At 28.7% G+C, this 42,617-nt stretch carries 37 protein-coding genes; 20 read left to right on the top strand and 17 right to left on the bottom strand.

The window, feature by feature from the left end; genetic code table 11:
* Positions 1 to 181 precede the first annotated feature (181 nt).
* Positions 182 to 1,294: an ABC transporter permease gene (locus F811_RS0106600; RefSeq protein ID WP_020004484.1), complete on the top strand. Its 1,113-nt coding sequence runs from the start codon at positions 182 to 184 to the stop codon at positions 1,292 to 1,294.
* Positions 1,295 to 1,335: 41 nt separating this feature from the next.
* Positions 1,336 to 2,289, top strand: a complete 954-nt coding sequence (locus F811_RS0106595) for an ABC transporter permease (protein WP_020004483.1) — start codon at positions 1,336 to 1,338, stop codon at positions 2,287 to 2,289.
* Between the two features lie 108 nt (positions 2,290 to 2,397).
* Here the strand turns inward: F811_RS0106595 and panC are convergent, their stop codons facing one another.
* From panC to F811_RS0106570, 5 genes are all read right to left on the bottom strand, one after another.
* Positions 2,398 to 3,240, bottom strand: a complete 843-nt coding sequence (gene panC, locus F811_RS0106590) for a pantoate--beta-alanine ligase (protein WP_020004482.1) — start codon at positions 3,238 to 3,240, stop codon at positions 2,398 to 2,400.
* A 4-nt stretch (positions 3,241 to 3,244) separates the two neighbouring features.
* The gene (locus F811_RS0106585; RefSeq protein WP_020004481.1) at positions 3,245 to 3,706 is read right to left on the bottom strand and encodes a hypothetical protein; all 462 of its coding nucleotides are present in this window, start codon (positions 3,704 to 3,706) and stop codon (positions 3,245 to 3,247) included.
* Between the two features lie 192 nt (positions 3,707 to 3,898).
* Entirely contained in the window at positions 3,899 to 7,093 is a 3,195-nt protein-coding gene (locus F811_RS0106580) for an efflux RND transporter permease subunit (protein ID WP_020004480.1), read from the bottom strand.
* Positions 7,094 to 7,239: 146 nt separating this feature from the next.
* Positions 7,240 to 8,703 (bottom strand): TolC family protein, encoded by a 1,464-nt coding sequence (locus tag F811_RS0106575; RefSeq protein WP_020004479.1) that lies wholly within the window; start codon positions 8,701 to 8,703, stop codon positions 7,240 to 7,242.
* A gap of 28 nt (positions 8,704 to 8,731) precedes the next feature.
* The gene (locus F811_RS0106570; RefSeq protein WP_020004478.1) at positions 8,732 to 9,448 is read right to left on the bottom strand and encodes a TetR/AcrR family transcriptional regulator; all 717 of its coding nucleotides are present in this window, start codon (positions 9,446 to 9,448) and stop codon (positions 8,732 to 8,734) included.
* 290 nt (positions 9,449 to 9,738) lie between these two features.
* Between F811_RS0106570 and F811_RS0106565 the strand changes: the two genes are divergently transcribed.
* From F811_RS0106565 to F811_RS0106515, 11 genes are all read left to right on the top strand, one after another.
* Positions 9,739 to 10,074, top strand: a complete 336-nt coding sequence (locus tag F811_RS0106565) for an STAS domain-containing protein (protein ID WP_020004477.1) — start codon at positions 9,739 to 9,741, stop codon at positions 10,072 to 10,074.
* A gap of 135 nt (positions 10,075 to 10,209) precedes the next feature.
* On the top strand, positions 10,210 to 11,121 hold the full coding sequence (gene atpB / locus F811_RS0106560) for a F0F1 ATP synthase subunit A (RefSeq protein WP_020004476.1): 912 nt from the start codon (positions 10,210 to 10,212) through the stop codon (positions 11,119 to 11,121).
* Between the two features lie 51 nt (positions 11,122 to 11,172).
* Positions 11,173 to 11,394, top strand: a complete 222-nt coding sequence (atpE, locus tag F811_RS0106555; protein ID WP_008723511.1) for an ATP synthase F0 subunit C — start codon at positions 11,173 to 11,175, stop codon at positions 11,392 to 11,394.
* Between the two features lie 26 nt (positions 11,395 to 11,420).
* The gene (atpF, locus tag F811_RS0106550; RefSeq protein ID WP_020004475.1) at positions 11,421 to 11,921 is read left to right on the top strand and encodes a F0F1 ATP synthase subunit B; all 501 of its coding nucleotides are present in this window, start codon (positions 11,421 to 11,423) and stop codon (positions 11,919 to 11,921) included.
* Positions 11,922 to 11,962: 41 nt separating this feature from the next.
* Entirely contained in the window at positions 11,963 to 12,511 is a 549-nt protein-coding gene (atpH, locus tag F811_RS0106545) for an ATP synthase F1 subunit delta (RefSeq protein ID WP_020004474.1), read from the top strand.
* A gap of 27 nt (positions 12,512 to 12,538) precedes the next feature.
* Complete coding sequence (atpH, locus tag F811_RS0106540; RefSeq protein WP_020004473.1) at positions 12,539 to 13,180, top strand: ATP synthase F1 subunit delta; 642 nt, start codon at positions 12,539 to 12,541, stop codon at positions 13,178 to 13,180.
* Positions 13,181 to 13,209: 29 nt separating this feature from the next.
* Positions 13,210 to 14,709: a F0F1 ATP synthase subunit alpha gene (gene atpA, locus F811_RS0106535; RefSeq protein ID WP_020004472.1), complete on the top strand. Its 1,500-nt coding sequence runs from the start codon at positions 13,210 to 13,212 to the stop codon at positions 14,707 to 14,709.
* 3 nt (positions 14,710 to 14,712) lie between these two features.
* Positions 14,713 to 15,552 carry a beta-1,6-N-acetylglucosaminyltransferase gene (locus tag F811_RS0106530; RefSeq protein WP_020004471.1) on the top strand — a complete coding sequence of 280 codons (840 nt, stop codon included), beginning with the start codon at positions 14,713 to 14,715 and terminating at the stop codon, positions 15,550 to 15,552.
* Between the two features lie 15 nt (positions 15,553 to 15,567).
* Positions 15,568 to 16,446, top strand: a complete 879-nt coding sequence (gene atpG, locus F811_RS0106525) for an ATP synthase F1 subunit gamma (protein WP_020004470.1) — start codon at positions 15,568 to 15,570, stop codon at positions 16,444 to 16,446.
* 509 nt (positions 16,447 to 16,955) lie between these two features.
* Positions 16,956 to 17,705, top strand: a complete 750-nt coding sequence (locus F811_RS0106520) for an ankyrin repeat domain-containing protein (RefSeq protein WP_020004469.1) — start codon at positions 16,956 to 16,958, stop codon at positions 17,703 to 17,705.
* A gap of 606 nt (positions 17,706 to 18,311) precedes the next feature.
* The gene (locus tag F811_RS0106515) at positions 18,312 to 19,073 is read left to right on the top strand and encodes an ankyrin repeat domain-containing protein (protein ID WP_020004468.1); all 762 of its coding nucleotides are present in this window, start codon (positions 18,312 to 18,314) and stop codon (positions 19,071 to 19,073) included.
* A gap of 279 nt (positions 19,074 to 19,352) precedes the next feature.
* On the opposite strand, the gene F811_RS0106510 is transcribed toward F811_RS0106515, so the two are convergent.
* Positions 19,353 to 19,784 (bottom strand): PepSY-like domain-containing protein, encoded by a 432-nt coding sequence (locus F811_RS0106510; RefSeq protein ID WP_020004467.1) that lies wholly within the window; start codon positions 19,782 to 19,784, stop codon positions 19,353 to 19,355.
* A 317-nt stretch (positions 19,785 to 20,101) separates the two neighbouring features.
* Between F811_RS0106510 and F811_RS0106505 the strand changes: the two genes are divergently transcribed.
* Positions 20,102 to 21,103, top strand: coding sequence for an FAD:protein FMN transferase (locus F811_RS0106505; RefSeq protein ID WP_020004466.1), 1,002 nt, complete (start codon positions 20,102 to 20,104; stop codon positions 21,101 to 21,103).
* On the opposite strand, the gene rsmD is transcribed toward F811_RS0106505, so the two are convergent.
* The 5 genes from rsmD to F811_RS0106480 all read right to left on the bottom strand — a co-directional run bounded on the left by rsmD (position 21,104) and on the right by F811_RS0106480 (position 26,520).
* Complete coding sequence (gene rsmD, locus F811_RS0106500; RefSeq protein WP_020004465.1) at positions 21,104 to 21,673, bottom strand: 16S rRNA (guanine(966)-N(2))-methyltransferase RsmD; 570 nt, start codon at positions 21,671 to 21,673, stop codon at positions 21,104 to 21,106.
* 18 nt (positions 21,674 to 21,691) lie between these two features.
* A complete protein-coding gene (locus tag F811_RS0106495; RefSeq protein WP_020004464.1) occupies positions 21,692 to 22,366 on the bottom strand; it encodes a hypothetical protein in 675 nt (224 codons plus the stop codon).
* A gap of 92 nt (positions 22,367 to 22,458) precedes the next feature.
* Positions 22,459 to 23,589 (bottom strand): homoserine O-acetyltransferase MetX, encoded by a 1,131-nt coding sequence (metX, locus tag F811_RS0106490; RefSeq protein ID WP_020004463.1) that lies wholly within the window; start codon positions 23,587 to 23,589, stop codon positions 22,459 to 22,461.
* Between the two features lie 80 nt (positions 23,590 to 23,669).
* Entirely contained in the window at positions 23,670 to 24,965 is a 1,296-nt protein-coding gene (locus F811_RS0106485; RefSeq protein ID WP_020004462.1) for an O-acetylhomoserine aminocarboxypropyltransferase/cysteine synthase family protein, read from the bottom strand.
* A gap of 292 nt (positions 24,966 to 25,257) precedes the next feature.
* Complete coding sequence (locus F811_RS0106480) at positions 25,258 to 26,520, bottom strand: RtcB family protein (protein ID WP_020004461.1); 1,263 nt, start codon at positions 26,518 to 26,520, stop codon at positions 25,258 to 25,260.
* 216 nt (positions 26,521 to 26,736) lie between these two features.
* Between F811_RS0106480 and F811_RS0106475 the strand changes: the two genes are divergently transcribed.
* The 4 genes from F811_RS0106475 (at position 26,737) to F811_RS0106460 (ending at position 33,989) form a co-directional block, all read left to right on the top strand.
* A complete protein-coding gene (locus F811_RS0106475) occupies positions 26,737 to 27,645 on the top strand; it encodes an SPL family radical SAM protein (protein ID WP_020004460.1) in 909 nt (302 codons plus the stop codon).
* Positions 27,646 to 27,878: 233 nt separating this feature from the next.
* A complete protein-coding gene (locus F811_RS0106470) occupies positions 27,879 to 30,053 on the top strand; it encodes a PTS sugar transporter subunit IIABC (RefSeq protein WP_026364371.1) in 2,175 nt (724 codons plus the stop codon).
* 244 nt (positions 30,054 to 30,297) lie between these two features.
* The gene (locus F811_RS0106465) at positions 30,298 to 32,103 is read left to right on the top strand and encodes a methyl-accepting chemotaxis protein (protein WP_020004458.1); all 1,806 of its coding nucleotides are present in this window, start codon (positions 30,298 to 30,300) and stop codon (positions 32,101 to 32,103) included.
* 419 nt (positions 32,104 to 32,522) lie between these two features.
* Positions 32,523 to 33,989, top strand: a complete 1,467-nt coding sequence (locus tag F811_RS0106460) for a SurA N-terminal domain-containing protein (RefSeq protein WP_020004457.1) — start codon at positions 32,523 to 32,525, stop codon at positions 33,987 to 33,989.
* A gap of 88 nt (positions 33,990 to 34,077) precedes the next feature.
* On the opposite strand, the gene F811_RS0106455 is transcribed toward F811_RS0106460, so the two are convergent.
* Positions 34,078 to 34,446 carry a DMT family protein gene (locus F811_RS0106455; protein ID WP_020004456.1) on the bottom strand — a complete coding sequence of 123 codons (369 nt, stop codon included), beginning with the start codon at positions 34,444 to 34,446 and terminating at the stop codon, positions 34,078 to 34,080.
* A 746-nt stretch (positions 34,447 to 35,192) separates the two neighbouring features.
* The gene (gene guaB / locus F811_RS0106450; protein WP_020004455.1) at positions 35,193 to 36,314 is read right to left on the bottom strand and encodes an IMP dehydrogenase; all 1,122 of its coding nucleotides are present in this window, start codon (positions 36,312 to 36,314) and stop codon (positions 35,193 to 35,195) included.
* 281 nt (positions 36,315 to 36,595) lie between these two features.
* Here guaB and F811_RS0106445 point away from each other — a divergent pair, with 281 nt between their 5' ends.
* Complete coding sequence (locus F811_RS0106445) at positions 36,596 to 37,651, top strand: hypothetical protein (protein WP_020004454.1); 1,056 nt, start codon at positions 36,596 to 36,598, stop codon at positions 37,649 to 37,651.
* Positions 37,652 to 37,705: 54 nt separating this feature from the next.
* Here F811_RS0106445 and rbr read toward each other — a convergent pair whose 3' ends face one another.
* The 4 genes from rbr to F811_RS0106425 form a co-directional block, all read right to left on the bottom strand.
* A complete protein-coding gene (rbr, locus tag F811_RS0106440; protein WP_020004453.1) occupies positions 37,706 to 38,239 on the bottom strand; it encodes a rubrerythrin in 534 nt (177 codons plus the stop codon).
* Between the two features lie 49 nt (positions 38,240 to 38,288).
* Positions 38,289 to 38,885 (bottom strand): superoxide dismutase, encoded by a 597-nt coding sequence (locus tag F811_RS0106435; protein WP_020004452.1) that lies wholly within the window; start codon positions 38,883 to 38,885, stop codon positions 38,289 to 38,291.
* A gap of 166 nt (positions 38,886 to 39,051) precedes the next feature.
* Positions 39,052 to 40,110 carry a hypothetical protein gene (locus tag F811_RS0106430; RefSeq protein WP_020004451.1) on the bottom strand — a complete coding sequence of 353 codons (1,059 nt, stop codon included), beginning with the start codon at positions 40,108 to 40,110 and terminating at the stop codon, positions 39,052 to 39,054.
* Between the two features lie 9 nt (positions 40,111 to 40,119).
* Entirely contained in the window at positions 40,120 to 41,514 is a 1,395-nt protein-coding gene (locus F811_RS0106425; RefSeq protein ID WP_020004450.1) for a DNA polymerase III subunit delta', read from the bottom strand.
* A 174-nt stretch (positions 41,515 to 41,688) separates the two neighbouring features.
* Here F811_RS0106425 and F811_RS0106420 point away from each other — a divergent pair.
* A partial coding sequence (locus tag F811_RS0106420; protein ID WP_020004449.1) for a hypothetical protein occupies positions 41,689 to 42,617 on the top strand: 929 nt, incomplete at its 3' end.

Genomic DNA, 42,617 nt, shown 5'->3' with positions numbered 1-42,617 from the left:
GAGCATAACAATAATGAGATATATTATACTAAACAAGCGAGCCGAAGCCAGCTAGTGAGTTCACTCGCTAGCTTATTAAGGCGAAGGCGAGCATAACAATAATAAAATAAAAACTTGTGAGCGGTATTAACTAACAAGTTTTATAAATATTAATAATGTATTGTTATAAAAGGAGTACTTAATGGATTTCAAAAACAAATTGGCTAGTATTTTGGAGAAAGAAGGATTTATTAATATATTCTCTTCTTTTCTTGCTATTATTATAGGTTTGCTTTTAGGGCTTATAATACTTTTAGTAAGTAATGTTTATGATGCTTTTCCAGCCTTTATGACAATACTTTCGGGCGGTTTTTCTGGAGGAAGCAGGGGAATGGGACAGGTTATATATACTGCTACACCTTTGATACTTACAGGGCTTTCTGTAGGATTTGCTTTTAAAAACGGTCTTTTTAATATAGGTGCACCTGGTCAATTTATAGTGGGTGCTTATGCAGCTGTACTTGTTGCTATTAAATGCACATTTCTTCCTCCTGCTTTGCATTGGGTTATTGCTTTGCTTGTTTCTTTTATAGCTGGAGGTCTTTGGGCTTATTTACCTGGTTTTTTGAAGGCTCATTTTAATGTTAATGAGGTTATTTCAAGCATTATGATGAATTATATTGGTATGTATTTAGTTAATTACCTCGTTACACTTACGGTTTATGATATGCTTAAAAATCAGTCTCAGAATATTCCGCCTTCTGCTACTATGCCGACTATGGGGCTTAATGTTATATTTAAAGGTTCAAGTGCTAATGGAGGCTTTTTCATCGCTGTAATAGTTGTAATAATAGTATATATCATACTTTCAAAAACTACATTTGGTTTTGAGCTTAAGGCTTGCGGATTTAATAAAGATGCAAGTAAATATGCAGGTATTAACGAAAAAAGAAATATAGTTCTTTCCATGGTTATAGCTGGTGCTTTGGCAGGACTAGGAGGCGGACTTTTATATCTTTCTGGAGTAGGTAAGCATATAGAGGTTGTTGATGTACTTGCTGAAGAAGGATTTATGGGTATACCTATTGCTTTGCTTGGACTTTCTCACCCTATAGGTATATTAATAGCAGGTCTTTTTATTGCCCATATTACTGTTGGGGGATTTTATATGCAGATATATAATTTTACCCCAGAGATTATAGAGATGATTATTGCCTCTATCATATATTTCAGTGCTTTTGCTTTGCTTTTTAAATCCATAGTTGGGTTTATATATAAAAAGCTAAACAAAGAAGAGAAAAATGCTAATGAGTAAACTCTAAAGCTACTTTAGTTAGATAAAAGGAGATTTTTTAAATGGATACAATTTATTTTTTAGTACAGCAGACAATGTTTTTTTCTATTCCGCTTTTACTTGTAGCTTTGGGAGGAATGTTTTCTGAGAGAAGCGGTGTTGTTAATATTGCTCTTGAAGGTATAATGATAATAGGAGCTTTTGCTGGTATATTTTTTATAAGCAGATTAGGTGCTAATTTTCCTCCTACTGTTACATTATTTCTTGCTATGATTATATCTGCTTTAGCGGGTGTAATATTTTCTCTTCTTCATGCATATGCTGCTATTAGTATGAGTGCCGACCAAGTTATAAGCGGTACTGCTTTAAATATATTTGCCCCTGCATTTGCTATATATGTAACAAGAGCTATTCAGACAGTACAGCAGATAAGTTTTGTTAATAATTTTAGAATAGAGTCTGTACCTATACTTGGAAGCATTCCTATAATAGGCGGATTATTTTTTCAAAATACATACATAACAACATATATAGGTTTTATAATATTAGCTTTATCTTGGTTTTTGCTTTATAAAACAAGATTTGGTCTTAGACTTAGAAGCTGCGGAGAACATCCTCAGGCTGCAGATTCTGTAGGTATTAATGTTTATAAAATGCGTTATATAGGTGTTGCCATATCAGGAGCTTTAGGAGGTTTGGGCGGATTAGTATTCGTTATTCCTACTTCTACTAACTTTAATGCCACTGTGGCAGGTTACGGATTTTTAGCTTTGGCAGTATTAATATTTGGACAATGGAAGCCTATGAAGATACTTTATGCGGCATTTTTCTTCGGGCTTATGAAAACTTTGGCTTCTGCTTATTCTGGAATACCTATACTTTCAGATCTGCCTATATCAAACAATATATATAAAATGATACCTTATATTACAACTATAATAGTTTTGGCATTTACCTCTAAAAATTCACAGGCTCCTAAAGCATCAGGAGTTCCTTACGATAAAGGTGCTAGGTAAGAGTAAGAATGTCTAACAATATATAAGCTGGGTTTCCCAGCTTTTTTATTATAATAATAAATGATTTTTATTAAAAATAGTATAGAACTTGGTATTGATTTTTAAATATTATTTCAAAGGCATATTGTCTAATAATCTAGTAGAGCCGCAGTAGCAGGATATCAATATTATAGAGTTTTTTGTGGCAGTTTCTACACTAGTCAAAGTATCTTTATCTGCAATGTCAATATATTCTAATTTAAGCATTTTATGAGTACGCAGATTATTTTTTATTATATCCATTAAATAAGATGATTTTGTACTTGCTTTTTTAAACTCCTCTCTTGCCTCTTTTAATAATGTGTATATAATAGCAGCTTCTTCTTTTTCTCTTTCACTTAATAGACTATTTAAACTGCTTAAAGCAAGCATATTTTCATCTCTTACTATTGGTATAGTTTTTACTGATATATTATATCCAAAATCTTTTATCATTTTTTTTATTAAAAATATTTTTTGATAATCATGCTCTATAAAATAAGCATGCGTAGGAGAGAATATATTAAAAAGTTTTGCTGTTATTGTAACGGCACCTTTATAATATATTGGTCTTTTGATTACTGATATATTATCCATATTTATATAAGTGCTGTAATCATTAGGTATCATCTCTTCAACTGATGGTAAGAATAGTGCATCAATTTCTAATTCTTCTAAAATTTGTTTATCATTATTTATATTTTGAGGGTATTTTTCTATATCTTCTACTTTTGTAAATTGAAGCGGATTAATAAATATACTTACTATAACTACATCACATTCTTTTTTTGCCTTTTTTATTAATGAAATATGACCTTCATGCAAAGCTCCCATAGTAGGGATTAAAGCAATAGAAGAAATGGAAGAAGAGTTTTTATTTTCATTAATAAATTTATAAGCACTTTTTATACTTTTTAAGATGTTTAAAGACATAAGTCTAATCCATTTTTTTTATTATTTTATCCTGATTCGTAGCAGGCTCATAAAAATATAATGCTAGTATTGTTTGAACAGGAAACATTATAACAGCTTCAACAAACATACTAAAACGTCTTATAGTAAATATGATATCTTTTTTTAATACAAATACATTTAATATATAAAGTATTTTAGTAGCAGCAAATGCTAAAAATAGAACTATTATTAAAAAGTAAGGTATTGTATTTGGAGCAGGAAGTATGGTAATATATTTAGGTATTTCATTATTATTAGCATTAATAATAAAAAGATATATTCCAAAAAGATATACAAAAGTAAAAAAAACATCTAATGCAATTGTAACTATTGTTGCATTTTTATATGATATTTCAGGATATAGTAAAGTTCCGCATGAACGGCATTGTTTGGCATATTTATCATTTACAGTTTTACAGGATTTACATTTAATAGTCTTAGCCATAATTTTATTGAGCTCCTTAATTTATAATTAGCTTCAGTGCATTAATTTTTTGTTAATAATAATATTTATAAATAGCAAAATTGTCAACTATCATAAATAAATAATCATTAAACTTTATATAAAAATTATAATCCCTGATATTTATTAAAACATCAGGGATTATATCAATAATTATTTTTTATAATAATTAAATTAATTTGAAGTTGTTGTTATAGTAGTAGTAATCTCCTCTGAAGGACTTTTTGTAGGAGGAATTTTTATTAATCTCAAGTCAAACATAATCATAAACATACAAGGTAAGAATATGAGAGTAAGTAAAGAAGCAAATAAAAGCCCATAAGCTAATGCCATAACTATAGGAATAATAATATCAGCTCTACCTCCTATACCATATACAGTAGGTAAAAGTCCAACAACTGTAGTAACCGTAGTTAAGAATACAGGACGAAGACGCTGCTTAGCTCCGTCAACAATAGCTTTGGCAACACCTTTTTTACCGCCTTCTACACCTTCATCTATGATTTTGTTAATGAGGTCAACAAGTATAATACCATTGTTTACTACAACACCAGCCAAACCAATAATACCTACAACACCCATAAATGATAAAGGCATTCTGTGTATAGCAAAGCCTAGTAATACCCCAATTAAACCAAATGGAATAATTATCATTATCATAATAGGCTGTATAAATCTGTTTAACTGTAATAGTAATACGATGTATACGAATATGAATGCCATAGCAAAACTGAATATTAATTGTCTTATGGCTTTCATAGTTTCTTTTGCTTCACCACCGAATTCTAATTTTAATCCTCTGTACTGTCTGCTGAAATCTTTAAATCTTTCGCTTACTGCTGCCATAACCTGCTGAGAAGTATTTTTTCCATATTCAATGCCTGCAGTTATAGTTATCGTTCTTTGACCATTATAGTGCTTTAATGTTGCAAGTCCGTCAGCAATTTCTACATCTGCTAGGTTATGAAGATAAATAAGTCTTCCGCTTGTATTTGGTATTAAAAGATTAGTAAGGTATTGAATATCATAGGTATAAGGATCATCAAATACTACTCTGAAGTTTAATTTATTTTCAAGCTCCTGTATGTATGTAGCTTCAGTACCATAGTATGCCGTTCTTACCTCATTAGCAACAGTAGCTACATTGACGCCAAGTTCTGCTATTTTATCATAATCAAACATTACTCTTAATTCTTCTTTACCAACTTTGTCATCGTCATCGATGTTGATAACACCAGGTACTGTAGCCAAAAACTCTTTTATCTCATCTTTAGCTTTTTTAGCAAGCTCAGTATTGTTTCCTACTATTTTTATGTCTACAGGATCTCCTGGGTCAATACTTCCTTTTGTATTCATACTAAATATAGGAACAGTCTGTCTTATATCTGTTTTATCTAGTTCGGCATTTATTAAAGCAACAAGTTCATCAGCAGTTCTCTCTCTTTCAGCAGCAGGTACTAAATAAACCATAATACCAGCCAAACTTCCTTTTTCTTCAGATACAACCTGTTGGTCAACCTGTTTTCCTACAAGTGAGTATAAAGCAATAAGCTCTTCTGGTTTTACCACACTTGCAACAACATTTTCTATTTTTGCAATCTCTTTTGTTGTAACTTCTTTAGTAGTACCAGTTGGCATTTCTATATTAATGACTATAGTATCAGCACTAGTATCATATATAAGTACGAAGTTTTTAAAGCTGCTTTGTGCTAAAAATATTGAAGCTATTAATAATGCTACGAAAGCACCTATTACAATATATCTTACTTGAATTAATTTTTCTAATATAACACCAAAAGGTATTTTCATTTTATCAAATAAAGCATCTTTGTCAAAATCAAGAGGGTTTTTAAATTTACTTTTCTTTTTAGGTTTGTATGACTGGTATTTATCTTCTTTATCCTGCAATTGGTTAGGTAAAAGCAAAGTAGCCTGAAGCATACTTACAACAAGAGTAAATATAACTATTCTTGGGAAAAGGTTTAATATTTTACCCATCATACCGCTTATTGTAAGCATAGGGAAGAATGCTGCCACTGTTGTAAGAGTAGAAGCCACCATAGGCATAACAACATCACTTACAGCAAGTCTTGTTGCTTCAAGTCCCTTATATCCAGCCTGTTTGAAGTTGAATATATTTTCGGATACTACTATCGAGTTGTCTACTATCATACCAAGTACTGTAATAATAGCTGCTAATGACATAGTATTGAATGTTATTCCAGTTACCTGCATGTAAATAAAGCATGAGAACATAGTAATAACCATACCTAAACTTGTAAACATAGCACTTTTGAAATCTAGGAATATAATCAAAGTTATAAATATGATTATAAATCCTTGAATAAGGTTTGAAGTAACAATATTCAAAAGAGATTTGATAGTTCTTGAGTTATCCCCCATAACAGATACCTGAATATTATCAGGTATTAAATCAGCATTATCTTTTAGATATTGATTTACTGTTTCAATAGTTTTAAGAATATCAGCATTTTCATTTTTTACGATAGAAAGAGAATATCCAGAAGCTCTATTAACTCTCATAAGAGTAGTTTTATCTTCAAAACCAGATTCCACATGTCCTATATCGCTAACTCTTACTCTCTGACCGTTAAAAGTAGAACGTATTATAACATTACTTGATTCCATAGGGTCTTGAAACTCACCATAAGTTACAACAGTCTGTTCCTTTCCACCCGTTTCTATGTCTCCTCCAGTAGCTCTTACATTCCGTATGCTGAGTGCATTTACAACATCGCTTAATGCTATATAATTTTTCTGCATTTTTATAGGATCTATATAAACTTTTATTTCAGGATCAGTTCTTCCTTCTATTCTAACTTCTCCTACACCTTCAAGTCTTACAAGCTCATTTTCAAGTGTTTGGCTTACATCAAATAATTCTCTCTCATCGCCTTCCATACCTTCTTTGAAGTGAACAGCCAATGTATATATAGACATTTTATTAGGGTTCAAGTCATAAGTTGTAACCTCTTCAACATCTGTTGATAAATCAGGTACGTTCTGCATTTGTCTGAATATTTCATCTTTAACAGGCTGTCTGTCTGGAAGAGTTTCATCTAATGTTACTAATATTATAGCAACGTTTTCAATAATTGTAGTTTCATATTCATCTATACCAGATATACCCTGCAATTCTTCTTCTATAGGTATAACTGCATTCTGCTCTACATCAAGAGGAGTAGCTCCGGGGTATGTCACAGCAATTAACATTTTGTCTAAATCTGTTGAAGGTATTGATTCTTTTCTTAAATTAAAATATTCATAGCCCCCTACAAATAATATTACTATTACTATTATATTTACAAGCATAGTGTTTTTTGCAAAAAATACTATAATTTTTTCCATTATCTCTGCATCTCCTATTTCTGTTTTGTTTATGTTAACTAAAAATTTAAAGACTTAATCATTTGGAGGTTAATAAAAATTAACCCCCGAATGATTTTTATATATATCCCTCTAAATCCTTATCAAATATCTAATAAAAAAATATTTTATTCATAATCAATTGCAAGTAAAGCTCTATAATCGAATATAGTAGTTATAAACTCATACTGAAGATTTAAAAGTTCTGTTTGTGTAGCAACTAAGTCTAATCTTGATGTAAGTAAATCATCAATTTCCAAACGTCCTTGATCTAATTTTTGAAGCTGAGTTGCTATTCTTGAATTAATAGCTCTTATCTGCATTTGCTTGCTTGCTATTAAATTTTTATAAGCATTAAATCTTGAAATATATGTTTGAAGCTGAGTATTATAATCTTTTTCTAATTGATCATACTGAGCTATAATTCCATATAATGAGTTTTCAGCCATTTGATACTGAGCTTTATTTGCTCTGTTTCCTATAGGGTATGAGAACTGTACTCCTGCAAAGAAGTCAACATTTGTCATACTTCCAAAAGACTGAAAATAACCGTCACTGTTTGGGCTAAGTCCATTCAAACTAACACTTCCTACCAAATCTAAATTAGGCAAAGTTCCGTTTTTCATAACTTCAAGAGTATATTCCGCCCTTATTTTTGACTGATATGCAATTTGCCCATTTACACTGTCTGCAAAAGGTACACTTTCCATTTGCATATTGCTTCCCAAATCTAAATAAGCGTCCCAAGTGGTATGATCTGGTTTTATATTGGTTACTGGCATAAAGAAACTTACAGTTGCTAAAAGACTGTCTAAATAAACCTGATTTTGAGCATAATAATCGCTGTATACCATAGTCTGAGTTCTTGCATTCTGATAGGAGTCATTATCTATAAGTCCGTTGTTATATCTGTCTCTCATCTGATTTTCAAATCTTTTAGCAGTGATATACATGCTTCTGTAGTATGCAAGAAGTTTTTCGTACATTATCCATTGATAATAGATTTTCTGATATGAAACAATAACACTTGCATCATCTAATTTTCTCTGAAGTTTTGCTATAGCGAGAGCATATTCAGCATCTTTAATAGGGTATCTGTCTAATTTACCGAAAAAATTTCTCAAAAGAGGCTGAGTAACTTCTATTGTTAGAGAAGGCAGATAATTATTAAAATCTACAGCATGAGTGCCGTCTGGGTATAATTTTCCGCCCAAAAAAGAACTATGTGTTAAATTAACAGACCAAGTAGTTCCGCTGTATGGTATTAATGAACCTACACCAATTCCAGCCTGTATTCCAGCTGCCTCTACTGTAGGTCCTGCTGATGTTGAAGTTGTACTTCCGCTGGATAAACTTCCGTATTTTCCTACAGCACCAAGCTGAGCAGATAAATTAACATCGCCTGAACTTTTAGCACTAAGAAGATTCATTTCAGCATTAGTTTCAGTAACAGCATTTATTTTTAACTCTGGAATCTGATCTCTTATAGTTTCCATATATGCAGCATAAGTTAATGTATTGGTCTGAGAATATAAAATATTCACAGTAAAAAACATTAATAAAAATATTGTACACTCTATTTTGATTTTCATTAGCACTCCTTATCTAAATATCCCTAAATTACTCTTCTTGTTTTTTCAAATTCTCAAAACTGTATTTGCTTCCAAGTAAATATAATACAGTTCTACACAAATTATCAATTAAGTTACTCAAATTAATCTCTAAACTTCTATTTTGTTCCACATTATCTCTATAATAATATAATTTTCTGTCAAAATCATAATATTTAGTTAATATTAATTCAGTTCCTATACCTGCTATAGTCACTATTATCTGCATATAAATATCATTATATTCAGCTATTGGTACAAAATATTTTTCCTCTATCTTTTTATCTATAAATAAAAATAATTCAGTAAGCCAAAAATATAGATTAACATCTTCATTTATGCTTTCTTTAAGCTTTTCAAATCTTTTTTTATCATTAAAAAAAATCGGCTGAAGTTCAAACATTATTTTTCCAAATTCGCTTGCCGTAATGAAAAAAAACTTTTTAAAATATTCAAATAATTCAAATATAACTTTTTCAGGTTTATCGCTATATTTTTCTATGATATCTTTAGGATTTATATTAGTTTTTTTACTATTTAGTAATGAAATAACAATATCATCTATATTTGAATAATATTTATAAACCCCTCCTTGACTTAATTCTGATTCTTTAATAATATCTTTCATTGTAACACTATAAGCAGGCTTTTTTAGAAAAACTCTCATAGCTGCTTCTAATATTATCTTTCTCTTGTTATCAAAATATTCTTGATTTACTTTAGGCATTGTATTATTTTGGCGTTCACCTCTTATTTTTAAAGTCAGTATGAAAAAATAAAAATGATACTAGTGTCATTTTTATTTTAGAATCATATTACAATTAGTTTTTATTGTCAATAGATATTGTATGATAAATTTACAAATTTTTTATATAATTAATATCATACTATTTATACGTATGAATAATTATACATTTCATACATATTAAAAATATTTATAATTAACTATTGTAAAAAATATTATTTAGGTTAATATTAACATATCAGAAGTTTAAGAGAATTAAATGGAGTTTTTTTATGGAAGTTTCTGTTAAAGAACTTGAAAATAATACAGCTGTACTAAAGTTAGATGGAGATATAGATGTATATACTTCATCAGACTTGAAAGATGTTATATTTTCCCAAATAGAATTAGGAGCTAAAAGAATAATAATAGATATGGAAGATGTTTATTATATAGACAGCAGCGGAATAGGGGTATTTATTTCAGCACTTGGTGTTTTTAAGAAGGTAAATGGTAAAATATGTTTTGTAAAAGTTACAGAACCTGTTAAAAAAGTGTTTGAACTTACAAAAATCACAAGCTTTTTTCCAATATTTACAAGTGAAACTGAAGCTATGGATAAATTGTGATTTTTTTATTTTGATTAAAAAATAAATAATAATGGTTGATTTTTTATTTAATAGTTATACAATTATTTGAAATTATTTTTATTTTTTAATTGAATCAAAGAAATTTTCTTAAGTTAAGGGTAGTAATTGTTTATTATGATTAAAGAAGTGATTTTTTTAAGGAAAATTTTTGTATTAACCTTTATTGTTGCAGCTATATTTTCATCTGATATGGTATATGGGGCTGAAAGTATTAATGATTATATAATGGAGGAGATAACAGATAATACATCTGATCCGTTTTATACTATTCCTATAAGATTAGGTCATTATATTAATTTCGATTTTAAGATAACAAAGCATATCATATTAATAACTTTAGCTGGTATTTTATCTGTACTTAGTATGAAATATTTAGCTCATAAGCTTAAACGTCCGTTTAACAGACCTACATACTTACAAAGTATATTAGAAGGTTTAATTGACTATATGAATAAGGATGTTATAGGTGCTACATTAGGCGAGGAAGGCAAAAAATATGTGCCTTTTTGTCTGACTGTGTTTTTATTTGTATTATTTTCAAATATATTGGGGCTTATACCAGCATCGGTGAAGTTTCCTACCGAAAACGGAGGTCATTCATATATAGCAGGCGGACTTGGGGCAAATATAGGGTTTACAGCTTCAATAGCGGTAATTGTGTTTATAGTTTATATTTTTGCGGGTATAAGAAAAAAAGGTATTATAAGATATTGGACATCTTTAGTACCTAAAGGGCTTCCTATACCGCTTATACCTATAATATGGGTATTAGAAGTTATTACATTATTTAACAGGGCTTTTGCTCTTGCTATACGTCTTTTTGCAAACATTACAGGCGGTCACATAATGATGATAGTAATACCGTACTTGATTATTATGTCTGGAACTTTGCTTGTTTCGCCATTTGCGGTGTTGTTTTTGGCATTTATATATGTGCTTGAGATGTTTGTAGCGGTTTTACAAGCTTATATATTCTCATTATTATCAGCAGTTTATATTGGAATTGCTATTAGTGATGAGCATTAATAATAAATAATTAAATGATTTATAATTTTATAATAAAAGGAGAATAAAAAAATGGAACTTTCTATATTAGGAGCAGCAATTGGAGCAGGACTTGCAGCTATAGGAGTAGGATTAGGAATAGGTTTTATAGGTTCTAGAGCAGTTGAGGGTATAGCAAGACAGCCTGAGGTTTCTGGAAAAATACAGACAGCAATGCTTATAGCAGCGGCTTTGATAGAAGGTGTAGGTTTATTTGCTTTGGTTATTTGTATTCTTGCATTATTTACAAAATAATTAAATAAAAATTTGGAGGTATATGTATGGCACTTTTAAAAATAGATCCCGGTATTATCATTTGGACTTGGATCACATTTTTACTAGTTCTTGCTATATTAGGTGCTTCTACTTGGAAAATAATTTTGAAAGGTTTGAATGCCCGTGCTGATAAAATACAGGAAGATTTGGAAGAAGCAGAAAAAACTAGAGAAAATGCTAAAAAATCTTTGGCAGCATACAGGGAGCAGATTGATAATGCTAAAGCCGAAGCCAGTGCTATTATAGAAAATGCAAGAGTTGAGGCGAATAGAATTAGAGATAAAATTATTAATAATGCCAGAGAAGAGGCGGAAGTTAATAAAAACAAAATTATGTCTGAAATAGACAGGTCTAAAGAAGAGGCTATGAATAGTGTTAAAAAACAGGCACTTGATATTGCTGTTGTTATGGCAGAAACTATTCTTAAAAGAAATATCAATAAAGAAGATAATCAGGCTATAATTAATGAGTTTATTAATAATGCAGGTAAAGAAAACAATAAATAAATAAACTTATAAAAAGCATAAGTGTTTTAGGAAGTGATATCATGAGAGAAAGTGAAAAATTAGAAATATTAAAGCCCACAGCTAATGCCATATTTGACATAGCCAGAGAGCTTGGAATGATAAGAGAAATATATAATGAACTTACAGAATGTTCTAAATTGTTTCAGGATATTGATATAAAGAATTATTTTTTTGATAAATTTATTTCTAAGAAAGACAAAAAAGAATTAATAGATAAAAGGTTAAAACCTTTGCTTTCTAAAGAAACTTATGCTTTTGTTTCTATATTGGCAGAACATGACAGTATAGATGTACTTCCCGATATAGCAGGCTTATATAAAGATATAGTAGATGATTATAATAATATAGTTAGAGTGCGTATTATTACAGCTTCTCCTGTTGATGATAAAACAATAGAAGATATTATTCAGACAGTAAAATGTTTTTCCAGTAATGAAATATCTTATGAAACAGAGGTTGATGAGCGTATTATAGGCGGTATAATAGTATATATTGGTTCTACAGTTTATGATTATAGTATAAAAAATCAGATAGATTTATTGCAAAGTAAATTTACGCGAGGTAATTAATCTTAAATATTGTAGGAGATTATGCTTATGGAGTCTATTGCTGACAGCATTTTAAAAGATTTGAAAAAAGAGGTGATGAAAGAGAGCACCAGAGAAAAAGTTAGCAGATTCACACGTATAACGAAAAATGAATCAAGTGCTAAAAATTATGCTAAGGCAATGTTTGATGTAGCTTCTGATGCTGGAAAAATAGAAGTGATTAAAAGCGATTTGGATATTGTTTACTCATCTTTGCTTGTTGATAAGGATATATATGATTTTTTTAAATCCAGTTTTATAGACGGCAATTTGAGAATGCGTATATTAAAGAAAATATATGCAGGTAAAATATCTGAGGAGACTTTTAACCTTATTGCTATATTAATAGAAAGAGATTTGATTCATACTTTATTTGCTATAATAGTAGAGTATGAAAACTTATGCAACGAATATTATAATATAGCAGTGGCTAGAATTATAACGGCGTCTGATATAAATAATATAGATGATATAGAAAAATTAAAAGAATGTATTAGAAATATGATTAAGGACAGAGATGTTCATTTTATATTTAATACAGATGAAAATATTATAGGCGGTATTGTAATAGAGATAGAAGATATTGTTTATGATTACAGTATAAGAAGAATACTTAAAGAATTAAAAACTTCTATTTCTGATGATAATTGATTATATTTTTTACATTTGGGGAATTGATTATGAATATAAAAGCTAGTGAAATTGCAGCGGTTCTTAAGGAAGAGATTAAGAATTATAAAGCTGATTTTACTCCGAATGAAGTAGGGGTAGTTGTAGAAGTAGGAGATGGTATTGCAAGAGTAATTGGACTTCCGCATGTTATGGCCAATGAGATGATACTTTTTGAAAGCGGTGCGGTAGGACTTGCTTTTAACTTGGAAGAAGAAACTATAGGTGCTATAGTTTTGGGTGATTATTACGGCATTAAAGAGGGAAGTAAAGTAAGCAGACTTAAAAGAATATTAGAAGTTCCAGTAGGTGAGGCTCTTTTAGGAAGAGTTGTTAATCCTTTGGGTGTACCTATAGATGGGCATGGAGAAATTACTACTGATAAAAGAAGAGTAATAGAGTTTCCAGCTCCCGGTATTGCTGACAGACAGGCAGTAAAACAGCCGCTTCAGACTGGTATTAAAGCTATTGACTCTATGACTCCTGTAGGAAGAGGTCAAAGACAGCTTATTATCGGCGACAGAGGTACTGGTAAAACTTCTATTGCTTTAGATGCTATAATTAATCAAAAAGGCACTGGAGTAATATGTGTATATGTAGCCATTGGACAAAAGGCTTCTACTGTTGCTGGTGTTGTTGATACATTAAGAAAACATGGGGCATTAGACTATACTATAGTAGTTGCGGCTACTGCAGCTGATTCTGCTCCGCTTCTTTATATAGCTCCGTATGCAGGATGTGCTATGGCTGAATACTTTATGTATGAACAGAAAAAAGACACTTTAATAATATATGATGACTTAACCAAACAGGCTAATGCTTATAGACAGATATCATTACTTCTTAGAAGACCTCCAGGAAGAGAGGCTTTCCCCGGAGACGTTTTCTATTTGCATTCAAGACTTCTTGAAAGAGCAGCTAAACTCAGCGATGAATTAGGAGGAGGTTCTTTGACAGCACTTCCTATCATAGAAACTCAGGATAATGAAGTATCAGCTTATATTCCTACTAACGTTATTTCTATTACTGACGGACAGATATATTTGCTTACTAGTTTATTTATGAGCGGTGTACGTCCTGCTATAGATGTTGGTATATCCGTTTCTCGTGTAGGCGGTAATGCTCAGACTAAGGCTATGAAAAAGGTTGCTGGTACTTTAAGACTTGATCTTGCTTCTTACAGATCTTTAGAGGCTTTCTCTCAGCTTGGTATTGGGCTTGATAAGGCTACTTTAGCACAGTTAGACAGAGGTGCTAAAATGGTTGAATTATTAAAGCAGAAACAATACAGTCCTATGCCTTTTGAAGAACAGGTTGTTGTTATATTTGCAGCTACTAAAGGTTTCTTGGATAATATTGAAGTTGACAGAGTGCATGAGTTTGAATGGAGATTATTGCAGTATATGAAAGCTGATAAACAGAATGTACTTGATGATATTAGAGAGAAAAAAGATATAGAAGATATGGACGGTCTTTATAAAGTTATAGAAGAGTTTAAGTCTAAGTTTTAATTTATGAATAGAATTTGTTTTTTGATAGCGGCACATAAAAATCAGGGTCAATTATTAAGATTAATTAATCATCTTAAAAAAGATTTTGATATTTATGTGCATATTGATAAAAAAAGCAAATTAAGCTTAAAAAGTTTTGATAATGTTAATATTTATAAAAGTATTAAAGTTTATCATGGTGGTGTAAGTCAAGTTGCGGCAACTTTATTTTTGATGAGAGAAGCTTTTAAAAATAATTATGAAAGATATATTTTTATAAGCGGTCAGGATGTTCCTTTAAAAACTAATAAAGAAATTATTAATTTTTTTGATGAAAATAAAGATAAGGAATTCATTTCATTTGAAAATATCAAAAATAATGATGGTATGTATAAAGAAATGTCATTTAGGATTAATGCTTATAACTTTGGAAAACTATATAGAAAACTGTTAAGCAGGAAATTTAGAGAATCTATATCTAATATTCCATTTATAAAGAGAAAAACACCTGAAAATATATATTATGGTTCTTCTTGGTGGAATTTGAGCTATAATGCTATTAAATATATACTTGAATATGTAGAAAAAAATCCTCAGTATTTAAATAGATTTAATTATACTTGGGGAAGCGATGAGTTTTTTTTTCAGTCTATACTTCTTACAAGCAGTTTTAAAGATAAATGTGTGAATGATTTTTTAAGATATCTTATATGGGGTGTAGGTACTCCTATTAATTTGCAGATGAAAGATTATAAAAAAATAAAAGAAAACATAAAAGATAATTTATTTGCACGCAAGTTTGATGAAAATATTGATAATGATATAATTGATAAATTGTATAAAGATTTAGAAAATTCTAATTAATTTGGAGTTTGGATTATGGCAGAGAAACTTAATGTATTAAAAGCAAGAATTAAAGCTGTAACAAGCACACATAAAATAACTAAAACTATGGATATGATAGCACGTTCAAGAACTGCTAAAATACTTACAGTAGAGCAGGGTATGCGTCCTTTTACTCAAAAACTCAACAGAATAGTAGAAGATCTTTCTCATTCTGATATGGATCATGTGCATCCGCTTCTTGCTCCTAAAAAGAAAATAAAAAATATAATACTTTTTGTTGTAACTTCAAGCAGAGGTTTATGCGGCTCTTATAATACTAAAATTTTTGATGAGGCTATGGAGAGGATAAGACACCATCATAGACATGGCAGAGAGGTTCAGCTTCATGTGCTTGGTAAAAAGGGGGAAGCATATTTTGAAAAGCAGGGTATACCAATAGCTAGAAAATATCCGCGTATAGATGAGGAATCTACTTTTGATGACTGTGCTACGGTAGTTCAGCGTTTCATGCATGAATATGCTGTGGATAATGCTTCAAGGGTAGAAGTTATATATACAAGATATTATACAAGGGTGGTTCATATACCTAAAATAAAAAGTTTAATACCTATGATACCTGATGAAGAGGATATTGAAGGTCATAAAATTAAGAAAAAACTTGATTATGTGATAGAGCCTAATATAGAAGATGTATTAAAAGAGATTGTTCCTATGGCTATTAAAACTTATTTTTATTTTATGCTTACAAGTTCATTTTTATCAGAGAATGCCGAACGTTCTATTGCTATGAGAAATGCTACTGATAATGCTGAGAGATTAATTACTGATTTGAAAAATAAAGCCAACAGAGCAAGACAGGAACATATTACTAATGAGCTTCTTGATATTATAGGCGGTTCTGAGGCTATATAATTTATTTTTGATAATAGAAAATTAATGCCATTCATTTTATGAGTGGTATTTTTTTATTTTAAATTTTTTAATTTTGCTACTATACCTAAACAACTATACTTTGTCAATTTTAGTTTTTTCTATTTTATTGTTTGTGGTGGCTTTGCCCCAGCTCTGCGTGCCTTCGGCAACCCCATTTCTTTTGTGACGCTGTCAGCCTTCGGTGTGGCACAGGCACAGCCCTCCTGCGGCGAGAACCTATATTCTCTCAACAGGCTCGGATACGTTTCGCGAAAGACTGCATTTTTAGGGTATATCCTATATTTAATAGTAATGTTTTTAATATAAAGTTCTAGCAGTTGCGTTTTTCGCGAAGCGTGCCTTTGGCAAAAACTTTTTTGTGCGACAAAAAAGTTGATAATTCTATATAAATTCCATCAGTTCACAAAGTTAAAAATTTTTTAGTATATATAAAATTATTTATTTTTATAGTATAATACTCGAAATTATTAATTACTATGAGGCAGTATATGAAAAAATTGTTATTAATTTCTTTTGTTTTAATGATCACTTTTATTGTTTCTTGCGGTAAAAAAGAAGAGGCTAGTGTAAGTATAAGTAATAATTCTGTGTATGTAAGCAGTCCAGATAATATTTATCATAAAACTTATACTAATGTTGTAAAGATACAGGGTAAATTTGTTAATATGAACTCTGCTTTATCCTATGCCAACAGGGAGGAAGGAGAATACAGTGAAGACTATGATATATTTGAGGCTATAGAAAATCATAGTTTAAAAAGAGTAATGGAATTAATAGAAAAAGGCGGAGATATTGATGAATCTTATTACGGCGATGACAGTATATACAGCGATTTTATGAATGATAGTTATTCTGCTAATGGTGCTACACCTTTGATATTTGCTGTATTTTACAGAGATTTAGGTATAATGAAATATCTTCTTGACAATGGAGCAGACCCTTATGTAAAAGATGATGACGGCTGGAATGCCTTTTTATGGGCTTGCGGTACTGGAAATGTTGATGTTATTAAAATGCTTGTGCAGTATGATCCTGATGTTGTAAACTCTAAAAATATGTATGATGCAAATGGGCTTCATATGGCTGCTTTGAATAATAATACAGAAGTATTTGAATATTTAGTTAGAGATTTAGGTTTTGATATAAACAGTACAGATGAAGACGGAGACGGAGTTTTATATTATGCCGATGAAGATGAGGCTATAGAAAAATTAAAAGAACTTGGTGCTAAAGAATGATTTTTTTAATGTAAGTTCTAGCAAATTCTCCGAATGGGATAGAGTTAATTAGCGAACAATCTTTATCATTAATAATATAAAAATTGTGAGTATATTCTTAAATATAGTTAAGATGAATAGACTTATTTCAAAACTAAATTTATTAATATTTATAAATTTTTATTTAATATTTTTTAATTATAGTTGGGGCTTTGCCCCAAACCCCAGTTCTTTTATTGGTATAAAAGAACCAAAAGAACTGCATTTTATAGCTTAAACATACAATTTATACAACATATAAAACATTTAATTAAGCTATAATTAATATTATTTAATTTAGTATAAAATAACAAACTTATAAAATTGTTTGTCAAGTACTTTTGAAACAAGTCTAATATATTAAAAAATCGAGCATCTAGCAAATTCGCTTAAGGTTGACATAGTCCTTGCTAGACCCAATTAGCAAACAATTTTTTATTAGCAACAACAAATAATAAATTGTGAGCGTCTGGCAAGTTTACTTGACAGACTCAATTAGCGAACAATTTTTTATTAATAATAATAGAAAATAATTTGTTTTTATTGTATAATACTTCACAAATTATTAATTACTATACGGCGGTGTTTATGAAAAGAATAAAAGTGTTAAAAACTATATTGTTAATTTCTTTATTATCAATTATTTTTATTATATCATGCAAGAAAAAAGAAGAGGTTAGTGTAAGTATAAGCAATAATTCTGTGTATGTAAGTAATCCTGATAATATTTATCATAAAACTTATACTAATGTTGTAAAGATACAGGGCAAATTTGTTAATATGAACTCTGCCTTATCCTATGCCAACAGGGAGGAAGGAGAATACAGCGAGGACTATGATATATTTGAGGCTATAGAAAATCATAGCTTAAAGAGAGTAATGGAATTAATAGAAGAGGGCGGAGATATTGATGAGTCCTATTATGGCGATGATAGTATATACAGCGATTTTATGAATGATAGTTATTCTGCTAATGGTGCTACACCTTTGATATTTGCCGTATTCTACAGAGATTTAGGTATAATGAAATATCTTCTTGACAATGGAGCAGACCCTTATGTAAAAGATGATGACGGCTGGAATTCATTTTTATGGGCTTGCGGTACTGGAAATGTTGATGTTATTAAAATGCTTGTGCAGTATGATCCTGATGTGGTAAACTCTAAAAATATGTATGATGCAAACGGGCTTCATATGGCTGCTTTGAATAATAATACAGAAGTATTTGAATATTTAGTTAGAGATTTAGGTTTTGATATCAATAGTACAGATGAAGATGGAGACGGAGTTTTATATTATGCTGATGAAGATGAGGCTATAGAAAAGTTAAAAGAATTAGGTGCTGAATAATAAAAATTGTGATGTTAAGTTAGCCAAAGTTGTATAGACTTGATTAGCAAATCATTTTTATTTGCATAAATGAGTGATTTTGTAAAAATATTAGATAAGTTTATTTGTATAATATTTTTTTGCGAACAATTTTTATTAACAATAATAAAAATAACTAGATGCTTTAGTGATAATATATGTAATACAAGTAATTAAATTGTTAAATATAAAAAGAGATGCTTAAAAAAACATCTCTTTTTTAGTATTTTTCATAAACCGTATTCTTTCATAAACCTTGCTTTAATCGTCCCATTTTTGTCCCATTAATTGTCCGTTAGCTGATACGAATAATTCCATCATATTATTAAGTTTTATTTTATAATTACCCCATTCTTTTTCTACATCTATCATTCTAGCCTGAGGATAAGTTCTTCTTACTGTATTAGCAACTGCCTGAGGCAATACGCTCATAGGTACTCCGTTATATTCTCCGTCTATATTAAGCCAAGTTCCATTGCCTGAAAAATCTATAGAAGCTCCGTTTGATAATTTAACTTCAAATTTTCCGTCATCTCTTTCTACTTTCCATATTTGTGCCTGAGGATAAACTCTTTTTATAAATGTTCTTGCTTTTTGAGGTAATGATGAAGCAGGTACTACCCAATCAGCAAAAAGACTTGAAGTTGAAACTATTGTTAATGTTATTAATAAAGCAAATAATTTTTTAGTCATATTTAATCTCCTTAATTTCTATTAATACCCTGTAAATTATCTTTACAATTATAAGTATAGCAGAAAAGTAATTAATGTCAATAGAATTTACTTTATTTTTACAATTTTTTTACAGAATAATTATTTTTTTATCAATATATACTACATATAAAACATTGCGTAAATATATATATAGCTTTTACATATGCTAGTAAATATTCTTTACTTTTATAGAATTTTTTATATATATTTTTATAAAAATTAAGTTAAAAATACCATTTTTACAATCATTTTTAATAAATGTTTTATTAAGTAATAAAAAACGTACGGATTTATTTATGAAAAATAAGATTTATTTTGCTATACCTATAATAGCATTAGCATTAATAATAGCAATTTCATTTTACAGAAGCAGAGATAAATACATAAGAACAACTATAATAATAAGCGATACAATACTCAATATAACAGCACAAACTTCAGATAAGGTTATGAATAAATTGACACAGGATATCACAAATGAGATTAACAGAATAGATAATATATTGAATCCTTATAATGCCAATTCTGAAATAGCTAAAATAAATAAAGAGAGTTTAAGCGGTAAAACTAATATATCAGTATCTGATGAGCTTTCCCATATATTTGAAACAGGTTTAAGATATTCCAAATTAAGCCCTTCATTTGATATAAGTATAAGACCTTTAATAGAGCTTTGGGGATTTGGAGTTAAAGAAAATCAAACAGTTCCGTTAAAGGAAGATATAGATAAGGCTTTGTCATATATAGATTATTCAGCTTTGAGTATAATAACCAATGATGACGGTAAAAAAATATTAAAGTTATCAAAGCCATTAACATTTGATTTTGGCTCATATGGAAAAGGCTATATAATAGAAAAGCTAAAAGAAGTATTTGCTAAAAATAATATAAAAAATTATTTAATAGACTATGGCGGAGATACATATGCCAATGGAGTAAATAGCAAGGGCAGCCCTTGGGTTATAGCAATAAGAAATCCTAGAAATGATGCTGACGGTTATTTAGGATTACTTGAAGCTACAAATTGTACCATAGTTACAAGCGGAGATTATGAAAGATATTTTACTCAGGACGGCACTAATTATCATCATATAATAGATGCTGAAATAGGATATCCTACCTACAATAGTATATCTGCTACAATAGTACATACCAATGCTGAAGAGGCTGATGCATTATCTACTACAGCATTTTTAATGGGTACTAACTTCTTTACAAATGAAGCTTTTAAATATAAAGAGGCTTATATAGTAACTCCAGAAGGCGAGCTTTATATTGTAACTAATGAAAGTTTTTAATTAATTTTTTATATATTTGAGTATTACCAAAATGCTCTCACCATAGCTTTTTACATCATAATGCATTATGTCTTTGATGAGACTTTTAAAATTTTCTGTTTCTAAGAAATTCTTATAATAATCAGCACCAAACTCTGCAGCTAAAACTCCGTCATCATTTAATAGTTTTCTCTCTATTATGGCGTTTAAGCAGTCAAAATATATATTTGAATGATATGGCGGGTCAAAGTATATTATATCAAATTTATCATTAGTTCTTTTTACATAATCTAAAGCGGATATTCTTTTTACTTTATAAAGTGTATTATCATTATCAAATATGGCTTTAGCATTTATAAATATAGTTTTTACAGCATCTCTGTCTATTTCTACAAGTGTAGCATGTTTAGCATTTCTGCTTAAAGCCTCAAAAGCAATAGCACCGCTTCCAGAACATAAATCAAGTAAAGTTTTACCTTCAGCATTGACTATATTGAAAAAAGCCTCTCTTACCTTTGACTGAGTAGGTCTGAAATCCCTTTTAGGAGTTACTATTTTTCTTCCCTTTTTATTTCCAGATATAATATACATATTTTTTCCAAATAATAATTATTTATACAAAACTCTAATCTGAGCAAAAGCAGCATTTACATTTAAATAAAGTATACTGTCATAAGTACCCATAACAAAGTTTGTCTCTCCAAAACTTACACTGTCTCCTGTAGGAAGAGATACGCTTCCAAAAGCACTTGAAGTCTTTATATGAACCTGCACTTTATCACTTATAAAAATAACAGTATCTGCAAATACCGTGTTTATATCTATAATTCTATTTCTATCTATTTCCAAATCGGATAAGTCTATAGTTTTAGTTTTGAAATACACATCATATTTAGTTCTCTTATTTTTAGGCACGCTGTCGCTTACATAATGCATTCCTACTAATATATATGCTCCCAAGAAAATTATAATCATTCCTATAATCATTCTAAATATTGGAGTATATAGTATAAAAGGCATATTAATATTAAAGCAGTATCTTATTAGTATATATATTCCAGCACCTATAACAAACAAACCTAAAAGAAGTTTAGAAGCATAAAAGCCTCTTCCAAAAATTAAAGCTATTCCCCAAGCTATTATTAAAAAAGAAACAATTATAGTAAATACAGGTGTATATGCCAATGCGGGAATATAAATATGAAAAACATACTGAAGCAATATGTAAGCACCTATTATTATTACAACACTTCCTATTAAAAACCTTGAAAATATCAATTTCATATCTCTAAATACCTTAAAAAATATATATATGTTTTTTATATACTAAACAATATTATCAAAAAAACAAGTGTTTTATAAAAAATATATATACTTTAACTATTTAAAAACTTCTTTATACATTTAGTTTGTTCTGGATTTTTTATTAAAAAAGCATCATGTCCGTAATTAGATTCTATTTCATAAAACTCTGTGTTTATATTAGCATGCTGATATGCCGAAACTATTTCAGCTGACTGAGTACTAGGATAGAGCCAATCAGATATAAATGATATAATAAGCACTTTATTAAGAGATACATTTTTCTTATTTTTAATTTTTTTTATATCATCTTTAGCATCAAAAAAATCCATAGCTTTAGTAAGATATAAGAAACTGTTGGCATCAAATCTGGCTGTAAATTTCTCTCCGTTGTAATGAAGATAATTTTCTACTTCAAAAGAAGGAGTAAAATATTTCAAAGCTTTTTTTCTTCTTCTTCCGAATTTTTTTCTCATATATTCTTCGCTCATATATGTGATATGTCCAAGCATTCTAGCCAAAGCAAGACCTTTATCTGGAGAAGACATTCCGTAATATTTTCCGCCGTACCATTCATTGTCTTCTGTTATAGCTTCTCTTGCTATTTCATTAAAAGCTATCTGCATAGGAGAATGAGTCATAGTACTTGCTATTATAATTGCTTTTTCCATCATTTGAGGATATGAAGCAGTCCATTGTAAAGCCTGCATTCCTCCCATAGAGCCTCCTATTACACAGTAAAGTTTTTTTATGCCTAATGAATCTATTAATATCTTTTGTACTTTTACTATATCTTTAATTGTAAATGTAGGAAAATCTGTTCCGTAATATAAATTACTATTTGGTTTTTTTGAAGAAGGTCCAGTGGTTCCGCTGCAGCCTCCTAAAACATTTGAACATATGACAAAATATTTATTAGTATCTATTGCTTTGCCTTTTCCTACAAAATTGCTCCACCAAGAAAGTACATCTGCATCGCCTGTAAATGCATGGCATATTAAAATGGCATTATTTCTATTGATATTTAAATGTCCTGATGAAGTATAAGCTATTGTAAGTTCTGATATTGAAGCTCCGTTTTCAAATTTAAATGCTTTATTATAGTGAAAAAATTTAAGATTAGTTTTTTCTTCTGTTATAGTTTGCTCTTTAATGTTTTCTTTTTTCTTTTTTTTATCTTTTATTATATTTTTTATATTCTTCATAAAATAGACCCCTGATAAATATGATTAATAAAAACAAGAGTGAATTATATTATTATCACCCTTGTTTTTTATGCTTATAATTATTTGCTTGCTATAGTTAGAGCTTCATCTAAATAATAAAGTATATCATCAATATGTTCTATTCCTATAGAAAGTCTGATGAAGTTTTTACTTATTCCACCCTTTATTAATTCTTCTTCTGATAATTGAGAGTGCGTAGTAGAAGCAGGGTGAGCAACCAAACTTTTTACGTCTCCTACATTAACTAAATGTGAGAATAGTTTTATATTGTCTATAAATTTAACAGCAGCTTCATATCCGCCTTTAATGCCAAATACAACCATTCCTCCGAATTTATCTTTTAAATATTTGCTTGCCAAAGCATATGAAGGATCATTTTTTAGACCAGGATATCTTACCCATTCAACTCTATTATCTTTTTCTAAAAACTCAGCAACTTTTAAAGCATTATAAGAATGTCTTTCCATTCTTAAAGATAAAGATTCTGTACCCTGAATAAATATCCAAGAATTATCAGGTGAAAGACAAGCCCCCAAATTTCTAAGAGGCACTGTTCTTACTCTCAAAGCAAAAGCAGCATTTTTAAGCTCATCAGGCAAATCATAAGCCCAGCGAAGTCCATGATAATTAGAGTCTGGTTTTGAAAATAAAGGAAACTTATCGCTTTGCCAATTAAAATTACCGCTGTCAGTAATAATGCCTCCTATAGCATTTCCATGTCCACCTATCCATTTAGTAAGAGAGTTTATTACTATATCAGCACCATGTTTAATAGTTTGCAAAAGATAAGGTGTTGTAAAAGTACCGTCTATTACAAGAGGTATTCCAGCGTTATGAGCTATTTCAGCTACTTTTTCAATATCTGTAAAATCAAGCGAAGGATTTGATATTGTTTCTATAAATATTAATTTGGTTTTATCAGTAATTGCATTAGCAAAGTTCTCTGGATTTTTGGCATCAACGAATTTTGTATTAATGCCGAATTTTGGAAGTATTGCACCAAACTGGGAATATGTTCCGCCGTAAAGACTAAATGCAGAAACTATTTCATCTCCAGCCTCGCATATCGTAATTATAGTATAAAATATTGCATTAGTACCAGATGACACAGCAATAGAAGCAAGTCCGCCTTCCATAGCAGTAATTCTTTTTTCTAGTACATCAGTTGTAGGATCTCCCATTCTTGAATATATATATCCAAGTTCTTTTAAATCAAATAAATCTGCTGCATGTTTAGAATCTCTAAATAAATATGAAGTTGTTCTGTATACTGGCACTCCTCTGCTTCCAAACTTATCATCAAAATCCTGACCTGCATGTGCTGCTATTGTTTCAAACTTTAATTCTCTTGACATATACTCTCCTTTTATTATTCTTAACTTACAAAAAATTTAATCGTATAAATTTAAAAATAAAAAAGCCGTCAAAAATTAATTTGACGGCTGAAATTACAAAATAAAAAAATATATTATATTATACAGCCATCATTATTAAACATACGCATTTGCATGAGACAAAGCATTTGATTCATAACGATGATTGATTTCATTTTTTATAATTCCTAAAATTAAATCTTAATTTTTTATAGTATATAATAATATATAATTATTTTCAATAGTAATTTAATGATTTTTTATATATTTATTTTTAAGAGGCTTTTATATTAAGTACTGGTTTTAATCTGTCTATTATATCTGCTGTAGGCATTATTAATTTTTCTATTTCCTTTGAATCTTTATATGCCTGAGGTGCTTCATCTAAAGTATTTTTTGATATGCTGCTTGAGTAAATACCTTTCATAGATTCTATAAAATCTTTCATATCTATTTGTTTTCTTGCCTGCATTCTTGAAAACACTCTTCCAGCTCCATGAGGTGCTGAAAAATTCCAATCTTCATTGCTTTTTCCATTGCATATTAGTATACCGTCACGCATGTTAAAAGGAATTATCATTTTTTCTCCCTTATAACTTCTTATAGCACCTTTTCTTATTATGAAATCTTCAAAATCTATAAAATTATGTATAGATGAAAAAGTATCTTCTAATTTTGTATTAAGAGAATCTTTTATAATGTTAAGCATAGCCTCTCGATTGATTTTGGCATAATACTGAGCTATTACCATGTCAATACAGTATTCAAACATTGCCTTACCATATATATAATCTCCGTTTCTTACTATTTCATTATACTCATTATATTCTTTTGTTGTTTTATCATTAGTATCATTTACACTATTAAAAAAATCTTTTGCTTCTTCTATTCTTTTTTTATTTTTTCTTACATGATATTGGCATACCATTGTACCGAAATTTCTTGAGCCTGAATGTATAGTAAGAAAGTAATCATTATTTATTGAACTTCCTATCTCTATAAAATGATTTCCTCCTCCTAATGTTCCTATAGAGTTATGAAACTTTTCTAAATCCATTTCTATTCTTTGGCATAATTTTTCTATATAGTCATTATCTATTTCAAAGAGTGCAAAGTCTGTATTATATCTTTTATTATAAGCAATTATAAAATTTCTCATAATTTCATTTAATTCTTTGAAATTAAAAAATGAATAATTACTTTTTTTATGAGTTTTAATACCCATAGGAATATTTTGTTTTATAGTTTTATCAATTTTTTCAAGCTCAATATTTTTTATATTATCATTTAATTTTGAGGTAAGCATTCCGCATCCTATATCAACTCCTATATGAAAAGGATTTACTCTGTCAGTTAAAGGCATTGTAAAACCTATTACTATACCCTTTCCAATATGAGTGTCCGGCATTATTCTTACCTTTACATTTTCGCTTGCTTTTTCATTTAAAATATTATAAATCAAAGAATAAGACTCTTCATCAACATTATCAGTAAATATTTTGCAGTCTTTATTGTATTTTCCTTTTAACTCTATCATGAAAGTATACTCCTTTCTTTAACTATTAATAATATTATAAATTATTATAATGTCAAAAATTGTCATTTATATGATATAGTAAAAAATTCTTAACTTTGTAAAATTTTATTAATATTTTAATAATAACCCTACTTGATAAAAATATTAATATACAGTATTATATATAAATACAATGTTTTAATATATTGTTTTAATATAATAAAAGAGATAAATTATATGATTAAATATAGAGAGATTAACTGCAAATCGGCTTTAAATAAAATAGATAATGAATACGGATTCTGCTATGATTTAAATATTTATAGAGGCTGTCTTCATAAATGCTATTATTGTTTTGCTGTGTATTCTCATAAATATATTAATTCAAAAGATTTTTTTGGCGAAATATTTGTAAAAAAGAATATTGCAGAAGTTTTGGAAAAAGAATTATCATCAAGAAATTGGAATAGAGATATTATTAATTTAGGAAGTGTTACAGATAATTATCAGGAAGCAGAAAAAGACTATAAACTTATGAGAGAAGTTTTAAAACTCTTGATAAGATATAAAACACCGATGTGCATATCCACAAAAAGCGATTTGATATTAAGGGATTTTGATTTGATAGATGAGCTTTCAAGTATAGTACCCGTAAGAATAGCAACCACTATAACAGCATTAGATGAGAAATTGTCATCATTAATAGAGCCTAATGTTATAAGTCCAGAGAGAAGATTAAATATATTAAAAGAGTTTAAAAAAACAAAAGCTATAACAGCAGTTCATACTATGCCAGTAATGCCTTTTATTACAGAAAATGAAGTAGAAAATATTTTTAAAAAAGTAAAAGAATATAATATAGACTATTGTGCTACAGATGTACTAAAATTAAGAGGAGAATGCAGAAAGATATATCTTAATTTTGTTAGGCGTACATTTCCAGAGCATTATAAAAAGTATTTGTATATTTACGGAACTGATGGACTTCTTAAAGATGAATATAAAGAAAAACTATACTCAAAAATAGAATCATTAGAAGAAAAATACAATATTACATACAAAACTAAAGAAGAGCTTAACACAGAAGACAGCGTTTATAATAGATATAAAAATAAAGTTATGGAAGAAGAGCCTAGCTTATTTTAAGTATTATTTAATATATTAAATCTATAATTAAACCTATTTTTTAATCAAATAAATACAGATATATTATTAATTGCAAAAATTATTGATAAAAATATATACAATTATAAAAAAATATATTATACTTATAATAAGAATTGATGTTTATATGTGATATTAGTATACATAATACTTTATTTTATCATGTCTCTCATATTCTTATCAAAAATATATTTTAATAATCTGGAGTTCTTTATATGAAGGATAAAATTTTCGGTGTACTGCAAAGGGTAGGAAGATCGTTCATGCTTCCTATAGCTGTGCTTCCTGTTGCAGGTTTGTTTTTAGGTATAGGTAGTTCATTAACTAATACCACAATGCTTGAAACCTATAATTTAATGGGTATCTTGGGTCCGGGTACTATTGCCTATGATATATTATCAGTATTAAGCGAGGCTGGTAATATAATATTTGGAAACCTGCCTATTATATTTGCTATGAGCGTAGCTATAGGTATGGCAAAAAAAGAAAAAGAGGTAGCTGCTTTATCTGGAGCTATAGCATTTTTTGTAATGCATGCTTCTATAGGTAAAATGATACAAGTTATGGGCGGAGCTGAAAAACTTTTGGCTGGATCTACTACTAATGTTGTAGGTATATTATCACTTCAAATGGGTGTATTCGGCGGTATTATAGTAGGTCTTGGAGTAGCTGCTTTGCATAATAAATATTATAATATAGAGCTTCCTCAAGTATTATCATTTTTCGGCGGTACAAGATTTGTTCCTATAATATCTTCTATAGTATTTTTAGTAGTAGGTATATTAATGTATTATGTATGGCCTCCAGTACAGGTTGTTATGAATAAATTAGGAGATTTAATAGCTGGTTCTGGTTATATAGGCACTTTATTCTACGGTATAATAGAAAGAGCATTAATACCTTTCGGACTTCACCATGTATTCTATACTCCATTATGGCAGACTTCACTCGGTGGTACTATGATGATAGACGGCAATTTGGTAGAAGGTGCTCAAAATATATTCTTTGCTCAGTTAGGCTCTCCTACAACAACTGCTTTCAGTGTTGAAGCTACTCGTTTTATGACTGGTAAATTCCCATTTATGATATTCGGTTTACCTGGTGCTGCTTTGGCTATGTATAAAACTTCAAGACCAGAAAAAAGACAGGTAGTAGGTGCTTTGCTTTTCTCTGCTGCTCTAACTGCTATGCTTACTGGTATTACTGAACCTATAGAGTTTACATTTATATTTGTAGCTCCTATATTCTATGCTATTCACTGTGTACTTGCTGGTATATCTTTCATGCTTATGCATATACTTCATGTTACAGTAGGTATGACATTCTCTGGCGGTTTTATAGACTTATTATTATTCGGTATAATACAAGGCAATGCTAAAACTAATTGGGTATGGATAGTAATAGTAGGTGTTGTTTATTTCTTTGTTTACTATTTCTTATTCTCTGCTTTAATTAAAAAATTCGACTGGAAAACACCAGGAAGAGAACCAGATACAGAAGAGCCTAAACTATATAGAAGATCTGATGTTGAAGCTGCTAAAAATGCAGTAAAAGAAGGCGAAGTATCTCCAGCCTCTAAATATGAAGAAGCTCCATTAATAACAGCAGGACTTGGCGGAAAGAAAAATATAAGCGATGTGGACTGCTGTGCTACAAGACTTCGTATAACAGTATTTGATGCTTCTAAAGTAGATGATTCTCTATTAAAACAAAGCGGTGCTGCTGGTATCATCAAAAAAGGTAATGGAATACAGGTAATATACGGACCTAAAGTTACTGTAATAAAATCAAGACTTGAAGATTATTTACATGATCCTATAAGCGATGAAGAAGTATCTGTTAATACTGCAAATACCGCAGCAGAACCAGTAAAACAGGAAGAAAAGAAAGAAGAACCTGCAGCAGATAAAAAATCTGAAAATAAGGCATCAGCTTTGGTAGATAAAGTATATGCCCCTATACAAGGTAATATAGTAAAATTAGAAAGTGTTAAAGATGAGGCATTTTCAAGCGGTGCTATGGGTAAAGGTATAGCTATTGAACCTAAAGAAGGCAAAGTATATGCTCCTTTTGATGGTATAATAGAAACAGCTTTCCCAACAAAACATGCTATAGGATTAACTTCCGATAAAGGAGTTGAACTTCTTATACATGTTGGTATGGATACCGTAAAATTGGGAGGTGCACACTTTATTTCACATATAGAAGAAGGACAAAAAATTAAAAAAGGTGATTTATTATTGGAATTTAATATAGAAAAGATAAGAGGAGCAGGATATCCTACACTTACTCCTGTTATAGTAACAAATTCTGATGATTATTCAGAAGTTGGTATTACAAGTGCTTCTTCTGTAAATGCAGGCGATGATTTGCTTGATGTTAAAAAATAAAAAATAAATAATCAATAATATAAGAATAGGGGAGTTATTAATTTAGCTCTCCTATTTTTTTATTTAATTTTTTTATTGCATTTTTTTTATTTTATTATTATATTAATTAATATAAATTTTTTTATTATTAATTAATAATATTTGATAGTGTTTCCGAGAAATGTTAATTTATTATAATTGAAGATAAAAATATATATTATATAGTAATTTATACCTTATAATTAAAATATTTGGAGAATTATTTATGAATGATAAGAAAAAGAAGTATGTATTAATGCTTAAATTTTTACTTCCGTTTGCTGCGTTTATAATAGTTATAGTTGTAGCATTGATGTTATATTTTATACCTAGGTACGAAAGAGAATTTGCCTTAGAGATAGAATCTAATATGTATAAGAATGAAACATCAGTTACTACTTGGCTTAATTATTATTATTCACAAATAGAAGTTTTAGCATCGTATTGTAAATATGAAACAGATTATACTCAAATGCTTGATTCTTTTAAAGAATTAGAAAGTATAAAAGAAGAGATTAAAAATATACATTTCAGCGGAACAGTATCATATAAAGACGGAGGATTATTGGTAATAGTATACGGAGATAATATAGAAGGATTTGACCAAACTACTAGAGAATGGTATATAGAAGCCAAAAAAAATCCTTCTAATATATTTATAAGTTCTCCATATGTAGATGCAGAAAGTAAGGAAACAGTTATTACTATATCCAAAGGCGTAACATTAAACGGCACTTTTATAGGTGTAATTGGTATAGATATATCTTTTAAAAAAATATCAGAACTTTTATTAAGCAATACTGACAGCAAATACTATATATCATTAGAAGATGGTCAGTTTCTTACCTATTCAGATAACTCTTTACTTTTCAATAAGCAAAGAACTATATATACAGAACTAAATGCTCCTAGACTAGATGGAAAAGATTATGTTTTTAATATTGGTAAATCCAAATGGACAGCTGTATATGATATACCAAATACTCCTTGGCTTTTAGTTGGAAATGGAAGTTCATCTTACCTTAGTAACAAAATAACTACACTTTCTATTATAATGGTTGTAGTTGCTATAGGATTTTTATTAATTCAGTTTATACTTGTTATGTTAAATGTTACTCCATTATCTCAAACTTTAGACAGAGCTATAGATGTTATTAAAAATATGACAGATAAACATTTCAATGCAGTATTTGAAGATAAATTATTAAAAAAGTCAGACCAAACAGGAGTTTTGGTTAACTCTATACAAGATATGCAGAAATCTCTTGGAAACTCTATACATTCTTTACAGGATTCATTAAATTTTATTAATAATGAAATAGATACAGTTTCTGACGGAAGTACAAATTTATCTGACAGAACTAATACTCAGGCTTCTTCTCTTGAGGAATTATCCAGTTTAATAGAATCTCTATCATCATCTCTTGATGAAACAAATATTCAGTCTAATGATGCTAAGGATATGAGCGTAAAAGTGGCAGACGCTACTAAAGTAGGAGTAGAATCATCTTCAGAAATTATAAGCAGTATGAGCGAGATATCTGAATCTAGTAAAAAAATATCAGAAATGACAAAACTTATACAGTCTATTGCCTTTCAGACAAATATACTTGCATTAAATGCAGCGGTTGAGGCGGCAAGAGCTGGAGATCAAGGTAAAGGTTTCGCTGTAGTAGCAAGCGAGATACGTTCTTTAGCTCAGAATGTTGATGAAACGGCTAAAAATATTACAAATACTATAAATGATGCACTTTCCAAAGTAGAGGCTGGAAATAAAGCTGTTGAAAACTCTTCAAAAATACTTAACGATATAGAATCTTTAGCACAGGATATGCTTACTAAATTAAGTTCTATATCTGAAAGGGCAGTTATGGAAGCAGATAGTATAAATCAGATTAATATTTCTGTAAGACAGCTTAATTCCATTACTGGTGAAAATAGCAATTTGGCAGAGGCAAATGCTAGTTCTACAAAAGAAGTAAGATCAAAAATAGAAGATATGGTTGAACAAATTAATAGTTTTAAATTCTAAATTTATATGGATACAAATTATAAAAGAAATGGCTTTTATATAGGCCGTTTCTTTTTTTATATATTTTTATCACAGAATATATACATAAATATAGTTTATTAATTTTGAGCTATTTATAAATGTAATTATAATAAATATAATAAAGTATTATTTGTTATTAAAATAAGTTTAAAATGTATGATAATAACTATATTTTATTTAAAAATACAGGTATTTTGCACAGCGTATGGTTGGTACTACACCATACCTAATGTACTTTCAAAGAACTGGTGTGCTACAAGATTTTATAAATTTTATATACTACAATATACTTAAATTTAATTTTGTAAAAACTTGAATTTTTTAAACTCTTCTTATATAATTAATACTTTATAATGTATTTTAACTAAAATAAATATAAAAATTAAGGATAAAAGATAATGTCATCTAGCAAGAAATTTGTACCAAAAAAGAAAAGCCCAGTAGTAAAAACTTTGCAATGGCTTGGAGTATCAGCTGTTTCAATACTTTTGATAGTGTATTTTTTAGTTGTAGATACCAGAGGAAGCCAGAGAACTCCTACTATAGGATCAGTTAATGGAACACCTATATATTACACAAGTACAAGCCCGTACGGAAGAGCTTTTAAGCAGATAGAGGCTTATTATCAGAGTTTAGGAATACAGATTAATAATGAAATGTATAAGTATATAGAAGATTTGGCTTTCAGACGTGCTGTTTCTACTATACTCTTAAATGATGTTGCTAGAAAAAATATCAATGTAAGCGATAATTTTATAGTAGATGCTATGAAAAGCGAGTTTATAGATACAAATGGGGTTTATAATGAAATGGCTTATGAATCATTTATTAAAAACTCTACTCAGGCAGAAAAATTGAGAATAGAAAAAGATTTAAGAGAAAGTATTTTATCTCAGACAGTAGCTTCTGAATTATTCAGCAGTATAAAAATTAATGCTCTTGATATGCAAAGAGAATATAAAAAGAATCTTACAAAAAGAGATATTGAAATGCTTTATATAGATGTTGCTGCTATAGTTCAGTCTAATGAAATAGCAGTTAATGATTTGGAGAAGTATTTTACAGACAATAAAACTAATTTTGTTCAGGCTGATGTATCTTGGATAATGCTTGAAAGCGGCGGAGTAGCTGATAATTTATACAAAACTTTAAAAGATGATATTACCTTATTTGAAAAAAGTGCTTTAGAAAAAGGGCTTAATACTAATAATTATAAATTAGGCTATATTACAAAAATGCAAATGCCTTCAGATGATTTTGCAAATAAAATATTCTCTGATAATAAAGGAGAAAAACTGCTTCAGCCAATATATGCTAACGGATATTATTATGTTGTTTTAGTTAATGATATAAGAATGCCTGAAAAATATACAGATGTTAATCAAGATGTATTAAAAAGAGAGTATTTAAATGCTAATATTAATACTCTTTTAGAAGCTGAAAAAACTAAACAGGCAGAAGTATTAAAAGCAGCAACTGCTAATGTTAATAATCTTCAGAGATTAAACGGAAACGGATATATAAGATATTATAAACCAGCTTCTCCTTTCTCTTATAATCAGGGAAGACTTAATACAGCTGACGGCACTATTATTCCAGATTCCTCTACAGAAAGTTTTTATAATCATGTATTTTCTCTTCAAACTAATACTGTAAGTGATGTTATAAAACTTGATAACGGAGTTGCTGTAATCAAATTAATATCTGAAGAAAAACCTAATATGGCAACTTTAGCTACTTTGAATGCTGCTACTAGAAACCGTATAAGAAGAGAATTATCTTCTCAAAGAATAAATAATATTCAAATAGAATGGGAAAATGAGCATATAGCAAAAGCTAGAGTAAAAAAACATAATATAAGATAAAATTTTATTGTTTAATTATAATAAAATATAATAAAAAAGAGGGCTTAAAAAAGTCCTCTTTTATTTTGTCAAAAATTATTTTTTTTAATTACTTTTTGAATATAAAAAATACTGCTAATATCAAACACAAAAAACCTATAAAATGATTTAATCTTAAAGTTTCTGTTTTAAAAAATACCACTGTAAATATTGTGAATATTGTTAAAGTTATAACTTCCTGCATTACTTTTAACTGCATAAGAGAGAAAGGTCCGCCGTTTCCAGAAAATCCTATTCTATTTGCAGGAACCTGAAAACAGTATTCAAATAATGCTATCCCCCAGCTTATTAATATTATGATAGGCAGTGATAGTTTTTCAAATCCTTTTATTTGACTGAATTTTAAATGTCCGTACCAAGCAAATGTCATGAATGTATTTGACATAATAAGAAGTAATATAGTACTTAGAGCTTTCATAATGATTTTTTATCCTCCGTTTACATTATGTAAAATATTTTTATTGATAAAATATTATAAATAAAAAAAAATTATTTTCTAGTTTAATTTTTTATATTTTAAAAAAAATTGTGAATTATTGTAGTTATTTAAAAACAAGAAAATTGTATTATATATAATGTATTTCTCTATATACTTAAATATAGTTATTTGTGGGGACTAGCCCTGCGAATCACACAGTCGTGCCGAACCCACACTTCTTTTGCCGTCCGCTCTGCGTGCTGTAGGCAAGGCACCTACTTGGTGGTGTCCCAAAGAAGCAGGCACAACCCACAGACGCGAATGACTGTATCTTTTAACAAAATATAGATTATAATACATTTTTAACTTATTTTATTAATACTCAATAATACTTTATACTATTATAAATTATAATTACATTCATAAATAAATAAAGTTTGACAAATTTTAATTGTTTAGGTATATACTAAAAATCATTTAAAAGGACTATTATAATAAAAATACCCCCATATTACAATGGGGGCAACAGTTTAATTAAATGAAGGTTATAAAATATAATGTATCAATTAAGGGATACAAAGTTGTTGACTACGATAATTTTTAAGTTCTCTAACTTTTGTTAGTATATTCTAACATTTATATGTGTTTTGTCAATACCATAATTGAAAAAATATATAAAAAAATCAACAATACCAAAAGATATTATTGATTTTTTATAATTTTTAATATTAAAGAAATAATTAATCTTAATAGTTAGGGGCTTTGGAAGTGATTTTTACATCATGAACATGGCTTTCTGCCAAACCCTGATTAGTGATTCTTATAAACTCAGCTTTTTCCTGAAGTGTTTTTATATCTTTAGCACCAATATATCCCATTCCAGAGCGTATTCCTCCTACTATTTGATATATAACATCAGCAACATGTCCTTTATATTCAGTAACACCTTCAATTCCTTCAGGTACAAATTTTGATTTGCTAACTACTTCGCTTTGGAAATATCTGTCTTTACTTCCATGTATCATAGCACCTACAGAACCCATTCCTCTATAAGGCTTATACTTTTTACCATCTATTATAATAACGTCACCAGGGGCTTCATAAGTAGATGAGAATAATCCTCCAGCCATAACAGCATCAGCACCTATAGCAAATGCTTTTACTATATCTCCAGAGTATTTTATTCCTCCGTCTGCGATAGAGCCTACATTATTCTTTTTAGCAACTTCAGAAGCGTCATGTATAGCTGTAAGCTGAGGAACACCAACACCTGCTATTATTCTTGTAGTACATATTGATCCTGCTCCTATACCTATTTTTATAGCGTCTACTCCAGCATCAATTAATGCTTTAGCTCCGTCTGCTGTAGCAATATTACCTGCTATTACCTCTACTTGTTTGTATTTATCTTTTATTTCTTTTATAGCTGTAAGAACATTTTTTGAATGTCCATGTGCTGTATCTATAACTATTAAATCAACTTTAGCTTCTATAAGTTTTTCTATTCTCTCATATCTGTCTTCGGATATACCAATGGCGGCCGCTGCAATTAAAGAACCGTCAGCAGAAAGGCTTGCTTTTTCTTTATCTTCTATATCTTTAAAATTTTTAACCATTTCTACTTCTTTTGCCTGCTGTTCAAGGGACATGTTTTTATGTATAACACCTAATGCTCCGCATAATGCCATTGCTATTGCCATTTTGGATTCTGTTACTGTATCCATAGGGGAACTTATCAAAGGAGTATTTAATGTTATTTTGTTTGTTAGTTTTCTTCTTAATGAAACATCTTTTGGTAAGATATCAGATTCTTGCGGTACTAATAATACGTCATCAAATGTTAATGCTTCTCTCATCTTTATGGACATAAGTTTTTCCTCTTTAATTATTTTAGATATGAATTTGAATAAATAGATATTTTAATAAACTATTTTATAATAAAAATATTTTAATTGCAATTATTTTTTATATAATATTAATAAATATTTTTTAGTATTTATACATGTATTAAATGTCTTATTATAATATAAAGTTATGTAAAAAATATTTATATATTCTAAATTTTTAAGTAAAATATATTTACAAAAGTGTAAAAATATATTATATTATAAGTGTAAAGAAAATTTACTGAACCTTTTGGAGGGGTAAAATGACTATAACTTATAAAAATAATGATTTATTTTCTATATATGATAATTACTTGAAAGATTACAATACTTCTGTAAATGATATACTCGCTTCAGCGGTGAATGAGACGAAAAAATTAGAAAAGAATATGCATAATTCATCTAATGAAGATATAAAAAATATAGAAGATATATTAATTAAACTTTCTTTAGCTGCTAGAATGTATTTAATACAATGCTTTGATAGTGTAAATTCAAGAGATTTATCATTTACTAAAAAATTAAGATATTCAAAAGAGCTTATTGATTATTCTTTAAAAGTTGTAATAAGATATATAAAAAACATAAAAAATGAGGATATTAATTTTAATAATATTTCTGTATTAAAAAATAATGATAGTATATCTCATAGCATCAGAGTATTTTTTACTATTATAAAGTTTATGAAATATTATAATGATAGTATAAATAATAATATAGTTATAGATATAAAAAATAATTTTAGAAAAAGATATTCTGGATATTATAAAAGCATATTAAAAAGATTTCATATTAATAAAAATATATCAAAATTAGAACATGTTTATAAATACGGTTTGAGAGAGATTTTGTTTAATGAAATGATTAATATTTCTTTAGCAGCATTTTGGCATGATATAGTAAATTTCAATATATCAGATGAATATAATTCTATGAGATGTTATTCATATTTAAAACATTTTTTAAAATATAATGATGATGTTTCATTGATAGTAGGGCTTCATAATGAATATTACGGATATGGAGACGGTATATTTTTAAACTACTATAATGCTATAATAAACACTAAACCATTCTTTAAGCCTTATTATATTGTTAGTTTTGATTATACTGATAGTTTAAAATTAAGTTCTCTATCATATTTCCCTTCAAAGATTTTGGAGATAGTTAATTTATTTGATAATATATTGTATTCAAATGGTGATTGTTCAGATTATAATGATGTTTTAATATATATAAGAGAGAACTATTTAGAAAAAGAAGTAAGAATTGATCCCATAATATTTGATATATTTTCTTCTTTTGTTATTAATATATAAAAAAAGGGGGTTTTTACGCCCCCTATTAATCTTAAAAGTCCATTACATTATTAATTAAAAGTTTTCAACACGTACTTCAAAGAATTTTTTAGCATGTTTACAAACTGGGCAAAGTTCTGGAGCTTCTTCACTTTCAACTATGAAACCGCAGTTTCTGCATTTCCATTGAACTTTAGTAGCTTTTTTGAAAACGCTTCCATTTTTTACAGCTTCTCTTAATTTAGCATATCTTTCTCTGTGTTCTTTTTCAACATCACCGATTAATTTCATAGAACGAGCTATTTCATCAAAACCTTCTTCAGTAGCTTCTTTAGCCATTCTTGGGTACATATTTTCGTATTCTTCATTTTCGCCTTCCCAAGCAGCTTGTAAGTTTTGAAGAGTGTCGCCTATACCATTAAGATATTTGAAGTGTATTTTAGCATGTTCTCTTTCATTTTCAGCTGTTTCAAGGAAAATAGCAGCGATTTGTTCATAACCTTCATTTCTTGCTACGCTAGCGAAATAAGTATATTTGTTTCTAGCCATAGATTCACCAGCAAAAGCTTCATTTAAGTTTTTTTCTGTTTTTGTACCTTTTAAATTCATTTTAATTCTCCTTTTTTTAATTAAACAAAATTATATAAAATTAATAAAATTATTTAGCTGATTTAATTCTTTCTGCTACATAATCCCAGTTTACCAAATGATCAACAAAAGTAGTTAAAAAGTCTGGTCTTCTGTTTTGATAATCAAGATAATAAGCATGTTCCCAAACATCACAAGTTAAAACGCCATGTACTTTATCAGCAACTGGGTTCATAGCATTAGCATATTTTCTAACTTCTAGTTTACCATTATTCATAACAAGCCAAACCCAGCCAGAACCAAATTGAGTTTTTCCGCCTGTAGTGAATGCTTCTTTAAAAGCGTCAAAAGAACCAAAATCTGCTTCTATTTTTGATTTTACTTCTGCAGGTATTGATACATCTTTTTTAAGCATTTTGAAGAACTCTTCATGGTTATAAACCTGACCAGCATTATTAAATACTGCTTGTTTGTCAGCATTGTTATATGATAGAGTTATTAATTCTTCAATGCTTTTTCCTTGTAATGAAGAATCTTTAGATACTAAATCATTAAGAGTTGTTACATAAGTATTTAAGTGTTTTCCATGGTGGAAATCCAATGTATTTGAAGACATATATGGTGCTAAGTCTTCTTTAGCATAAGGTAATTTCATTAATTCAAACATATATTTTTACTCCTTCATTTTATTATTATATTAATAATAAACCTATTTTAAATTAATGTCAAGTATTTATTAAATAATATTTATATCTTATTAATATTTATTACTATTAATAAAATAAAGGCATACCTTTTACGGCATGCCTTTTATATTAGTAACTAATTAAAGATTAATTAGCTGTTTCTGTTGTTTCTGTAGCAGCAGTATCATCTGTTGTTTCAGTAGTAGCATTTGGATCAGCAGCTTCATTCTCATAATCTCTGTAGACTGGTCTAACATCTCTGCTTAATATTTCATCTTCAGTTTGACCATAAGTAAAGCCTAATTCATCGTAATATTTAGAATATGTTGTTCTAAATCTGTCAGAAGTAGTGTATAATACTTTATGGTATTTAGTGATTAATAATTTATATTTAGCTGTTTTTATATTTTCATCAGCTGTTTTTAAAGTAGTTAAATCCCAAAGATTATTAAACATTTCATTTAAGAAATAAACTTTACTTACATCACTATTTTGATTGATAGTAGCCAAATTGTAATTAACACCAGCTAAATAAGTGTTTAACATAATTAAGTTAGTAGTATCATTTTTAGAAGAGCTTTCATTATGTAAAGCATTCATTAAATGATATCTGCTTTTAGCATAATATCCTGCACTTCCTTTAAATAGGTTGAAAATACCAGCATAAAGATTTAATTCATAATCTGCTTGTATTAATTCATTAGTTTTTCCAAGTATTTCATATATAGGTTTGATTTCATCGTAAAGTCTGAAAGATTTATCTAATTCAGAAAGAGCCAAATCTACATTATTATCATTAGCTATAGGGTTAGCAACTAAATCATAATAATATACAGCATTATAGAACATTTCATTAGTATCAGTGAAATTAACATTAGTATAATGCTCTAATATTTTATTAGCTTTGTAAAGTACTCTAAAAAGATAATCTTCTTTTATTTTAGTAAGATTAGTTTGAAGAAGATTATATTCTCTATCAAGAGTAGCATCATCAGTATTTCTTAAATCAGTAAAAGAAGGGGCAAAAGGTGTTATTCCCTCTACTGTATCAACTTCTGATGATTCTTGATTTTCTTCAGTAGTAGCAGTTTCAGTAGTTTGTTCTGTGGCAGCAGCATCTGTAGTTTCTGCTGTAGTTTCATCCTGAGCGTATACTGGACTTAACGCTAGAATCATTACGCTTAATACAAGAAATAGTTTTTTCATGTATAACTCCTATATGTTTTTATTATAATTGTGTAACCAAGTATAAATACTGCTTAAAGTTTTATAGAGCAGCATTTTAGGTTGAGTATTTGTATTAATTAGAGTATTGATTGTAGAATCTAATTCATCAATAGTCCATACAATACTTTCATCTGAAATAGAACTTGGAAATACATAATTTCTATCTTCTATTTCAAGATATTTATCTTCTAGGGATTTTTTCAGAATATTAATCATTTCTCTAAAGGTATCAGCTATCTCATAATCGCCTTCGCTTAGCATAGTTGTTAGGGAGGCTATTTGAGAAGGGCTATTATTTAGAGAAGCGTCCATAAAAGATAACAATACTTTGTATATATTATCGCTTGTATTTGATTTTTTGTCAAGTACATATTTTATAGCTTTGGCTACACTTCCGTAAGAATTTTCCAGTGCAAGGGCTGTTTTTTCCTCGTTTAGCCTCAATCTCTTCATTAATATAGATCTTAAGGTATTTTCTGACAAAGAAGAAAATTTTAATTCCATCATACGAGATCTTAGAGGTTTCATACCGTCCTGAACCAGTTTATTAGCATCAGAAGTTATTAGAATAAATATATTATTGTCTGAAGGCTCTTCTAATGTACGTAAAAATATATTAGGAGCCCTCTTATCCATTAGTTCTATACCTTCTATGATAACAATTCTTTTACTTGATATTCTCGGCTTTCTGTAAGTTATCTCTATAATATTTCTTACTGTATCAAGAGGTATTACTGTATGAATGATATTATAATATATTTTTTTTAAAGCATCGAAAAAATCACCTTCTATTGATAATTTTTTCTTTCCGCCTTTATTTTTAGCTATATTCAAGGCTTCTTTTGATTTATTTCTAAATATAGAATCTATAAAATCAGCATTATCAGCATTTAATTCATTTAGTGTGTAATTTACAGCTAAATAATAAGGTTCTATTAAGGCATATCTAGAACTTTCTTTTTTATTTCCAAGCATATATTCTTTTGGTTCGCTTGACGGATAATTATCATAACTATCAAAAAGCATAGTTTCTACTTTATAAAGTATAGACCTGCAGGCTGAGTAAAAATTATTAAATAAATGAGGAAGTTTATATTCTAAATACTGATTAAAATATATTTCAGCATTTCTAAATCTTTCATCTGTAGCTGCTACTATAACATCTGGGTGTTTATATTGATCTATCATTTTGCAGGATTTACATTCATCGCAGTATGTTCCATTTCCTCTTTCACATAGTATAGCTTTAGCATAATTCAAAGCACTTTCAAATTTGCCAACCCCCTCATCTCCGTAAAAAAGATAGGCATGATGAAGTCTTCCGCTTTTATATATTCCAGCCATTATTTTTAAAGGCGTTGTTTGTCCAAGTACTTTAGCCAATATCAGAACCTCTTATTAAATACTAAATATATATATAAATCATAAATAAAATTATATCAACAATAATTTTTTTGTTAAAATAAATTATAAGACTTACAATGACGATATTTTATTATAGTGTTTAATTTTTTATTTTTTATTATATTATAACAATATAAAAACAAGGAATTTTTAATGGCTTCAAATAACGATATGATAAACGAAAAAGACAGTCTTAACCAAGAAAATAATGAAGATAAATCTTTAAATGAAATATCTGAAAATTTGGAAGAAAAAGAGAATATTTCAAAGCTTCAAGATGAATTATTAGAAAGTATCGAAGAGAAAATAGAAAAAAATAATTCGGTATATAATAGCATAATGCTTGAACAGAATTTGAAAAATTTTAAAGAAATATCTAGTTTGAGGAAAAATCAAAAGGATTTAGAAGATTCTCTTTCTAAAAATATAAATGAAGCTATTAAAGAGAATAATATTAAATATGATGAACTTATTAATAATTTAGGCATTAAATTAGATGAACATAAAGAATATAATAAAAATAAACTGGAATATTTATCTAAAGAGATAGAAAGCGGCAAAGAAGAAGAAAAAGAAAATATCTCTAAATTAAAAGAAGAGCTTCAGGAAAGTATTACAGAGAAAATAGAAAAAAATAATATAAATAATAATTCTGTAATGTTGGAACAAAATTTAAAAACTTTTAAAGAATTTTCAAGTTTAAGAAAAATTCAAAAAGATTTAGAAACTTCCATAAAAGAAAATAACAGCAAATATGATGAGCTTATTAATAATTTAGGCAGTAAGTTTGACAGCAGTGTAGAAGAGGCTAAAAAAGAATTAGATAATTTAAGTTCTAAACTAGAAGAACAAAAAGAATATAATCAAAACAAGTTAGAAGAATTATCTAGTCAAATAGAAAGCAGTAAAGAAGAACAATCAAAGTTTTTTGAAGAAGATAAAGAAAATATTTCTAAATTAAAAGAAGAGTTAGAAGAAAGTATTACAAAGAAAATAGACAGTAACAATGCTAACTATAATAATGTAATGCTAGAACAGAACCTAAAAACTTTCAAGGAAATATCTGGTTTAAGAAAAAGTCA

The organism is Brachyspira innocens ATCC 29796, from assembly GCF_000384655.1.
GTDB classification, from domain to species: domain Bacteria; phylum Spirochaetota; class Brachyspiria; order Brachyspirales; family Brachyspiraceae; genus Brachyspira; species Brachyspira innocens.
The sequence above is the reverse complement of the archived record's forward strand: the minus strand, read 5'-3'. Positions and strand labels throughout refer to the sequence as shown.

What these genes read in the sequence shown, in the direction of transcription:
- F811_RS0106600 (WP_020004484.1), top strand. Translation starts at nt 182, where the DNA reads ATGGATTTCAAAAACAAATTGGCTAGTATTTTGGAGAAAGAAGGATTT.
- F811_RS0106595 (WP_020004483.1), top strand. Translation starts at nt 1,336, where the DNA reads ATGGATACAATTTATTTTTTAGTACAGCAGACAATGTTTTTTTCTATT.
- panC (WP_020004482.1), bottom strand. Translation starts at nt 3,240, where the DNA reads ATGTCTTTAAACATCTTAAAAAGTATAAAAAGTGCTTATAAATTTATT.
- F811_RS0106585 (WP_020004481.1), bottom strand. Translation starts at nt 3,706, where the DNA reads ATGGCTAAGACTATTAAATGTAAATCCTGTAAAACTGTAAATGATAAA.
- F811_RS0106580 (WP_020004480.1), bottom strand. Translation starts at nt 7,093, where the DNA reads ATGGAAAAAATTATAGTATTTTTTGCAAAAAACACTATGCTTGTAAAT.
- F811_RS0106575 (WP_020004479.1), bottom strand. Translation starts at nt 8,703, where the DNA reads ATGAAAATCAAAATAGAGTGTACAATATTTTTATTAATGTTTTTTACT.
- F811_RS0106570 (WP_020004478.1), bottom strand. Translation starts at nt 9,448, where the DNA reads ATGCCTAAAGTAAATCAAGAATATTTTGATAACAAGAGAAAGATAATA.
- F811_RS0106565 (WP_020004477.1), top strand. Translation starts at nt 9,739, where the DNA reads ATGGAAGTTTCTGTTAAAGAACTTGAAAATAATACAGCTGTACTAAAG.
- atpB (WP_020004476.1), top strand. Translation starts at nt 10,210, where the DNA reads ATGATTAAAGAAGTGATTTTTTTAAGGAAAATTTTTGTATTAACCTTT.
- atpE (WP_008723511.1), top strand. Translation starts at nt 11,173, where the DNA reads ATGGAACTTTCTATATTAGGAGCAGCAATTGGAGCAGGACTTGCAGCT.
- atpF (WP_020004475.1), top strand. Translation starts at nt 11,421, where the DNA reads ATGGCACTTTTAAAAATAGATCCCGGTATTATCATTTGGACTTGGATC.
- atpH (WP_020004474.1), top strand. Translation starts at nt 11,963, where the DNA reads ATGAGAGAAAGTGAAAAATTAGAAATATTAAAGCCCACAGCTAATGCC.
- atpH (WP_020004473.1), top strand. Translation starts at nt 12,539, where the DNA reads ATGGAGTCTATTGCTGACAGCATTTTAAAAGATTTGAAAAAAGAGGTG.
- atpA (WP_020004472.1), top strand. Translation starts at nt 13,210, where the DNA reads ATGAATATAAAAGCTAGTGAAATTGCAGCGGTTCTTAAGGAAGAGATT.
- F811_RS0106530 (WP_020004471.1), top strand. Translation starts at nt 14,713, where the DNA reads ATGAATAGAATTTGTTTTTTGATAGCGGCACATAAAAATCAGGGTCAA.
- atpG (WP_020004470.1), top strand. Translation starts at nt 15,568, where the DNA reads ATGGCAGAGAAACTTAATGTATTAAAAGCAAGAATTAAAGCTGTAACA.
- F811_RS0106520 (WP_020004469.1), top strand. Translation starts at nt 16,956, where the DNA reads ATGAAAAAATTGTTATTAATTTCTTTTGTTTTAATGATCACTTTTATT.
- F811_RS0106515 (WP_020004468.1), top strand. Translation starts at nt 18,312, where the DNA reads ATGAAAAGAATAAAAGTGTTAAAAACTATATTGTTAATTTCTTTATTA.
- F811_RS0106510 (WP_020004467.1), bottom strand. Translation starts at nt 19,784, where the DNA reads ATGACTAAAAAATTATTTGCTTTATTAATAACATTAACAATAGTTTCA.
- F811_RS0106505 (WP_020004466.1), top strand. Translation starts at nt 20,102, where the DNA reads ATGAAAAATAAGATTTATTTTGCTATACCTATAATAGCATTAGCATTA.
- rsmD (WP_020004465.1), bottom strand. Translation starts at nt 21,673, where the DNA reads ATGTATATTATATCTGGAAATAAAAAGGGAAGAAAAATAGTAACTCCT.
- F811_RS0106495 (WP_020004464.1), bottom strand. Translation starts at nt 22,366, where the DNA reads ATGAAATTGATATTTTCAAGGTTTTTAATAGGAAGTGTTGTAATAATA.
- metX (WP_020004463.1), bottom strand. Translation starts at nt 23,589, where the DNA reads ATGAAGAATATAAAAAATATAATAAAAGATAAAAAAAAGAAAAAAGAA.
- F811_RS0106485 (WP_020004462.1), bottom strand. Translation starts at nt 24,965, where the DNA reads ATGTCAAGAGAATTAAAGTTTGAAACAATAGCAGCACATGCAGGTCAG.
- F811_RS0106480 (WP_020004461.1), bottom strand. Translation starts at nt 26,520, where the DNA reads ATGATAGAGTTAAAAGGAAAATACAATAAAGACTGCAAAATATTTACT.
- F811_RS0106475 (WP_020004460.1), top strand. Translation starts at nt 26,737, where the DNA reads ATGATTAAATATAGAGAGATTAACTGCAAATCGGCTTTAAATAAAATA.
- F811_RS0106470 (WP_026364371.1), top strand. Translation starts at nt 27,879, where the DNA reads ATGAAGGATAAAATTTTCGGTGTACTGCAAAGGGTAGGAAGATCGTTC.
- F811_RS0106465 (WP_020004458.1), top strand. Translation starts at nt 30,298, where the DNA reads ATGAATGATAAGAAAAAGAAGTATGTATTAATGCTTAAATTTTTACTT.
- F811_RS0106460 (WP_020004457.1), top strand. Translation starts at nt 32,523, where the DNA reads ATGTCATCTAGCAAGAAATTTGTACCAAAAAAGAAAAGCCCAGTAGTA.
- F811_RS0106455 (WP_020004456.1), bottom strand. Translation starts at nt 34,446, where the DNA reads ATGAAAGCTCTAAGTACTATATTACTTCTTATTATGTCAAATACATTC.
- guaB (WP_020004455.1), bottom strand. Translation starts at nt 36,314, where the DNA reads ATGTCCATAAAGATGAGAGAAGCATTAACATTTGATGACGTATTATTA.
- F811_RS0106445 (WP_020004454.1), top strand. Translation starts at nt 36,596, where the DNA reads ATGACTATAACTTATAAAAATAATGATTTATTTTCTATATATGATAAT.
- rbr (WP_020004453.1), bottom strand. Translation starts at nt 38,239, where the DNA reads ATGAATTTAAAAGGTACAAAAACAGAAAAAAACTTAAATGAAGCTTTT.
- F811_RS0106435 (WP_020004452.1), bottom strand. Translation starts at nt 38,885, where the DNA reads ATGTTTGAATTAATGAAATTACCTTATGCTAAAGAAGACTTAGCACCA.
- F811_RS0106430 (WP_020004451.1), bottom strand. Translation starts at nt 40,110, where the DNA reads ATGAAAAAACTATTTCTTGTATTAAGCGTAATGATTCTAGCGTTAAGT.